This window comes from Qaidamihabitans albus (assembly GCF_016464705.1).
GTDB classification, from domain to species: Bacteria; Actinomycetota; Actinomycetes; order Mycobacteriales; family Pseudonocardiaceae; genus Qaidamihabitans; species Qaidamihabitans albus.
In genome coordinates, this window is the sequence record NZ_JAEHOB010000013.1 from 1 (window position 1) to 56313 (window position 56313).

Here is a 56313-nt window from a genome sequence, read left to right on the forward strand (position 1 = left end):
TTGAGTTCTCAAACAACACAATAAAGTGTTCCTGCCTATCCGGCCCGGAACGGCGCTCAACCTACGACTTTTAGTCGTTGACTTCGCTCGGAGGTTGTGCCCCACTTCAGGGCCGACCAGCTACGTTACCCGGTTCGGTTCGCGGTGTCAACCCGCTCGACCCGGCCGCACCTGGCGACGAAGAAAAGATTACATGCCACCGGAGGGCCCGGAAACAGGGGGGTCCGATAGCGGTGAAACCGCAGGTCAGCGGCCCTGCCGGGTTACAGCACGGGCAGCAGCGTGCGGAGCTCGTAGGGCGTCACGGCGCTGCGGTAGTTGTTCCACTCGACCCGCTTGTTGCGGAGGAAGAAGTCGTAGACGTGTTCGCCGAGCGCCTCGGGCAACAGCTCCGAGCGTTCCATCTCGGTGAGCGCCTCGCCCAGGTTCTGCGGCAGCTGTGCGTACCCGGCGGCCTTGCGCTCCGAGTCCGACAGCGACCAGATGTTGTCCTCGGCGGGCGGCGGCAGCTCGTAGCCCTTCTCGATGCCCTTCAGCCCGGCGGCGAGGATCACCGAGTACGCCAGGTAGGGGTTGCACGCCGAGTCCAGCGTGCGGATCTCCACCCGGCGTGAGGAGGCCTTGCCCGGCGAGTACATCGGCACCCGCACCAGCGCCGAGCGGTTGGCCCGGCCCCAGGAGACCGTCGTCGGGGCCTCGCCACCGCTGATCAGCCGCTTGTACGAGTTCACCCACTGGTTCGTGACCGCGGACAGCTCGCGCGCGTGATGCAGCAGCCCGGCCACGAACGCCTTGCCCGTGTCGGAGAGCTCGTACGGATCCTCCGGGCTGTAGAACGCGTTCTGGTCACCCTCGAAGAGGGACACGTGCGTGTGCATCCCGGAGCCGGCCTGGTCGGTGAACGGCTTCGGCATGAAGGTCGCCCGCACGCCCTGCATGAGAGCCACCTCCTTCACCACGTACCGGAACGTCATCACGTTGTCGGCCATCGTCAGCGCGTCGGCGTAGCGCAGGTCGATCTCCTGCTGCCCTGGCGCTCCCTCGTGGTGACTGAACTCCACCGAGATGCCCATCGCCTCGAGCGTCTCGATCGCGTGCCTGCGGAAGTGCGTCGCCGTCGCGTGGCTGGCCTGGTCGAAGTACCCGCCGTTGTCGGCGGGCTCCGGCTCGCTCCCGTCGTCGGACATGCTGGCCAGCAGGAAGAACTCAATCTCCGGGTGCACGTAGCAGGTGAACCCGGCCTCGCCTGCCTTCGAAAGCTGGCGGCGCAGCACGTGCCGGGGGTCCGCCCACGACGGCGAGCCGTCCGGCATCGCGATGTCGCAGAACATCCGTGCCGAGTAGTGCCCGCCCTCCGGCGTCTCCCACGGCAGCACCTGGAAGGTGGACGGGTCCGGCTTGGCGACCATGTCCGACTCGTACACCCGCGCGAAGCCCTCGATGGCCGAGCCGTCGAATCCGATGCCCTCGCTGAACGCGCCCTCCAGCTCGGCGGGCGCCACGGCCACGGACTTGAGAAAACCCAGCACGTCGGTGAACCAGAGCCGCACGAAGCGGATGTCGCGTTCTTCGAGCGTGCGCAGCACGAACTCCTGCTGGCGATCCATGCCGCGACCTTATGCGCGCCTTGTTAACTCGATGTTTCGGGGCCGGCGGCACGGCTGGGCGAAATGCGGAGCGAGAGCACCGCCGCCACCGCGCAGAGACCGCCTGCCGCGTACCAGGCCAGGTCGTAGGTGCCGAGCTGGTCGCGGGTGAAGCCCGCCCCGAACGCCGCGACGGCGGCCCCCACCTGGTGTGAGGCGAACACCCAGCCGAACACGATCGGGCCGCTGAGTCCGAAACGATCCCTGCACAGCGCCACGGTCGGCGGCACGGTGGCGACCCAGTCCAGTCCGTAGAAGACGATGAACGCCCACATGGGCGGCTCGGTGGTGGGCGCGAACAGCAGCGGCAGCACGAGCAGCGAGGCGCCGCGCAGCAGGTAGTAGGCACCCAGCAGCTTGCGTGGATCGACCCGGTCGGTGAGCCAGCCCGACGCGATGGTGCCCGCGATGTCGAAGATCCCGACGAGCGCCAGCAGTCCGGCCGCGGTGGTGTGCGGCATCCCGTGGTCGTGCGCCGCCGGGACGAAATGCGTGCCGATCAGCCCGTTCGTGGAGGCGCCGCAGATCGCGAACCCGCCGGCGAGCAGCCAGAACGTGCGCGACCGCGCGGCGTCCCGCAGGACCCGCACGGCGCGGGCCGCGCTGCCTCCCGCCGGCACGGCCGCCTCCACGTCGGCCGCGCCCGCACCGTAGGCGGTGGTGCCGACGTCGCTCGGCCGGTTGCGCAGCAGGAGCAGCACGACAGGCACGACCACCAGCGCCGCGCCCGAGACCGCGAGCGACGCGGGCCGCCAGCCGTGCTCGGTCGCGAGCAGCGCGACCAGCGGGAGGAAGACCAGCTGGCCCGCGGCACCCGCGGCGGTGAGCACGCCGCTGACCAGTCCGCGATGCCGGACGAACCAGCGGCTGGTGACCGTGGCGACGAAGGCGAGAGCCATCGACCCGGTGCCCGCGCCGACGAGCACGCCCCAGCACAGCAGGAGCTGCCAGCTCGCGGTCATGAACACGGTGAGCCCGCTGCCCGCGGACACGAGCAACAGCGCGCCGGAGACCACGCGGCGCATCCCCAGCCGCTCCATCAGGGCGGCCGCGAACGGTGAGATGAAGCCGTACAGCAGCAGGTTGACCGACACCGCGGCCGAGATCGTGCCGCGCGACCAGCCGAACTCCTCGTGCAGCGGATCGATGAGCACGCTCGGGGCGGCGCGGAAACCGGCCGCGCCGACCAGTGCGACGAAGGCGGCGAAGGCGACGAGCCACGCCCAGTGCAGGCGTGGTGGGACGGACGTTCGGCGGGCGTGGAGATCGGTCACGGACACAGCCTGCTGATGCGCCAGCCCCCGCACGAGTGGCCAGAATGCCAATATCTGTAAGATTCCTGCCATGCATCGGGTGGTGGTCCTGGCGATCGACGAGGTCGTCGGTTACGACATGCAGATCCCGCCACAGCTGTTCCGCTCGGCGACGCGGGCCGGACAGCCGCTCTACGACGTGCGGATCTGCGGGGTGAACGACCGGCCGGTGCGGGTGAGCGCCGGCTACACCGCCACGCTCGACCACGGCCCCGAGGCACTCGCGGAGGCCGACACGGTGATCATCCCGGGCACCCGGGTGCACGGCCCGCGCCGGGAGGGCACGCTGCCCGGCGAGATCGCCGACGCGCTCGCCCGCATCCCACGGCACGCGCGGGTCATGTCGATCTGCACCGGTGCCTTCGTGCTCGGCGCCGCGGGGATCCTCGACGGGCGGCCCGCCACCACGCACTGGGCGTACGCCGACCAGTTCCGCGACCTCTACCCCGCCGTGGACCTGGACGAGAACGTGCTGTTCGTCGACGACGGCGACGTCCTCACCTCCGCCGGGCTCGCCGCGGGCGTCGACCTCTGCCTGCACGTGCTGCGCGCCGACCACGGCAGCGACGTGGCCAACGTCGCCGCGCGCTACTGCGTGGTGCCGCCGTGGCGCGACGGCGGGCAGACCCAGTTCATCGATCGCCCGCTGCCGGGGCCGGGCGAGGGCAGCACCGCACGGACGCGGGCGTGGGCACTCGCCCGGCTCGCCGAACCGCTCGAACTCGCCACGCTCGCGGCGCACGCCAACATGAGCGTCCGGACGTTCAGCAGGCGCTTCCGCGCGGAGACCGGGCTGCCACCGAGGGCGTGGCTCACCCAGCAGCGCGTGCTGCACGCACGGCACCTGCTGGAGACGACCGACCTGCCCGTGGACCGGGTGGCCGCCGAAGCCGGCCTCGGCGGCGCGGCCTCGCTGCGGCAGCACCTGAGCGCGGCGATCGGCGTGGCGCCGCTCGCCTACCGGCGCACCTTCTCCGCCACACCGGAATCGTCCCGCTAACGTGTGCGCCATGCTCTTCCGCCGCATCGCGCTGGTACTCCTGCTCGGCGCCCTCGGCGGTTGCACGTCGGCGCCGGACACCGCAGGGCCGCTGCCCGACGGCGGGTCGCTGGTCGCGGCCTCCGCCGACGCGCTGCGCGACCTGCGAAGCGTCAGCTTCGAGTTCGCCGTGAGCGGCGCGATTCCGGGCCTCGCGGTCCGCGAGGTGACGGGCGAGGCGGCGCGCGGCGAGGGAGCGCACGGCTTCGCCCACGGTGACGTGGACGTCCAGCACACCGACGAGCGCGCCCAGTACGAGTTCCGCGTCGACGGCGGCACGCTGTACCTGACCGGATCCGACGACGAGCACACCGAACAGCCCGTGCCCGCCGGGTTCGACCCCGCGCGGCTGCTCGATCCGGAGGACGGCCTGCGCAGCCTGCTGACCGGCGCCACGAACCTGCGTACCGAGAGCCGCGAGAAGCTGGGCGAGGTGGCGACCTACCGGGTGACCGGCGAGCTTCCGGAGCACGTCGTCTCGGCGCTGGTCCCGGGCATCCGGTCAGACGCGCACGTCAAGTTCTGGGTCGCCGAGGCGGCGGGGCGTCACCTGCGGCGGATCTGGATCCAGGTGCCGCCGCGCCAGCCCAACGAGGGCGCGGTGACCCTCGAACTGGCGCTTTCCGACCACAACGCCCCGGTAGAGCCGACGCCGCCCTCGTGAGTGCGTAACGCTGTTCTAACTCGTGTCGGCACTCACGAGGCCGGGGTCAGCAGCGGGTGCCTTCCGGGGGCAGGGTGCCGTCGACGAGGTAGGCCGTACCCGCGTCGTCGATGCACGAATGGCCCTGGAGGAACACCGTGTGCTGGGTGCCCTCGAAGGTCAGCAGCCTGCCGCCCATCGCCTTGGCCAGGCTGACGCCCGCCTCGTAGGGGGTCGCCGGATCGTTCGTCGTGGAGATCACCAGTGCCGGCGGGACGCCCTCGACGTCGGGCAGGTGCGGCTCGGAGGTGTTGGGCACGGGCCAGAACGCGCAGGCGTCGCGGGCCGCGGAGTCCGGTTCGCCATCGTCGAGGAACGGCGCGACCTCCTCGTAGCGGCGCTGCGCCCTCAGCACCACGTCCCTGTCGGTGACCTGCGGATCGTCCACGCAGCGGATGGCCGTGAAGGCGTCCTGCGTGCTGGCGTACTTCCCGTTCGGGCCGCGCTCGTTGTACATGTCGGCCAGCGCCATCAGGGAGGTTCCCTGGTGCCGCTTCAGCTCGCCGAGCCCGGAGTTGAGCCGGTCCCACAGCTGCTGCCGGTAGAGCGCCTGCATCGTCGCGGTGGTGGCGTCCTCGTAGGAGAGCCTGCGCCCGTCCGCAAGATCGACCGGGTTGTCGATCAACGGCCGGACGAGGTCCTGGTACGCCTTCGTCGCGCCGGCCGGGTCGTCGCCGAGCGCGCAGTCCTGCTGCTCGGCGCACCAGGCGGCGAACTCCTCGAACGCCTTGCCGAAGCCCCTGCCCTGACCGATGAGGGACTCGACGAGATCCTGTTCGGGATCCAGCGCGCCGTCCAGCAGCAGGGCGCGGACGTTGCCGGGGAACGCCTCGGCATAGGAGTAGCCGATGCGCGTGCCATAGGAGTAGCCGAGGTAGGTCAGCCTCTCGTCGCCGAGGACGCAGCGCAGCACGTCGAGGTCCTTGACGACGTCGCGGGTACCGACGTGGGCGAGCATCTCGGCGCCGTGCTCGGTCCGCTGGGCGCACTTGGCCGCGAAGGCCCGCTCCTGCTGCTCCTGCGCGGCCACGCCCTCCGGGCTGCCGTCGACCTCGGTGTCCGTCGCCCGGTCGGCGTCGCGCTCGGCCGCGGTGAGGCACTGCACCTGTGGCTCGCTCGCCCCCACTCCGCGCGGGTCGAAGCCCACGATGTCGAACCGCTGCCCGAGGGTGCCGCCGGAGACGGCACCGGCGATCGACGCGGCCGCGGTCATCCCGGACGCGCCGGGGCCACCGGGGTTCAGCACGAGCGAGCCGATCCGGTCGCCGGAGTCGCCTGCCTCGTGGCGCAGCACGCCGACGCTGATCGTGGTGCCGCCTGGATCGCCGTAGTCCAGCGGTACCTCGAGCCGGGCGCACTCCAGTCCCTCGCCCTGGAACGCCGACCTGGCGTCCTCCGTCGTCGCGAACGGTTCGCACTCGCCCCAGTCCAGCGCCTGCGAGTAGAAGCGCTCGAGCCCCGCGGGCACCGGCCCTGCGGGCCCCGCGGCGCCGCCGGATTCCGGCTCCGACGTGCAGGCGGCCAGCCCGGCACCGAGGACCCCGATCGCGAGTAGACAAGCCGACCGGGACAGGTAGCGTTCGTGGAGGGGCACGTGACGATCGTGCCATTCGATGCGGGAACTCGAACGCACCACCACAGCGTTGAGGTTGCGGCACAGAGATGGGAGAGCACCGGTGGCGTTGTTGAGCCGGGCAGGCAGACGGTTGCGCAGAATCATCCAGCGCCCGGCCAGCGTGGAACTGACCCGTTACAAGGCACTGCTGCCCGCCGTCGAGAAGCGGGAGCCGGAGCTGGAGAAGCTCTCCGACGCCGAGCTGAGCGAGCTGGCGGCGGAGCTCCGGCACGGGGACTCCGCCGAAGACGACCAGCTCGTCGAGCTATGCGCGCTCGGCCGCGAGGCCGCCCGCCGCGCGCTGGGCGAGCGGGCCTTCGACGTGCAGTTGCTCGGCACGATGGGCCTGCTCACCGGGCACGTGGTGCAGATGGCCACCGGTGAGGGCAAGACCCTCGCCGGCGCACTGGCGGCGGCGGGGCACGCGCTGCAGGGCAGGCGCGTGCACGTCATCTCGGTCAACGACTACCTGGCCCGCCGGGACGCCGAATGGATGCGGCCGGTGTACGACCTGCTCGGCGTGTCGGTGGGCTGGGTCGAGCCGGCGCTGACGCCGGACGAGCGGCGCGCCGCCTACGACGCCGAGGTCTGCTACGGCGCGGTCAGCGAGATCGGCTTCGACGTCCTGCGCGACCGGCTGGTCACCCGCGCCGAGGACCTCGCGCAGCCGGAGCCCGAGGTCGCGATCGTCGACGAGGCCGACTCGGTGCTGGTCGACGAGGCCAGGGTGCCGCTGGTGATGGCAGGCTCGGTGGACGCGGGGGTCGCCGACGAGGAGGTCGCGAACATCGTGCGCAGGCTGCGGCTCGGCCTGCACTACGAGACCGACCCCGACGGCCGCAACGCCTGGCTCACGTCCGCGGGCGCCTCCGTGGTGGAGAAGTCGCTCGGCGGCATCGACCTCTACGACGAGTCGGGTTCGGCCCGGCTCGCGGCGGTCAACGTCGCGCTGCACGCGCACGCGCTGCTCACCAGGGACGTCGACTACCTGGTGCGGGACGACAAGGTGCAGCTCATCAACGCCTCCCGCGGCCGGGTCGCCGAGTTGCAGCGCTGGCCGGACGGTCTCCAGGCCGCGGTCGAGGCGAAGGAGCAGCTACCGCCGTCCGACCACGGCGAGATCCTCGACTCGATCACCGTGCAGGCGCTCATCGCCCGGTATCCGCGGGTGGCGGGCATGACGGGCACGGCGGTCGCGGTCGCGGAACAGCTGCGGGAGTTCTACAAGCTCGAGGTGGCGGTGATCCCGCCGAACACCCCGAACATCCGCTCGGACAAGCTGGACCGCATCTTCGCGTCACCGACCAACAAGCTGCGGGCGATCGTCGAGGAGATCCGGGCCGTGCACGAGAGCGGGCGGCCGATCCTGGTCGGCACGCAGGACGTGGCCGAGTCCGAGGAGCTGGCGGAGAAGCTGGCCAAGGTCGACCTGCCGTGTGTCGTGCTGAACGCGCGCAACGACGCCGAGGAGGCCGCAATCATCGCCGAGGCCGGCACGTACGACCGGATCACGGTCTCCACGCAGATGGCGGGCCGGGGCACCGACATCCGGCTCGGCGGTGCCGACGGGGCCGACCGGGACCGGGTGGCCGAGCTCGGCGGGCTGCACGTCATCGGCACCGCCCGGTACCCGAGCAGCAGGCTCGACGACCAGCTTCGCGGGCGCGCCGGGCGGCAGGGCGATCCCGGCAGCTCGGTGTTCTTCGCCAGCCTGAACGACGAGCTGGTGCTCGGCTATGCCCCCGACGTACCGGAGGGCATCGAGGCCGACGAGGAGACCGGCGAGGTCACCGACCCGGGCGCGCACCGCCAGATCAACCACGCCCAGCGCGTCGCCGAGGGCGTTGACCTGGAGATCCACCGCAACACCTGGCGGTACACGCGGCTGATCGAGCACCAGCGCGGCGAGGTGCTGGCGCACCGGGACAAGATCCTGCGCACGGAGCTGGCCGGCGAGCTGCTGGCCGAGGCGGAACCCGAGCGCCACGCCGAGCTGACCGAGAAGCTGGGCGAGCCGGCGGCGGTGCAGGCGTGCCGCGAGATCATGCTGTACCACCTGGACCAGCTGTGGGCGGATCACCTGGCGTTCCTCACCGATGTGCGGGAGACCATCCACCTGCGGGCGCTGGCGAGGGAGACGCCGCTGGACGAGTTCCACCGGGCGGCGATCCCCGAGTTCCGCAAGATCTCCGGCGAGGCCGAGAAGCGGTCGGCGAAGACCCTGGTCGAGGCCGAGCTCACCGACGAGGGCGTGAACCTCGTGGCGGCCGGGGTGCGCAGGCCGACGTCGACGTGGACGTACCTGGTACACGACAACCCGTTCGACTCCGACGCCGAGCAGGCGCTGAAGAAGGTGCGGGGCATGTTGCGCAAGAAGCGCACCTGAGCGAGCGAGCCCGGGCACGTGGCTGGGGCCCGGACCGGCCGTGGGGAAGAATGGCCGTATGCCGCAACTGCGTATCGCAATGGCCCAGGTGAACCCGACGGTCGGTGACCTGGCAGGCAACACCGAACTGCACGTCGAGTGGACCCGCAAGGCCGCCGTGGCTGGCGCGCACGTGGTCGTCTTCCCGGAGATGTCGCTGACCGGCTACCCCGTCGAGGACCTCTCCCTGCGCGCGACCTTCGCCGAGGCCTCCCGCACCGCGGTGCACGACCTCGCCCGGCTGCTCGACGAAGCCGGCTGCGGGGACGTACTCGCCTATGTCGGCTACCTGGACCAGGACGACGCCGGTCCGCGGGACGCGGCCGCCGCCCTCTTCCGCGGCGAGATGGCCGCTCGCCAGTACAAGCACCACCTGCCCAACTACGGCGTGTTCGACGAGCACCGCTGGTTCAAGCCGGGCGACACGCTCGACGTGGTGCGGCTGCACGGGCTCGACATCGGCATGGTGATCTGCGAGGACCTCTGGCAGGACGGCGGCCCCGTCGCCGCGCTCGGCGAGGCTGGTGCCGATCTGGTGGTGGCGCCCAACGCCTCGCCCTACGAGCGGGCCAAGGACGACGTCCGGCTGCCGCTGATCGCGCGGCGCGCTGCCGAGGCTCGCGCCCCGATCGTCTACACGAACCTGGTCGGCGGCCAGGACGACCTGGTCTTCGACGGCGACTCCATCGTCGTCGGCGCGAACGGCGAGCTGCTCGCCAGGGCGCCGCAGTTCGCCGAGGACCTGCTGCTCGTCGACCTCGACCTGCCCGCGGGCGGCCATGCGGCGGAGGGCGAGTTCGAGGGTCTCCACGTCCGCAGGCGGGTACTCGGCGCGCAGCCGCTGCCCGCCTACGACCCGTTGGCCGAACCGGCGGCGAGCGAGCCGCTGCCGGACGAGGCGGAGGTGTGGTCCGCCCTGGTCACCGGCCTGCGCGACTACGTGCACAAGAACGGCTTCCGCTCGGTGATCTTCGGCTTCTCCGGTGGCATCGACTCCGCGGTGTCCGCGGCGCTGGCCGTGGACGCGCTGGGACCGGACGCCGTGTACGGGGTCTCCATGCCGTCGGGCTACTCCACGGAGCACTCGCGTTCCGACGCGGCGGAACTGGCGCGCAGGCTCGGCTGCCACTACCGCGTGGAGCCGGTCGAGGACATGGTGCGGGTCTACGTCGACCAGCTCAAGCTGGCGGGGACGGGGCTCGCCGAGGAGAACATCCAGGCCCGCGTGCGGGGGATGCTGCTGATGGCACTGTCCAACCTGGAGGGTCATCTGGTGCTCGCCACGGGGAACAAGACGGAGATCGCCGTGGGCTACTCGACGATCTACGGTGACGCCGTCGGCGGGTTCGCACCGATCAAGGACGTGTTCAAGACCCATGTCTGGGAGCTCGCGCGCTGGCGCAACGCCGAGGCGGAGAAGCGCGGCCAGGCGCCGCCGATCCCGGAGAACTCGATCACCAAGCCGCCGTCCGCGGAGCTGCGTCCCGACCAGGTCGACACCGACTCGCTGCCCGACTACTCGCTGCTCGACGACATCCTCGACGACTACGTGGAGGGCGACCGCGGCTACGCGGACCTGCTCGCCGCGGGCTTCGATCCCGACGTGGTCGACCGGGTCGTGCGGATGGTGGACAGGGCCGAGTACAAGCGCCGCCAGTACCCGCCCGGCACCAAGATCACGTTCAAGGCGTTCGGCAGGGACCGCAGGCTGCCGATCACGAACGGCTGGCGGGAGACCCACTAGGTTCGTCCCGGTGGACCTCGGAGAACCGGCGGCGCGCCGCCCGACCGTCGTGGCGGAGCCCACGTGGGTGTTCGCCCTGCTCTGGGTGGCGTTCCCGCTGCTCGGCGCCGGCGCCGGGTGGCTGGTGCGGCTCGCCGCCGACTGGCTGGTCTCGCTGCCGTGGGCGCCGATGCAGGGGCCTGCCGAGCTCGTGTCGTCGCTGCCCGAGCCGCACGTGACCATCGGGCTGGTCGCCCTCGGCGCGCTGGCCGGCCTGGTGGTCGCCTTCCTGGCCCGGCACGAGAGCCTCACGGTCGAGGTCGCGCGCGATCGGGTGGTTCTCGCGCGCAAGGGCGCGGCGCACGAGGTCCCGGGCGAGTCGGTCGCGGCGGCGTTTCTGGACGGCAAGGACCTCGTCCTGCTCGGATCGGACACCGGGGAGCTGGCACGTGAATCCTCCGACGTGGACGCCGAACGGCTCGCGGCGGCGTTCCGGGAGCACCGGTACCGGTGGCTCGACGACGACCCTTACCGCGAGGAGTTCCGTCGCTGGGTGCCGGACACGCCCGGCCTGCCCGCCGGGGCGAACGCGCTGTTCACCGCGCGCGAACGAGCGCTGGGCCGCGGCGGCTCCGAGGAGGACGCGCGGGAGCTCCGCGACGAGCTGGCGAAGCTGGGCGTGGTGGTGCGCGATGCCGAGAAGCGGCAGTACTGGCGGCTCGCCCGGCCGGACACGGGCGGTACTTCCGAACGGGAGCGGTAGCTTCGGCTAGTGCGAGAGTGAAACTCCCTCACTCACCAGGCGGCGGAGGGCCGTGGGGGTGTGGCCGAGATGCTCGCGGACGGTCCGGGTGAGGTGCGCCTGGTCGGCGAAGCCGAGGTTGGCGGCGAGTGCGGCGAGGTTGGTCTCGCCCGCGGAGAGGCGCTCGATCACCGCGCCGACGCGGACCCGGTTGCGGTAGCGGGTCAGCGAGACACCGAGCTGACGGGGGAACGCCCGGCTCAGCCGGTACGGCGAGACACCGAGTAGCTCGGCGAGCGGGAACACGCCACGCGCCGCGGGATGCCCGGCCGCAATGGCCTCCCGCGCCGCCGCGACCAGCGTCCCGTCGCGTGCCCGCGCACCGTCCGGCAGCGGCCCCTCGACGACCTGCCGCACGGCGAGCGCCAGCAGGCCGAGCAACTCCTCCGCGAGCGCGAACTCCGCGTCCCCGGCCGCCGCCAGGAAGCGGCGGTGGGCCAGCTCCAGCCGCGCGTCGACGTACACCGCCGGGCGGTCCGGCCGCGCGCGCTCACCCGCCATCGCGCGCCACAGCCACGGTGCCAGCCGCACCGACGTGCACACGTCGCCCCCGGCGGGATGCGCGAACTCCTCCTCGTCACCGGGCACCATGACGTAGCCGAGCGCCGGATCGACGTCGGTCACCACGCCCCGGCACCGCTTCCGGAACCGGCCGCGGCGGACGAGCACGACGCCGTACTCGCCGCGGGGTTCGGGGCCCGACCACCCGGCCTCCTCTCCCCGGCAGCGCACCCCGCTGACCGTGCAGCCGGGCAGGGCGGCGAGTTCGACGACTGAGTGCACGTCCGCACGCTACGCCCGGCCCACGACAGTCCCGGTCCGGCGCGACCGCAAGAATCTGCAAGACAAGCGGCCCGGTGCGAGGCAGGATCAGGGGCAGCGCACGCGGCGGAAAGGCGAGCCATGACAGCACCCGGTTTCGCGGTCTTCGACACCGCGATCGGCCACTGCGGCATCGCGTGGCGCGAGCACGTCATCATCGGCAGCCGGCTGCCCGAGGGTGGCGCGGCCCGGACGCGGGCCCGCCTGCTCGAACGGTTCCCGGACGGCACCGAGCAGGTGCCGCCGCCGGCCGTCCGGCACACGATCGAAGCCGTGACCGCGCTGCTGCGCGGCGAGGCCGCCGACCTCTCCGGCGCGGTCCTCGACATGTCCGGCGTGCCGCCGTTCCACCGCCGCGTCTACGAGCTCGCGCGCACCGTCCCGCCGGGCGCGACGCTGACCTACGGCGAGATCGCGCAGCGCCTGGGCGAGCCGGGAGCGGCCCGCGCGGTCGGGCAGGCACTCGGGAACAACCCGTTCGCGCCGATCGTGCCGTGTCACCGCGTGCTCGCCGCGGGCGGCCGGACCGGCGGCTTCTCCGCCACCGGGGGCACCGCCACCAAGCTGCGAATGCTCGACATCGAGAACGCGCACGCCGAGGCGCCCACCCTCTTCCGGCTCTGAGAGCCTGTCCTTGATCCCACGGAGATCCCACGGAGGCGCGGCGTTGTGCCTGGTCACCACTCGTGAGTGCGCAAGCGAGTTAGAACACGGCTCCGCACTCACGACCGGTGACCTGCGGAAACAGCGCGCCCTGGTCCGTTGCAGCAGGTTCGAAGACAGCCTCTGACCGCGGCGGCGCTCAGTCCGTCCCGCCGGGCACCCGGCCCGCGGTGAGCAGGTAGGCCGCGCCCGCGCAGATCACCGCCAGCAGGGTCACGAGCTGGACGCGCCCGACGATACCGGCGAAGTGGCCGGGTTCGAGCAACACGACCGCGAGCCACGCCAGCACCTCGATCGCGAACGCCACCGCGGCCAGCGTCCGCCAGCCGCGCGGCCACCACAGCATCAGGCTCAGCGCACCCACGATGTAGGCCAGGTTCAGCAGCGTGGACGCCGCCTCGTGTACCCGGTGCCCGGCCGAGGGGTCGGCGCACACCTCGCCCGCCGAGGCCGCGCAGTCGAGCGGGAACGCGGCGCGCAGGACCAGGAGCAGGCCGACCGCGAAGACGACGCCGACCGTGAGCCGCGCCTGCCGGTGCACCGGCGCCAGCCGCAGCAGCGGCGGGCTCGCCAGAATCAGCGCGAGCCCGGCGACCAGTTCGGCGGCGCGGAAGACGACGCCATGGGGCCGGCCCGCTGCGCCGAGCTCGCCCGGTGGCGCGTGCAGCGGCGACAACCCGGTGTCCAGCCCGAACTGCACCAGCCAGCCGAGGAGGGCGAGGGTGCCGGTCGCGAGCAGCGACACGGTCACCGCGCGAACCGCCCCCAGCGTGGCCGGGCGGTGGAAGACCGGCGCCATGGCGAAGTGCTTACCACGACGTCGGTGTCCGTGGGCAGCAAAGAACGTCACCGGATTGATCACGGCCCGGCTGCGGCGGAACCGGCTTCGTGTGAACCTGGTCGCAGGGGCTTTGAGCCCACCCTCCCCGGTGCGACGCTTTGCTCAGCAACGATCCACGACCCGGGGACCTCTCCAAGGCCTCGAGGGAAGGACGGTCGACAACGATGTCCAACGCTGAAAAGGGGGGCGCAGGCGAGGTCGCCGCCCCGTACGGTTCGGGTGCCTCGGCGCAGGCCACGCCGCGCAAGAGGGTTCGCATCCATCACCTCCTCGAGCTCAAGGAACGCGGCGAGCCGTGGCCCATGCTCACCGCCTACGACATGTACACGGCCCAGCTGTTCGACGAGGCGGGCATTCCGGTGCTGCTGGTCGGTGACTCGGCTGCCAACAACGTGTTCGGCTACGACACCTCGCTGCCGGTGACCGTGGACGAGCTGCTGCCGCTGGTTCGTGCGGTCACCCGCTCCACCGAGCGGGCGCTCGTCGTCGCCGACCTGCCGTTCGGGTCCTACCAGCTCTCCCCGCAGCAGGCGCTGGAGACATCGGTGCGGTTCATGAAGGAAGGCCGCGCGCACGCCGTGAAGCTCGAGGGCGGGCAGAAGTTCGCGCCGCACGTCGAGGCGCTCACCTCGGCCGGGGTGCCCGTGATGGGCCACATCGGCTTCACCCCGCAGAGCGAGCACAACCTGGGCGGCTACCGCGTGCAGGGTCGCGGCGCCGCCGGGGACGAGCTGCTCGTCGACGCGGTGGCGCTGCAGGAGGCCGGCGCGTTCTCCGTCGTGATGGAGATGGTGCCCGCCGAGGTGGCGAAGCGGATCACGCACGAGCTGCGCATCCCCACGATCGGCATCGGCGCCGGGTCCGACTGCGACGCGCAGGTGCTGGTCTGGCAGGACATGGCGGGCCTGCGGCGTGGTAAGTCGCCCCGTTTCGTCAAGCGCTACGCCGACCTGGCCGGTGCGCTCTCCGGCGCGGCGCAGGCGTTCGCGGACGAGGTGCGCCGCGGCGAGTTCCCGGCCGCGGAGCACGCCTTCCACTGAGCCGGGCGGGGCGTAGGGCAGGGTGGCGGCATGCACGAGCTGTACCCGCCCATCCGGCCCTACGCCGAGGACATGCTCGACGTCGGCGACGGCAACCAGGTCTTCTGGGAGGTCAGCGGCAACCCGGACGGCAGGCCGGTGGTCGTCCTGCACGGCGGTCCCGGCAGCGGCAGCGCCCCGCTGACCCGCAGGCACTTCGATCCCCGCCGCTACCGCATCGTGCTGTTCGACCAGCGTGGTGCGGGCCGCAGCACGCCGCACGTGACCGAGCCGGGCGCCGACCTCTCGGTCAACACCACCTGGCATCTGGTCGCCGACATGGAGCGGCTGCGCGAGCACCTGGGCATCGACCGCTGGCAGCTCTTCGGCGGCTCGTGGGGCGCCACGCTCGCGCTCGCCTACGCCCAGACCCACCCGGAGCGGGTCACCGAGATCGTGCTCCGCGGGGTGTTCACCGTCCGCCGCCGGGAGCTGGACTGGATCTACAACGGCGGCGCCGCGCACCTGTTCCCCGAGGAATGGGCGGACTACCTCGCGCCCCTCGCCGGCACCGAGGACGGCGACCTGCTCGCCGCCTACCGGCGGCTGCTCGACGATCCGGACCCCGCGGTGCGCGAACGGGCCGCGATCGCCTGGAGCGCCTGGGAGGGCGCGATCGTGTCGATGGTGCCGCAGCGCGGCTATCGCACCGGCTACAGCGCGCCGTCGTTCGCCGTGCCGTTCGCGCGCCTGGCCCTGCACTACTTCGTCCACGGCGCCTGGCTGGACGACGGCGCGCTGATCCGCGACGCGGGCAGGCTGGCCGGGATTCCCGGTGTCCTCGTGCAGGGCCGCTACGACGCCGTGTGCCCGCCGTCGACGGCCTACGAGCTGCACCGGGCCTGGCCGGGCTCGGAGCTGGTGCTGCTCGACGGCGCCGGGCACGCGGTGACGGACCCGGGGGTGCTGGCGGCGCTGCGGACCGCGACCGACCGTTTCGCGTGCGCGTGAAGCCGGTGCCGCCGCCCGCGCATCACAGCCGCCCGCCGCTGGCGGTGTCACCGGAGAGCCGCTGCGCCAGGTAGACCGGGACCGTGGACGCCACGATCAGTACCGCGGCCACCACGTTCACGACCGGCGCCTGGTTCGGCCGGAACAGGTTGTTCAGGATCCAGATCGGCAGCGTCTCCAGGCCGGCGCCGAGGGTGAACGTAGTCACGATGATCTCGTCGAAGGACAGCGCGAACGCCAGCAGGCCGCCCGCGAGCAGCGCCGAGCGCAGCATCGGGAAGGTGACCAGCCGGAACGTGGTGAGCCCGTTGGCACCGAGGTCCATCGACGCCTCCTCGAAGTTGCCGCCGAGCCTGCGCAGCCGCGCGATCACGTTGTTGAAGACCACGACGATGCAGAACGTCGCGTGCGCGACGACGACGGTGAACAGCCCGAGGTCGATGCCGAGGACCGTGCGGAACGCGTTGTTGAGCGCGATGCCGGTGACGATGCCGGGCAGCGCGATCGGCAGGATGATCAGCAGCGAGATCGAGTCGCGCCCGAAGAAACGGTAGCGCTGCAGGGCGAACGCGGCCATCGTGCCGAGTACGAGCGCGATCGACGTCGCGGCGAGGCCGGCCCGCACGCTCGTCCACAGTGCGCTGCGCGCGCCCTCGTTGCCGATCGCCCTGCGCCACCATTCCAACGTGAGCTCCGAGGGCGGCCAGCCGAAGGTGGTGTCGGCGTTGACCGAGTTCAGCAGCACCACGAGCAGCGGGAAGTAGATCACGCCGAGGCCCAGCACGAGCGCTCCGAACAGGACGAGCCTGGTGGTTCTGGAAACCGTCATGGCGCGGCGCTCCTAGAGGTTGTCCAGCGCGCCGGTCCGGCGCACCGCGGCGAGGTAGCCGAGCATGATGACGACCGGCACGGTGGCGACGGTCGCGGCGAAGGGCAGGTTGTTGGCGGCACCGATGTTGTCGTAGACGACGTTGCCGAGCATCTGGTTGGCCCCGCCGACGATCCGCACCGAGATGTAGTCGCCGAGGGAGAGCGAGAACGTGAAGATCGAACCTGCGACGATCGCCGGGAAGGTCAGCGGCAGCACCACCGAGCGGAACGCCCGCCACGGCCGGGCACCGAGGTCTCCCGCGGCGTCCAGCAGGGAGGCGGGCAGCCGTTCCAGCCCGGCGTAGATCGGCAGGATCATGTACGGCAGCCAGAGATAGGACAGCGTCAGCACGGTGGCGAGCAGGCCGTAGCCCGGACTGTCCAGACCGAACGGTGCGAGCAGCCAGTCGATCACGCCGTTGCCGGAGAGCATGACCCGCCACGAGTAGGCCTTGACGAGGTAGCTGGCCCACAACGGGGTCATCACGGCGATCACCAGGATGCGCTGGGCACGCGGTGAGCAGAACTTGGCCATGACGAAGGCCATCGGGAACGCCAGCACGGCGTCGATCAGGGTCACCAGTGCCGCGATGCCGATGGTGCGCAGCGTGATCGTGCGGTAGACCTCGTCGGTGAACAGCGTGCGGAAGTTCTCCAGCGTCCACTCCCGCACGACCTGTCCGGTGAAGGAGTCGGTGTGCCAGAAGGCGGTGGCGAACAGGGCCGCGAGCGCGCCGAGGTAGGCCAGCCCGAGCCAGAGCATCGGCGCGGAGAGCAGCAGCCCGAGGCGCAGCCGCGGCCTGCGGCGCAGGAAGCTCGACGCCGAGTCGAGCGCCCTGCCGCGCCGTGGTGGTGCCGGCGCCGGTGGGGTTGGCGCCGGTGGCGTGGGCGTCGTGGTAGTCATCATCATCCCCGCAGGTCACGCTCGTGAGTGCGCACACGAGTTCTAACTCGCGTGCGCACTCACGAGCCCGCTGGCCGGTCAGCCCTTGATTTCGGTCCACGCGCGGGTCCACTCGCCGTAGTCCTTGCACTTCACGTCGGTGCGCCCGTCGATGCACTGCTCGATCGGCGTGGTCCAGTACCAGATCTTCGACGCGTAGTCGGCGTCACCGGCGTGGTAGTTGTCGCAGTGCTTCGCGTCCTCGGTCAGCTCGCACGCCTTCGGGTTCGCGGGCGCCTCGCCGAAGTACTCGGCCACCTGCGCGTTGGCCTCCGGACTGATGATGTGGTTCAGCCACTTGTACGCGCACGTCTTGCGCTCCGAGGAGGCCGACACCATCCAGGTGTCCGACCAGCCGGTGGCGCCCTCCGACGGCAGTACCGAGTCCACCGGGGCGCCCTCACCCGCGGTGAGGTTCACCGTGACCTGCCACGCGGTGCCGGCCACGACGTCGCCGCTCTTCAGCGCCTGGCTCTCCTTCAGGTAGTCCGACCAGTACTCGTTCACCATCGGCCGCTGCTTCTTCAGCAGGTCGACCGCGGCGTTGAACTGCTTGTCGTCCAGCGCGTACGGGTTCTCGATGCCGAGTTCCGGCTGGTGCTTCATCAGGTACAGCGCGGCGTCGGCGATGTAGATCGGCGAGTCGTACGCGGTGATCTTGCCCTTGTACGGCGAGTTCTCGTCGAACACGACCGACCACGAGTCCGGCACGGACTCGACCTTGTCGGTGCGGTAGGCCAGCACGTTCGCGCCCCACCCGTGCGGCACCCCGTAGGAGGTACCGTCGACGCTGTTCCACGTCTTGTTCTTGAGGAAGTCGTACACGTCGGCGTAGTTCGGGATGAGGTCGGTGTTGACCGGCTCGACGTTCCCGGCGGCGACGAGCCGCAGCGACGCGTCCCCGGAGGCGGAGACAACGTCGTACTCCCCCGTCTTCATCAGGTTCACGGCCTCGTCGGAGGTGCCGAACGGCTTGACGTTGACCTGGCAGCCGGTCTCCTCCTCGAACGGCGTCACCCAGTCGACGGCCGGGTCGTTGGAACCGTCCTCGGCATAGCCGGGCCACGCGAGGATGTTGAGCTGGCCCTCCGGCTCCCCCAGCTCCTGCAGTGCGGCGAGATCCGGCGGCTGGAACCCCTGGCCACCCGGCGCGCCCTGCGACGAGGTCTCTCCCGCGGTACCGCACGCGGCGACGGCCGTGCCCGCGCACAGCAGCCCCGCCAGCAGGCTGATCGACTTCCTCTTCCTCATTGGTGTCTCCTGTTCACCTGTGGGTTTCTCCGCTTCCTTCGGACACGCGGAAGCTGTGTTCCTGCCGCCAGACGAGGCGGACCCTGCTGCCCTCGAGAGCCGGCGCACCGGCGGCCGTGCCCTCGTTCTGCCGCACGACGGAGAGCTGGCCGCCCGCGTCGAGCGCCACCTCGTAGCGGACCGTTGCGCCCGCGTAGACGACGCCGGTGACGGTGCCCGTCGCGCCGGTCTCGCCGTCCCGCGCCGGCACCGCGAGATCGGTGTCGACGCGGATCTTCTCCGGCCGGATGCTGTAGACGCCGCGGCTGCCGATCACCTGCTCCGCCCCGCGGCCGCTGAGCAGGTTGGACGTGCCGACGAAACCGGCGACGAACGCGCTGGCCGGGCGCTCGTACACCTCGGCCGGTGTGCCGACCTGCTCGATCAGCCCGTCGTTGAACACGGCGATCCGGTCGCTCATCGTCAGCGCCTCGTCCTGGTCGTGGGTGACGAAGACGAACGTGATGCCGACCTCGCGCTGGATCTGCTTCAGCTCGATCTGCATGGCCTGCCGCAGCTTGAGGTCGAGCGCTCCGAGCGGCTCGTCGAGCAGCAGCACCCTCGGCCGGTTGACCAGCGCCCTGGCCAGCGCCACCCGCTGCCGCTGCCCGCCAGAGAGCTGACCGGGTTTGCGCTGCGCGAGCTCCTGCAGCCGGACGGTTCGCAACGCCTCGAGCGCGCGTTCCCTGCGGCGTGCCCTCGGCACCCGCTTCACCCGCAGGCCGTACTCGACGTTGCCGATCACGTTCATGTGCGGGAACAGCGCGTAGTCCTGGAACACCGTATTGACGTCCCGCTGGAACGGGGCGAGCCTGCTGACGTCCCGGCCGGCCAGCTCGACGGTGCCGCTGGTGGGCAGTTCGAATCCGGCGATCATCCGCAGCACGGTGGTCTTGCCCGAGCCGGAAGGCCCGAGCATGGAGAAGAACTCGCCGCGCGCGATGTCGAGGTCAATCCCGTCCACCGCGGTCACCGCGCCGAACGACTTGCGCAGCGCGCGCAGCCGTACGGCGGGGCCGGTTCCGGCGTCCTCGCGGTCCCCGGCAGGGGCCGGCGCGACTGACGGCGCCTGGTTCGGCGACATGATGGTTGCCATCCTTTCGGCGCTACAGGGCGGTCATCACGTGCTTGACGCGGGTGTAGTCCTCGAAGCCGTAGAGCGAGAGATCCTTGCCGTAGCCAGATTTTTTGAAGCCCCCGTGCGGCATCTCGGCGACGAGCGGGATGTGCGTGTTGATCCAGACGCAGCCGAAGTCCAGGCGTGCGGACAGCCGCATGGCGCGGGCGTGGTCGCTCGTCCACAGCGACGAAGCCAGCCCGTAGGACACGCCGTTCGCCGCGGCGAGCGCCTCGTCGTCGGCGGAGAAGCGCTGCACGGTCAGCACGGGACCGAAGACCTCGTTCTGCACGATCTCGTCGTCCTGGCGGAGCCCGGAGACGACGGTGGGCAGGTAGAAGTAGCCGGCGTCGCCGTCCCGTTTCCCTCCGGTGTGGACGGTCGCGTGACCGGGAAGCCGGTCGACGAACCCGGCGACCTTGGCGAGCTGCGCGGCGTTGTTCAGCGGCCCGTACGCCACGCCGTCGTCGTCAGGGCGGCCGGTCCTGGTCGCCGCAGCCTGCCGCGTCAGCGCGGTGACGAACTCGTCGTGCACGGAGTCGTGGACCAGCACCCTGGTCGCCGCGGTGCAGTCCTGCCCCGCGTTGAAGAAGCCCGCGGCCGCGATGGCCTCCGCCGCCGCGTCCAGGTCGGCGTCGGCGAAAACGAGCACCGGGGCCTTGCCACCGAGCTCGAGATGGACCCGCTTCAGGTCGGCGGCCGCCGCGCCCGCGACCTCCATCCCGGCCCGCACCGAGCCGGTGATCGAAACCATCGCCGGGATCGGGTGCTCGACCAGCGCGCGGCCGGTGTCCCGGTCGCCGCAGAGCACGTTCAGCACGCCGGGCGGCAGGAACTCGGCGCAGATCTCGGCGAGCAGCAGGGTGGACGCCGGGGTGGTGTCGGACGGCTTGAGCACGACCGTGTTGCCCGCGGCCAGCGCCGGTGCGATCTTCCAGATCGCCATCAGCAGCGGGTAGTTCCACGGGGTCACCTGCGCGCAGACGCCGACCGGCTCGCGGCGGACGAACGAGGTGTGCCCCGCCATGTACTCGGCGGCGGCGCGGCCCTCCAGGACCCTCGCCGCGCCCGCGAAGAACCGCAGATGGTCGATCACCATCGGCATCTCCTCGCTCGACGTGAGCGCGAGCGGCTTGCCGGTGTCGGCCGACTCGGCGCGGACCAGCTCGTCCGCGCGCGCCTCCACCGCGTCGGCGATGCGGAGCAGCGCCAGCTGACGCTCTGCCGGGGTGGCGTCGCGCCAGGTCTCGAACGCCGTGGCCGCGACCGTGAGCGCGCGGTCGACGTCCTCGGCGCCGGCCACCGGCGCGGTGCAGTAGGGCTGCCCGGTGACCGGGTCGATGATCTCCGCGACCGCGGCACCGGCGGAGGTGACGTACTCGCCGCCGACGAAGTGCCTGAGCTGTTCCATGACGCGGAAACATATAAGTTCATATGTAATAGTTCAAGACTTTAGGGCAAGATTGCCTCCATCGGGGTCGACGAGGAACCGAGGGGACGGATGCGGAAGCGGATCTCCCACGGCGCGCGCTCGGCGATGTTCGCGCCGCTGGAGCAGACCGGGCGCGTGGAGGCGGTCACCAGGCGGCTGGTGGACGCGATCACGCTCGGCCTGCTCGCCGACGAGGAGCAGCTGCCCAGCGAGGCGGAGCTCGCCGGGCAGTTCGGCGTGTCCACGGTGACCGTCCGCGAGGCGCTGGTGGCACTGCGCCAGCAGGGCCTGGTCGAGACCAGGCGGGGCCGGACGGGCGGCAGCTTCGTCCGGGCACCGAGGGACAGGGCGGCCGCGTCCTGGCGGAAGCGGCTGCGCACGCTGACCCTCACCGATCTCCGCGACCTCGGCGACCACTACCTCGCGGTCGCGGGTGCCGCCGCGAGAATGGCCGCCGAGCGCAGCTCCGCCGAGGACGTCGAACGGCTGGAACTCGCCACCGAGGACCTGCGCGGCGCCACCGGGACCGAGGCCTCCCGCGCGGAGCGGCACTTCCACCTCGAGGTCGCCGCCGCCGCGCAGTCACCGCGGCTGACCCACCAGGAGGTCCGGCTCCAGGGTGAGCTCGGCGCTCTGCTCTGGCTGCCGACCGGCGACGCGGGCACGCACGCGGACGCGCACGCCGAGCACTGCGCGATCACCGAGGCCATCGCCCAGGCGGACGGCGAGCTCGCCCGCAGGCTGACCGAAGAACACATCTTGGCAGCGATCGACCGGTTGGCGGAGCTACATCTGGGCCTTTTGGAGCCCTGAGCCCTAAGCTGCCCCGAGCGCACGAACGCAAGGTGGGATCCATCGTGAAGGACACGCGCACGCTGGTCGGCGACGACGTCGCCGACCACGTCTCGGCGCTCGTGGAGGGCGTCTTCACCGGCCTCGACCCGGTGCTGTCCCAGGCCGACGCGCTGTTCGCGGGCGCGGACCGTTCCGGCGTGCGCGCGGAGCAGCTGGAACGGCTGCGTCCCGAGGTGCTGCGGACGCTCGGCGGTCACGACGGGCTGGTCGTCGGCGCGGGGTTCATCGCGGCGCCGAACGTGCTGGCCGACCAGGAGTTCGGCTTCGAGTGGTGGACGAGGACGGACGGCGGCCGGCCGACCCAGCTGTTCATCAGCCTCGACCCGGCCAGCGACCACTTCCTCGACTACACCCGGCAGTCCTGGTTCACGGTGCCGAGGGACACCGGGCACCGGCACATCACCGGGCCCTACGTCGACTACCTGTGCACCGACGAGTACACGATGACCTTCACCGTGCCGGTGCGTGCGAACGGCGCCTTCGCCGGGGTCGTCGGTGCGGACGTGTTCGTGCGCGAGTTCGAGCACCTGCTGCAACCGCGGCTGCGGGGCCTGCCCGGCCGGGCGGCGCTGGTCAACGCGCAGGGCAGGGTGATCGTGTCGAACAGCGCGCGGCAGCCGACCGGCTCGCTCGTGCGGGCGCTCGACATCCCGGCGTGGTGGGGCTCGGGTGCGGAACCGGTGGCCGAGCCGGGCACCACCCTGCGCCGCTGCGGTGACGCGCCCATCGCCCTGCTCGTGAGTGGCAACCGGAGTTAGAACTCGCGTGGCCACTCACGAGGGGTGCGCTTGCAGGGCCAGCCAGAGCTCGGCGCGGGTGCCGGGCGCGTCGAGGTCGCGGCCGGTGAGGCGCTCGACCTTGGCCATCCGGTTGCGCAGCGTGTGCCGGTGCACGCCGAGCCGGGACGCGGCGAGGTCCCAGTGGCCGTTGTGCTCGAGCCAGCAGCGCAGGGAGGTCACCAGCTGCCCTCGACCCGTCTCGTCGTGGCGGCGCAACGGTGCGAGCGCCTCGTCGGCGAACGCCCGCGCCGCCGCGGGATCGAGCAGGCCGAGCAGTCCGCCCGCGGCGTGCTCGGCGAAGCGCACCACCGGTTTCCGCGCGGCGCGGGCCGCCTCGGCGGCCTGTTCCGCCTGCCGGTATCCCACCGTCGGGTCCGTTGTGGACGGTGCGACTCCGGCGTGCAGCCCGGCGATCCGGCTCGGCAGCTCGGCTGCCCGCGCGCCGCCGCGGCCGTCGGCCAGCACGAGCACCGCCGCCCCGTACTCGGCGAAGAAGGCGCGCTCGAACTCGGTCTCCAGTGCCTCCACGGCCGCGGCCCTTGCCCGCGCACCGCCCGCGAGCACGACCACCGACCACGGCGGAGCGGGCACCGCGCCGAACACCGGCTCGATCGTCGCCAGGGCCAGCTCCGCCTGCCCGGCGAGCAGCAGCCCAGCCAGGCCCGTCCGCAGGCCGCGCAGGGTCCGGCCGTGCGCGCGGTCGCGCTCCAGCGAGAGGGACAGCAGCGCCGCGGCCGTGGTCACGATGTGCCGCTCCGCCGGGCCGAGCCGCCCGCCCACCGCCAGGAAGCCGCGCCCGCGCGTACCGAGCGCCTGCAACAGCACCTCGTCGCCGTGCACGGTGACCACCCTGGAGCCGGCCCGCACCGCGGCGAGCTCCGCCCCCAGCGCGGGCCCGGCCGACCGCGCCGAGCCGGGCGCCGCCTCCCGTACCGCACCCGCGGGGTCCAGCAGCAGCACCCACGCGTCCACCAGCCGCGCGAGCCTGCGCACGAGGACGCCCGGCCCGCGGCGGCCCAGCGCGGCTCGCGTCAGCTCCTGCTGCCCCTTGCCGGTCCGCACCAGCGCGGCGTACTCGTCGGCGGCGACCGCGGCCGAGACAGCCTTGGTGATGGCGATGAACGGCGTCTGCCGGGGCACCTCCAGCAGCGGCAGCCCGGCGGTCGCCGCGGCGCCGACGAGCGCGGGCGGCACCTCGTCGTGGCTCAGCCCGGTACCGAAGCCGACCCCGGTGACGCCCGCGGCCACGAGCCGCCCCACGTAGTCCGCCGCCGGTTCACCCTCGATCGTGAGCCCGGTGGTGAGCAGCAGTTCGCCGCCGTCGAGGAACGCCGTGGGGTCGGCCAGCTCGGTCGGATGCACCCAGGCGATCTCCCGGTCCAGCGCCGGTTCGCCGGCGAGCACCCGCAGGCCGAGCGGGCCCTGCCCGGCGAGTTCACGCAGGGTCAGTGCCATGTTGTCGAAGTCTAGCAGCTGAATTGGACACTTCGTCACGCTGACGGCGACGGTGGGAGCGGCCCACCCTGGAGCCATGACCGCTACCACCCATCGCCGGTTGCGCACCGAGATTCCCGGCCCGGCCTCCCGGGCACTCCAGCGACGGCGCGCGCGTGCCGTCGCGGCCGGGCTCAGCTCGGTGCTGCCGGTGTACGTCACCTCGGCCGAGGGCGGCCTGCTCACCGACGCCGACGGCAACACGCTCATCGACCTCGGCTCCGGTATCGCGGTCACCAACGTCGGGCACTCCGCACCGGCCGTGGTGGACCGCGTGCGTGAGCAGGCGGGCCGCTTCACGCACACCTGCTTCATGGTGGCCCCGTACGAGGGTTACGTGCGGGTGTGCGAGGAGCTGGCCGAGCTGACGCCCGGCGAGCACGAGAAGCGCTCGGTACTGTTCAACTCCGGCGCCGAGGCCGTGGAGAACGCCGTCAAGATCGCGCGGGTCGCCACCGGACGGCAGGCCGTCGTGGTGTTCGACCACGCCTACCACGGCCGCACCAACCTCACGATGGCGTTGACGGCGAAGTCGGTGCCGTACAAGCACGGCTTCGGCCCGTTCGCGCCGGAGGTCTACCGGGTGCCCGGTTCCTACCCGTTCCGCGACGCCCCTGGGCGGACCGGCGAGCAGGCGGCCGCCGCCGCGATCGACCGCATCGAGAAGCAGGTCGGCGCCGACGCGGTGGCGGCCGTGGTGATCGAGCCGGTCCAGGGTGAGGGCGGGTTCGTCGAGCCCGCCCCCGGATTCCTGCCCGCGCTGTCGCGCTGGTGCACCCGGCACGGCGTGGTTCTGGTGGCCGACGAGGTGCAGACCGGCTTCTGCCGCACCGGGGACTGGTTCGCCTGCGAGCACGAGAACGTGATCCCCGACCTGGTCGCCACGGCCAAGGGCATCGCGGCCGGGCTGCCGCTGGCCGCCGTCACGGGCCGCGCCGAACTGCTCGACGCCGTGCCGCCCGGCGGGCTGGGCGGCACATACGGCGGCAACCCCGTCGCGTGCGCGGCTGCCCTCGGCGCGATCGAGACCATGCGCGCCGACGACCTGGCCGGCGCCGCCCGCGGCATCGGCGGCACCGTGCTGCCCCGGCTGCGGGCGCTCGCCGCGGAGACCGGCGTCATCGGTGACGTGCGCGGCCGGGGTGCGATGCTCGCCGCCGAGTTCGTCGTTCCCGGCGGCACCGAACCGGACCCGGCGGCGGCCGGGCGCGTCGCGGCGGCCTGCCACGCCGCGGGTGTCGTGGTGCTGACCTGCGGCACCTACGGCAACGTGCTGCGGCTGCTGCCCCCGCTCTCGCTGCCCGCCGACCTGCTCGACGAGGGACTTTCCGTGCTCGAGCACGCGGTCCGGCAGGAGGCGGCCCGGTGAGCATCCCGTTCTGGGTCGCGGGCAAGCCGGTGACCGGCGAGGCGACCGCGGTCGTGCGCAACTCCTACGACGGCACCGAGGCCGGCCTGCACGGTATACCGTCCACTTCGGACGTCGAGGCCGCGGTCCTGGCGGCGCACGAAGCGCGGGCCGGGACAGCCGCACTGCCCGCCCACGTGCGCGCCGCCGCGCTGGACCACGTCTCGCGCAGGATCACCGAGCGGGCCGGGGAGCTCGCCGCTCTGATCACCGCCGAGTCGGCCAAGCCGGTGAAGTGGGCCCGCGTCGAGGTCGGCCGCGCCGCATCGACGTTCCGCTGGGCGGCCGAGGAGGCGCGCCGGTTCTCCGGCGAGTTGCAGCGGCTCGACACCGACCCGGGCGGCACCGGGCGGCTCGCGCTCGTCCGCCGCGTGCCGAAGGGCCCGGTGCTCGGCATCACGCCGTTCAACTTCCCGCTGAACCTGGTGGCGCACAAGGTGGCACCGGCGATCGCCGTCGGCGCGCCGATCGTGCTCAAACCCGCGCCGGCGACCCCGCTCACGGCGCTCGCGCTCGGCGAGATCCTGGCCGAGACCGGGCTGCCCGCGGGCAGCTGGTCGGTGCTGCCGGTCGGCAACGACGTGGCGGCGGGGCTGGTCGACGATCCCCGGCTGCCGGTCGTGTCGTTCACCGGGTCGGTGCCGGTCGGCTGGCGCATCCGGGACTCGGTGCCACGCAAGCACGTCGCGCTCGAACTCGGCGGCAACGCCGCCGTCGTCGTCTGCCCGGACTGGACGGACCTGGACTTCGCCGCGGAACGGATCGCGACGTTCGCGATGTACCAGGCCGGGCAGTCGTGCATCTCCGTGCAGCGGGTGTACGCGCACACCGCGGTGTTCGAGGAGCTGGCCGAGCGCGTGGTCGCGAAGGTCCGCGCGCTCGGCACCGGCGACCCGCGCTCGCCGCACACCGACGTCGGGCCGCTGATCGACACGGCGGCCGCCGAGCGCGTGGAGTCGTGGGTGGACGAGGCCGTCGCGGCGGGCGCCCGGCGCTACACCGGCGGGCGGCGGGACGGCGCGACCGTCGAGCCCACGGTGCTGGCGCACGTGCCGGAGGACGCCAGGGTGCTGGCGGACGAGGTGTTCGGGCCGGTGGTGTGCCTGAACCCGGTCGGCTCGACCGCGGAGGCGCTGCGGCTGGTCAACGACTCCCGTTTCGGCCTGCAGGCCGGGGTGTTCACCCGCGACCTGCCGACCGCGTTCGAGGCGTCCGCGGCGCTGGACGTCGGCGGCGTCGTGGTCGGCGACGTGCCGAGCTTCCGCGCCGACCAGATGCCCTACGGCGGCGTCAAGGACTCCGGCGTCGGCCGCGAGGGCCCGGCGGCGGCGATGGCCGACCTGACCGAGCAGCGGGTCACGGTCCTCACCGGACTGCCCGGGTGAGCGCGAGGTCGAGGACGCGGTGGGCGGCGCCGAGCGAAGGCCCGTACCAGGTGAGGTAGCGGCCGGAGACGAGCACGTACGGCACGCCGGGGAAGGCCTCAGGGCCGTCGGTGCCGGTGAACTCGTACGGCTCGTCGGGCAGCACGAGCAGGTCGGCGGCGCCCCGCGCGAACTGGGCGCGCAGCTCGTCGATCTTCGGGCGCGGGTAGCGGTCGGCATGGTCGGAGTACACCGTCGCGATGCCGAGCCGGTGCAGGACGTCGCCGCCGAAGGTGTCCCGGCCGAGCACGATCCAGGGCTTGCGCCAGACCGGCACCAGCGCCCGCGCCCGGATCGGCCGCGGCTGCGCCCACCGCCGTTCGGCGTCGGTGAGCCAGTCCGGTGCCGCCACGCCGAACGCCCCGGTGAGCAACGCACGCAGGGAGACCAGCGCCATCGGCACGGTCGCGGGCGCCTCCATCACCCACACCGGAACGCCCTCGGCCCGCAGCCTTGCGACGTCCTCGGGCCGGTTCTCCTCCGAGTTCGCGAGCACCAGGTCGGGGCGCAGGCCGAGCACCGCGTCGACCTTCGGGTACTTGGAACCGCCGACGCGCGGCACGTCCAGCCCGGGCGGATGCGTGCAGTAGTCGGTGGCCCCGGCCACGGCGCCGGGCACCGTCGCCTCGACCGCCTCGGTCAGCGCCGGGACGAGCGAGACGACCCGGCCGGGCGGGCCGGCCAGCGGCACCTGCTCGCCGAGGTCGTCGATCATCGGCAGTACTCCAGCAGCACGTCGGCGTGGCAGGGTTCGGGCGCGCACCAGCAGCCCAGCGCGCGACCGGTCAGCTCACCGGCACGCAACCGGCGCAACAGCTCGGGCTGCCCGGCGAGGTACTCACGGTAGTGCCGCACCATCGCCTCGCGATCCCGCTTCGCCTCCTTGACGAACGGGTTCGCGAAGTCGGACCCGGGCCACGAGTGGCGGTTGCCCGCGTGGCCGACGTAGGTGATGAGGTCGTGCTCGACGAGCCACGGCACCAGGTGCTTGTGCGGCCCGGACCGGCGTACGTTGACCACCACGCTCCGGCCGGCCCGCACCTCGTCGTGCAGCTCCCGTTCCCAGGACGTCCATGTCTGCGTCATCGGATCACGCTCGCTCGAAGGAGACCTTGCGGTTGACGGTGTCGGCCGCGGTGAGCCGCACGGGGATCCGGCCGCCCTCGGGGAAGCCGGTGCCGGTGCAGCGGCCGAGCACCGGCGGGTCCTCGATCAGGATCTCCGCCCGCGTCTCCTCGGCCCGCAGCACCACCGCGTCGAACGTGCGGCCGATGTGCTCGGCCAGGATCCACGACTCCACCTGGTCGAGGCAGGCCCGTTCGACCCGGGACGCGCGCGTGTCCGAGGCGTTCATCAGCTCGGGCAGCTCGGCCAGCGCGGCCCGCACCCAGTCCGGTACCGGCCTGCCGTGCGTCACGGCGAGGCACACCTCGGTGGCGAAGCGGTCGACCAGCCTGCGGATCGGCGCGGTGACGTGCGCGTACGGGCCTCCGATGCCCGCATGGGTGGCGATCTCCGGGTCGGTCCCGTCGAAGGCGGTGTACCCGGCACCGCGCAGCAGCCGCGTGGTGCCCGCGTAGAGGGCGAGGGACTCGGGCCGCTCCGGATCGAGACCGGAGAGGAGCTCCGCGACGCTCGCGCCCTCCGGCCAGTCGATGCCCAGTGCCCTCGCCGAGCGGCGCAGCCAGTCGACCGCGTCGGGTTCGGCGTCGGGCAGTGTGCGCAGCACCCCGACCCCGGCCTCCAGCATGATCGACGCCGCGGACATGCCGGTGAGCAGCGAGATCTCCGCGTTCCACGCGTCGACCTCGTTGCGCGGCCGCTGTGCCAGCAGCCAGTCGCCGTCCTCGGTGGCCACGATCTCCTGCTCGGGCAGTTGCAGCTCGACGGCGCCGCGGGCGACCGCGAGCTCCCGCCGCAGGCGGCCCAGCGCGGGCAGCGCGGCGATCGACGGGTGCGGTTCGCCCGCGTCGATCGCCGCCTGCACGGAGTCGTAGTCGAACCGCTCGACCGAGCGGACCAGCGCGCGGTGCACCCGGACGGCGGTCGGCTCACCACCGGAGTCGGTGTCGATCGTCCACAGCACGGCGGGCCGGACGCTGCCGGGCAGCAGGCTCGCCGCGCCCTCGGACAACTCGGGCGGGTGCAGCGGGACGTTGCCGTCGGGCAGGTACAGCGTCTGCCCGCGCCGGCGCGCCTCCCGGTCGATCGGCCCGCCGGGCGGCACGAAGGCGGTCAGGTCGGCGATCGCGTAGCGCACGCGGAACCCGCCGGAGGGCCGCCGTTCGATCAGCATCGCCTGGTCGAGATCCTTGGCGCCGGGCGGATCGATCGTCACGAACGGCAGGCCGGTGGCATCCTCGCGGCCACCGGCGAACTCCGCCGGATCGCCCGCGACCGACCCGGCCTCGGCCAGCACCTCGGCCGGGAACGATTCCGGCAGCTCGAACTCGGCGCGCAGCGAGGCGAAGTCGCCGGCGCCCGGGGTGCGGATCACCACAGCCACACTTGCACCCTAACGCGGTTGAGCGGCCGCGATGACCTGATCGGGTATGGGCCGGCCGGGTATACCTTGGCGCTACAGGTAATGAAAACCGGTATCGATTTCAGGAGTCTTCGCGTGAAAGTTGCGTTCGTCGGCAAGGGCGGCAGCGGTAAGACGACCCTCGCCTCGCTGTTCACTTCCTACCTCGCCGGCGCGGGGCACCCGGTGCTGGCCATCGACGCCGACATCAACCAGCACCTCGCCGTCGCCCTCGGGGCGAGCGAGGAGGAGGCGGCGGCGCTGCCCACGCTGGGCGAGGCGCTGCCGCTGATCAAGGAGTACCTGCGCGGCGACAACCCGCGGATCGCGAGCGCCGAGGCGATGATCAAGACCACGCCGCCGGGCCGTGGCTCGCGGCTGCTGACACCGCGCGAGGACAACCCGATCACCGACGCGTGCTTCCGTGAGGTCGGCGGCGTACGTCTCGGGGTGACCGGCCGCTTCGCCGACGACGACCTCGGCGTGGCGTGCTACCACTCCAAGGTCGGGGCCGCCGAGCTGCTGCTCAACCACCTCGTCGACGAGGCGGGCGAGTACGTGGTGGTCGACATGACCGCGGGCGCGGACGCCTTCGCCTCGGGCCTGTTCACCCGGTTCGACGTGACGTTCCTGGTGTGCGAGCCGACCGTGCGCAGCGTCGGCGTGTACCGGCAGTACACCGACTACGCGCGCGACTTCGGGGTGCGGCTCGTGGTCGTGGGGAACAAGGTCACCGACGACGAGGACGTCGACTTCCTGCGCGAGCAGGTGGGCGAGGACCTGCTCGGCTGGGTCACCAGCTCCGGTCACGTGCGCGCAGCCGAGCGCGGGCGGGCACGGCCGATCGACCAGCTCGAACCGCACAACCTCGGCACCCTGCGGACCATGCTCTCCACTGTGGACTCCAACGAGCGCGACTGGGAGCGCTATCAGGCGCAGGCGGTGGAGTTCCACCTGCGCAACGCCCGCGCCTGGGCGGGTTCCGAGCTCACCGACCAGGTCGACCCCGAGTTCGTGCCCGGCCCCCTCGCCGTCGCGGGCGGCCCGGCTGGTCACGCCTCGTGAGTGCGGAGACGAGTTAGAACTCGTCTCCGCACTCACGAGCTAGTCGGCGCCCCGGTTCCATTCGGCGTCCTCCCGGTCGGCCTGCCTGGTGCGCTCGCGGGCGATCTCCAGGGCACGGCGGGCGGTCGCCTCGTCGGGGTACGGCCCGAGCCGGTCGATCGACCGGGACAGGGTGCCGTGCTCGACCTCGCCGGTGCGGGTGTTGTACCACCAGCCGGGGTCCGGGTTCGGGTCCTTGCTCTCTGCGGCCATACCCCGAGCCTGGCACCTGCCCGCGCCCGGGGCCACCTCGGGCGCGGGCGAGGTGACTCACCGGCGGTAGCGGTACGGGATCTCGGTCGGCTCCCCGGTCGGGCCGAACTCGGCGTCCTCCGCGGCGCCGGCGTCGCCGGTCTTTTCCGGCTCGGGAAGCTCGTCGAACCAGCCACGCGGACGCTGGAAACCGCGCGGCGGCGTGCTCGGCTCCTGCTGCCGCGGCTCCGCGGCGGCGCGCTCGGCCTGCGCGGACCGCTCCGGCGGGGCCTCGGCCTCACCCGCCGGTTCCGGTTCCGCGGGGGCGGGCTCCGCACCCGACGACGGCACCGCCGGCTCCGGCGGCACGGGCATCTCCGGTGCCGGAGCCTGCGGTTCCCGCGGCTGGGGTGGCTGGGATGGTTGCGCGGGCTGAGCCGTCTGTGGCGTCTGCGCCTGCTGGGAGGGCGGCGCCGTCGTACGCCACACCGGCTGCGGGCCGATGTTCATCGGTACCGGGCCGCTGCGCGGTGGCGCCGTGGCCTGGCCCTGCGCGGGCCCGGCCTGCGCGTGCCGCACGATCGGGTCCAGGCAGGACACGAGCACTGTCTTGTCCTCGGGGTTGTCCACCTTGCGCCCGTTGCGCTCCCGGTAGACCATCTCGCCGTCGGTGTCGATCTCCACCAGGTAACCGGCTTCCGCCAACTGGTCCTCGTCCAGGTCGACGAGCCGCTCGGGCCGCGACGGCACCACCCGGTACACCGGCCACGACAGCCGGCCGTGCGTGTCGTGGAACTGCGCGAGCAGGTTCGTGAGCTGCTGCTGCCACGGCAGCGGCATCCCCTCGGCGAGCGTGCGCGGCAGCACGATGTAGCCCTGGTCGACGCCGGGCCAGCCCCGCCGCAGGTAGTCCGCCAGCGGCGTGCTCGACGCGGGTGGCGCGCTGCGTGGCGCGGGCGGCACCCCGAACAGGTTCCGCGGGTCGGCCTCGAGCCCGGCCTCCCCCTTGCCCGGCTTCTTGCCGCGCTTACCCCACTTCTTGGCCACTGCTGACCCTCCTCGTGCTCACTACGTCCTCACACACCGGGCCGGACCGCCTGTGCCACCAGTTCCGCCTCGTCCCATGAGACGGAGCGGGTGTGCACCGGCACGCCGCTCTGCTGGGCCTCCACGATCTTCCCGTCTCCCAGGTACATCGCGACGTGGTGAATGGTGCTCGGATCGGCCGGGTCGTACGCCCAGAACAACATGTCGCCCGGCTGCGCCTCCTCGACCGGCAACATCGCGCCCGCCTTGTACTGGTCGCGGGACACGCGCGGCACGGTGATCCCGGCCGCCTCGAACGCCCGCAGCATCAGCCCGGAGCAGTCGTAGGAGTTCGGCCCGGTCGCGCCCCACACGTACGGCTTGCCCTGCTCCCCGAGCGCGAACTCGATGGCCGTGGCGGCCGCCTCGTTCGGCGGCAGCGCGGCGCCCATGCCCTCGCCGCAGCCCGCGGCGTCGGGCACGTTCCCCATGTTCTCGACCAGGTGGACCGCCATCGGCTCCCACTCGTGGTACCGGTCGGGGAACGCCGAGCGTTCCACCGCCTGCGCGACGTCGCCCGGGCGCCGGTTCTGCCAGTCCGGCACCGACTCGAGCACGTCGTAGAACTTGTTCACCTGGTACGGCGGGTTGGTGACCTGCGCGACCGTGCCCCAGCCCATCGAGGGCCGCATCTGGAAGATGCCGAGCGAGTCGCGGTCGCCGTAGTTCAGGTTGCGCAGGCCGGACTCGGTCATCCCGGCCTGGATGGCGATCTGCCAAGCCCGCGGCGAAAGGCCCCGTTCCTTGCCGATCGAGATGATCAGCGCCACGATGTCGCGCTGCTCGGCGTCGAGGTTCGTCGCGTCGGCGGCACCGGCGTTCTGCATCCCCGGCTGGGTCGGCCCGATCGACGCCTCGCAACTGAGCGGGGTGACCCCCATCCCCAGCGCGGCCTGCTGCCGCTGGCCTTCGATGATCGCGACCGTGCCCGCGGCGAGCAGCACCGCGACGACGGCCGCCGTGATGCAGCCGACCAGTAGCCCGGCCCGCACGGTGTCACTCCGCCTCGCCGTAGTGAGCGACCCGCCAGCCGGCGTCCGTCTCCACCACGGTGATGCTCAGCCTCGGCCCGTCGGTGGGCACCTCGGCCTTGACGGAACTGGTGTAGGACTCGGTGGCCTCCGGCTCGCCGGTGACCTTCGTGGCCGGGATGTTGCCGGGGTTCACGCTCTTCATCACCGGGAGGTACTCCTCGGTGGTGAGCGGGCGCAGCCGGTCGAGCCACTGCTCGTTCGTGGAGCCCGCGGGATGGTTGACCCACGCCGCTGCCCACTCCCCCGCGACCCGCAGCGCGGCCGGGTCCGGCGCCGCGCTCGTGGGTGACTCGCGCGGCTCGCTGAGCCGGGTGGGCAGGCTGCTCCGGCTGGTCAGCGGGCCCCCGTCGAAAGCGGTGGCGCTCGTCGAGGACGTGCTGGACGCCGCCGAGCCGGTCGTGCCGCCGGGCTCGCCGAAGACCTTCGGCACCACGATGCCCACCGAGACGACGAGCGCGGTGAGCACGATCAACGTGCCGGCCAGGTGCGTGGGCGAGCGCAGCGGCCAGCCCCACAGCCTGCGGTATACGGCGGCCCTGCCCCGGTGCGTACGGATCGGCATGCGCTACCTCCTGCCGACCACGTGGTCGGTGTCGCGGAGGTCGTCGCGGACCTCGAAGCCCCGGGACGGCCGGTACAGCACGAACACCGGCTTGCCCGCCACCATCTCGGACTCGGCGCGGCGCGGTTCGGGCGCGGGGTTGGAGCGCTGCGGCGGTATCGGCTGCCCCGGCGAGGCGTGCGCGGACTCCCGGACCGCACCGGTCGAGGCCATCCGCGACGGCACGACGAGCGGATCGGAATCGTCGCCGCGGTCCCATCCCCGGTCGGCCACGGGGGCGGTGTCGACCCTCCGGCTCGGCCCGGAGACCGCGGCCGCCGACGACGGCGCCTGGACATAGTCGCTCGGGGACCTGCTCGGCACGTAACCGGAGTAGGCGGCGGCAGCCGCTCCACCCGCCGCGGGCAGCGCCGCCCGCCCGCCACCGGGCAGACCCGGCCGGGCCGATCCCGGCCACGCCGCGGCCGGATGCGCACCCGACGCGGAGCCGTCCAACCGCTGGGAGCTGGCGAGCACCGTGGCCTCCGGCCGGTAGTGGGGCCCGCCGCCGGTGGCGCCGCGGTGGCCACGGGCCTCCCAGCCACCGGCTGCCTCGTCGTCGTCGCGGACGCTCTTCCAGAACTCGTCCTGCGGCGTCGGCTCGTTCGAGCGCTTCCGGAACCGGGAGAACAGCCCGCTGCTCGGTGAGGGCACCGCGGCACCGGCCATGCTGACCGACATCTCGACCATCTGCCACAGGCGGCGGGCCGGTCTGCCGACGAGGAACAGCAGGATCGTGACCAGTCCGGCCATCACCATCTGGGTCAGCATCGACAGGGAGCTGCTGGCGTCGAAGATGGCCCGCAGCAGCAGCGCGTGCACCCCGGCGAGCACCGAAAGCACCAGCAGGTTGAACGCGACCGCGCCGACGACCTTGCCGACCCGGCGCAGGATGTCGTGGTGCAGCAGCGCGACCAGGCCGATCAGTGGCGCGGTGAGGGTGAACAGGCGCACCAGTACCTGCGCGAGCAGCACCGCCGCCTTCGCGAACAGCTGGAACAGGGAGTACGCGAGGCTCTGCAGGAACGCGAGGAAACCGGCGCCGGTACGGCTGCCGTCCTCCCCGGTGAAGTAGCCGGTCGCGGGCCCCAGCTGGGTGGCGATCTCCTTGTACGCGGCCTTCTTCTCGTCCACGACAGCCTGGTCGGCGTCGTCGCCGTTGCGGATCTGCGTCCAGGTGAACGCCTGCGCGTCCAGCAGCGGCCTGCCGAACTCCTTCGCCTGCGGGGAGTCCGGCGAGCCGAACTCGCCGCGCAGCCAGTTCTGGTAGACGACGTGGTTGTGCAGGTCGGTCGGCAGGACCTCACGCACGATCCGGTCTTCCGAGCTGTCGACGAACCCGGCCTGGATGTCGGTGGTGGTCTGCACGATCGCGTTGTCGATCGGGTCGAAGTAGCGCAGGATGGCCAGCGACGACGCGGCGAGCCACACACCGGCCAGCGCGAACAGCGCCCGCTTGCTGACCGAGGACAGGTCACCCCGCCAGATGTTGCGGAACATCATGATCGCCAGCAGCAGCGCGACGACCCCGAACAGCTGGGCGTAGATGTTGTTGTAGACCTTCTCCGCACCGGACTTCACGGCGTCGTAGATCGGGTTGAGCAGCCCGCCCTCCAGCACCGTGTAGTGCAGCGAGTTGGTGGCGCCGACGATGTTCTTGCCGACGTTGAACAGCTGGTTGCCCGCCCAGGTGTCGATGGTCGTGTCGGGGTCGGAGAGGCCGGAAAGGCCGCCGTTGCAGTCGGTCTCGTAGGTGTGCCAGACCGCGCCCGCGTAGCTGTAGTCCAGGTAGGCGCTGCCGTCCTCGCCGTGCGTGGCGGGCGGGTCGATCGCGCCGACCATGCCCGAACCGGGGCGTTCCGGGTTGGGGGCCTCACAGCCGGCGGCCGCGGCGGGCGGCGCCGTGACGACCGCGTTCAGTCCGATGAACAGGATGACCAGCACCAGCGACCGCAGCCTGGTGCGGCCGCGCGCCGGCACGCGAGGGGCACGTCGTCGCCGCCGCGCGGCGTGCCACGCCCACGCGCCGGCGAACAGCACCAGCACGGTCAGCAGGGTGCTCATGCCCTGTCACCCGGCCTCGCTACGCTCCGCGTGTCAGGCATTCGCCCCACACCACCGCACACCGGCGCAACCCACCCAGACCTTCTCATGCCGCGTCCCTACCGGTGCCTTTTTTTCCGGCGCCCGCGTGCTGCTCCTGCCGGCCGTTGCGCTCCTGCGGCTCGGAACCGTTGACCGGAGCGGAGCTCGCGGTCTCGTCCAGCACCTGCTCCTCGGTAAGCCCCACCTCCAGCTCGGCGGCGAGCTCGAAGTCCTGCTCGAGCTCGGGGTCCTCCTCCGGCGGCTCCGGCACGTACGGCGTCGGCTCCTCGGCCTCCCGGGAACCGGCCGCCTGCGCCGGCTTCTCCTGCACCGAGCCCGGCGTCGTGTCCATCACGGCGCGCAGGTGCTCCAGGTGCGGTCCCGAGAAGTCCACACGGATGCGCTCCACACCGCCCGCGCCGTCGGCGAAGATGAACTGGCGCGGGTCGCGGTCGCGCTCCAGCCCGCCTCGCTGCCCCGCGGGGCGCCTGCCCAGCGCGGAAACCACCTGCTCGTAGCCGACACCCACCGGCACCTTCAGCAGCCGCAGGGCGTCGGACTGCGTCTCGTCGTCGTCGAGCCTGCCGACGAACACCGAGTCCAGCAGCGCCACGAAGCCCTGGATCCGCAGGAAGTCGGCGGGAATCTGCGAGGAAAGCATCACCCGGACGTTCCACTTGCGGGAGTCCCGCGCGAACCGGTTCATCAGCACGCGCCCGGTGGGCACCTCGGAGAGGAAGAACGCCTCGTCGATCCAGACGCCCTTGCGCTCCTCCTTCGGCTTCTCGTAGACCGAGCGCTGGGTGAGCCACGCGGCCAGGTTGAGCATCTCCACGCCCAGCGCCTCGGCGTCGGTCCAGTGCTCGCGACCCACGCCTTCCTTGGGCAGGTTCAGCCCGGCCATCGTCAGCACGGTCAGCCGGTCGTCACGGCTCTCCGAGTACGGGTCGGCGTCGGCCTCCGGAATGAGCAGCGACATGCGTTCGCGCAGCTCGTCGAGGAAGTCGGCGACCACCACCGCGTGCTCGTGGTGCTCGCTGGAGTCCCGCCGCAGCGCATCTATGACCTGCCCGGGGTGGGCGTCGAACCGGCCGCCGACGGCCCGCACGGCGCGCAGCAGCACGATCCGCGTCTGCGCCATCCTGGCAACGTCGTAGGGCAGCACGCCGCTGAGCACGTCGAGCACCAGCCGCCGCCGGGTCGCGCCGGCCAGTGCCCGTTCGCGGCGCCACGCACGCTCGGGGTCGTCCTCGTCGAGGAAATGCTCCAGCTGCGGCTCGGCGACGACCCGGTACGGGTTGAGGATGCCGGGCTGCGCGTTGAGCAGGTTGATCAGCCGCGCGTAGGGCCGGACCTCCGGCAGGTCGCACAGCCTGGACAGCGGGCCGGAGGGGTCGAGGATCGTCCAGTGCGCGCCCGCCCGCAGCGTCTTGTAAACGATGCCGCCGCCGAGGAACGACTTGCCGCCACCGAGCCCGGCGACCATCGCGGTGAGCCCCGAGCTGTCGCGGATCTCCTGCGCCATCCACGGGTCCCACGCCACCGGGCGCCGGGTTGCCGTGCAGGTCTCGCCGAGCAGGATGCCGCGGCGGTCACCGACCTCCGCGGTGGCCGTGGGCACCGACGAGGCGGCCCACACCACCGAGCCGCGCCGCACGTAGGCCCCGGAGGCCAGCGGTTCGCCCGGGATGAACTCCCTGGCCATCGCGTACTGGGCTTCGGGGTGCTCGACGGCGACCTTGGGCTTGTAGAGGTCCAGCATCTGCTGGGCCAGGCGCAACGCGTCCCGCTCGGTCGGGCCGGACACCGCCAGCCGCCACCACGAGCGGACCCTGGTGGCGAGCGCGGTGAAGCCGGACGTCATCTCGTCGTCGATCTCCAGCACCCGTGAGGCCTGCCTGGCCAGCGACTGCGGGGGCTCCAGCTCGTGCTCGTCGGTGTAGTGCTTGACCTGGGAGCGCACCTTGTTCATCTGGCGCTGGAGCTCCCCGGCGACCTCCTCGGGCCTGCGCACGTAGATGCGCGCCGACCACTCCACCGCCGCGGGCAGCCGATCGGCGTGCTGCACCCAGGGATCGTCTACCTCGGGGATCTGCAGGCCGTGCATCTGCCCGATCGTGAGCACCGCGACGTGCCGGGACACCCCGGCGTTGGAGCCGGTCCGCCCGCGGACGGCCACGGTGGGCGCGTAGGGCTCGCAGTGGAAGTCGGCGGCGTCGGTGAAGCTCGCCAGGTCCTCCGGCTCCCATTCGGCGCCGGGCACCGCGGGCAGGTTGCGCGGTGCGGGCAGGCCCAGCGAGCACGAGCGGTGCATCAGCCAGGACATCTCCTCGGCCAGCACCGGCCTGCCCTCCAGCCCGGCGGAACCGATCACCTGGTCCAGGTGCTCGACCTCGGAGTCCAGCGCGCTGAGCTCCGCGTCGACCGCCTCGGGCAGGATCTTGCGCAGCAACGGCGCGGCCCGCTCGACGGCCCGGTCCACGACCCGGCGGGTCTGCACCTGCACGCCGATGTAGACCTCCTTCTCCGCCATGGAGCGGCCCATCAGCTGCTGCTGCTCCCCGACGAGGTAGTCGTCGAAGGTGAGCGCGCCGGGCACGTCGGCGGGCCGGCCGTGCGCGTTGTACACGTGCGCCTCGGCCCACATGCGGATCGGGTACGGGCGAGTCGTCACGCGCAGGTGCAGCCACCGGCCCTGCAACTCGGCGTACTGGCCCGCGATGGCGGCGATCAGGTCACGGCGCTGCGAGTCCGACCGGAACGACCAGCGCTGCGGCGCGAGCCGGTACCAGGCGTAGATCTCGTTGCCGGTGCGCAGGAGGTGGCCGTCGATGCTGCGCGCGGCGATGGAGGGGGTGTAGGTGGGGATGGCTTGCTCGCCCGGCAGCCGCCGCCCTTGGCGGTTGGCTCCGGTCTGCTTCGACTGTGCCGGCGGCTCTGTCTGCCGGCTGCGGCCGCGACCGAACAACGACTACCTCCCGACCGACGCCGGAGAACGGCGGCGGTGCGCTCGTGCTGTGCTCGTACCGGCCCCCGGTGGGGGCACCGCGTTGTCTCGTGCCGGGGTGCGGGACTGCCGCCCGCGCCGGTCTTTCGGCCGTGGCCGCTCGGCTCTCACCCGGATCTTGCTGGCGCTCACCGCCCCTCCGGTTCCGTTCGTCCGCTCGCGCGGTGCGTACAGCTCGCGTGCCCACATGGTGAAGACCGCGCTCAGCGGCCGTTCGTGGCTGATCTTGGCCGTGATGAGGCGGGTCAGTGCGATCGTGGCGACGAAGGCCCAGGCCGTGGAGAAGAAGCCGAAGCCGATGCCGAGCTGGCGCTCGATCCCGAGGACCACCAGGAACATCGGGATGCCGACGCCCCAGGCCACGTAGCGGGCTCGCCACGGGAAGGTGGCCTTCGGCGGGCCGAGCCAGACCGCGTCGACCCGGTAGACCTCGTCATCGGTTCGAATGCGCACTGCAGCGTTTCCTGTGTCAGCCGGTGAACAAGCCGGCGATCCATTCGCCGACGTCGACACCGAGGCCACTGACTGCGAGGCCGATGATCGCCAGTGCGATCACCACGCCTGCCAGCCTGCGCATCACGCCGGCGTTGTCGCCCTTGCCGCCGCCCAGCCAGAGCAGCAGCAGCGCGACGGCGAGCAGTACCAGCGGAACAATGTTGTCGAGCAACCAGGTACGGACATTGCCCGTGTTGAGCTCGCCTTGCGCCAGTGCCGCAAGCGTCATCGTGGTCATCGCATACTCCCGAGTGCGCGGAGCGTGGTGCGGGACGCACCGGTGTGCGCTCCGCGGAGGTTCCAGCACTTGCCGTGTTCGAATAACATCATGGCGTCACGACATGTGGCGGTCAAAGGTCTCGCGCCGCCACGGACGTGTCCGCCCGGCCCACTGCAAGGCAAGTTTCACTGAAACTCGTCCCGCCTTCCATCATCGCCGTTACGGCCTCCAGGATTAACCCTGCCCACCCGTATTTCCTAGTGTGCGCACGGACTCACTCACATGCGTTGATCCTTCTCACCGTGGGTGCGGGGTCTCACCCGTCGACGATGGCGATAACAGTGAACCATGCCCCGTTCGGAGTCATCCTTGACATCCACGCAGTGACCGTGGCCGGGACGACCCGCGCCAGTGAAGCTCAGCCGAAGGAGCGATTGCGGTCACGACGCGTTCATCATGGCCCCGTGAATCATACACGTTGGGTAACCGTTCCCCCGTTGTGGGGTTTTTGCCGCCAGCACCCCTCGTGAGTGCGTACACGAGTTCTAACTCGTCTGCGCACTCACGAGGCGACGCTGCTACTTGGCTCCGGCGAACACCCCGGCCGGGAACGCGCCCGCGGCGACCGCCGCCCGGCTGAACTCCTTCCCGAGCTCCCGCACGCGGGCGGCCTTCGCCGCGCCCAGCCGTTGCCATGGGCCCGCAGCCGCGGCGTTCGTCTCGTCCTCGATGCGCTCCCGCTCCCGTTTGCCCTGTTCGGTGAGCGCGCCCGAGGCATCGAGGGTGCCCCGCTCGCGCAGGCCCTCGACGGCCGCCGCCCACTGCTCGCCGGTCCAGCCCCGCGTCCTCCTCGCCATCTCCTCGACGAAGCCCTGCCCGGTCGCGGTGTGCGCGACGAGCGCGGGCAGGCCGTCGAACCCGTGGTTCACCAGCACGGCGATGTGGCCGTCACCGCGGAACTCGCGCAGCAGCGTCACCGCGTGCCACAGCACGAGGACCGGCTCGGCGGGCCAGTCGAGCGCGGCGTGCGCGGCGTAGAGAGGGCGGCCCTCCGGGATGCAGGCCAGCGCCGCCTCGCGAGTGAGCTCGGCGAGCTCGGCCAGCGAGTCCGATGCGACGGCCTCGTCCCCGAGCAGGCGGCGCAGCGCCGCCTCGGCGGCCTCGAAACGGGCGTCCAGGATGCGCTCCGGTGCCGCCAGCGTCCATGCGCGTGGCACGTGCCTGGCGATCAGCTCGGGGCTGAAGTTGTAGAACGTGGCGGCGACGACGCCGGAGCTCACCGCGCCGAGCGGCGCGGCCCGGCCGGCGAAGTAGCACATGCGCCCGCGGTCGAGTCCGAGAGCGGTGAGCGACCGCTCGGTCTCGGGGACGAAGTAGATCATGGAGTGCAGCGATTCGAGCGCCCGGTGGCAGCGCGCGGCGACGGTGCGAGCTTCTTCGTTGTCCATGAGCGGTGACCCTATCGAGTGGTACGGCGGCGGCCGGTAAATCCGCGCCGCTACCGGCCGGCCGGCACCAGGTGGATGCCGCGTACCGCAGGGCGACCCACACGGAGCCGGGACGCAGGTCCGGTGGGACGTCGACGACCGTTCCCCGGTCGCCGCGATACTGGCCGCTCGTCCCGTCCGCGTGTGCGGGAGAACGGGCGGCCACTGCCGACCGGGTGCTCACGGCGTGCGTACGTCCGCACGCGACCAGGTGCTCGCCGAGGTCGACCGGGTGGTGGACGAGCTGGCATGTAAGCCGGATTCTCGCGAGAAACCCGCCTTGACCAGCCGTTTTCCGGTTCCAGGCCGTCATCAGGCCGTCTCCAGGCCGCCAGTGGCCGCCGGGCCGTCCTCGCCGCCACCCCACTCCCGGTCGATCGCCCGCCGCGTCCGCTCCGCGCTGGACGGCATCAGGTGCGTGTAGGTCCGCAGCGTGAAGCCGGGATCGGTGTGCCCGAGATACTCCGACAGCGCCTTGATCGACTCGCCCGCGTCCAGCAGCACCGACGCGTAGTGGTGCCGCAGCGCGTGCATGCCGTCCTCGCGCGTGGCGTTGACGATGCCCGCCCCCTCCCGCGCCTTGTGCCAGGTCCGCTCCCCGAAGCTCCGCCGGTTCACCGGCCGCCCTTGGGCCGAGGTCACCACCAGCTCGACCGTGGTCGGCTCCCCGTCGGGATCGCCCCACGGCAGCGTGACCGCGACCGGCGGGAACCGCTGCATGTGGTCGTCGAGGAGGCGCAGCAGCCCATGCGAGAGCGGAACCTCGCGGGTCTTGCCCCGTTTGGGCAGCGCGAAGACGAGCGTGCCCCGCACCTCGCGGACCTGGCGGACGACCCGCAGCACCATCTCCTCACGGTCGATCGCGTCCACGCCGAGGCCGAACACCTCGCCCTGCCGCAGCCCGCAGCCCGCGCCGACCGGCACGATGATCTTGTAGCGGTCGGGCAACGCCAGCCGGACCTTCTTCACCACCGCCCGCGTCCAGGGCACGATCTTGCGCTGACCGACCTTCGGCCGCGTGACCGAACGCGCATGGCACGGGTTCGATGTGATCAACCGGTCATCCACCGCCGCCGTGAAGATCGCCGACAGGTGCGCGAAGCACACCGCCTGATAGCCCTGCGACTTCTTCGCCTGCTGCATCCACCGCAGCCAGCCGCGAACGTCGGTCGGCCGAATGGAGCCGATCGGCCAGTCACCGAAGTACGGGTAGATCATCGAGTTGAGCCGGACCTCCGTCGCCTGCCGACTCGTCTCCTCGAAGGTCTGCCCCTCCAGCCACCGCGCGGCGAACACCCGGAACCGCTCCTTGCCCGCGTCCGGATCGACATAGTTCCCGCTCCGCAGGTCGCCCTCGACCTCGCGCAGGAAGTCCTCGGCCTGCCTACGACACTTGTCCGGGAACGCCTTCGACCGCTCCTTGCCGTCCGGATCGACGTAGCGGACCTTGTAGCGCATCCCCGTGCCGTGCAGGCTCGTCTTGACACGGACCACCTTGCCCGTGCCCGAATCGACCGCCTTCCGGTACCAACGGTCTTGAACGTGCCCCATTGCCAGACTTCTCCCAGTTCCCGAGTTGCCGAAGAGTTCAGGCGGCCCGATCCGCCACCCAGCGCCGCACGGCGTCCGGGTCGTAGCGGAGGTGGCGGCCGATCTTGCGTACGGGCGGGCCTTCGCCACGCCATTTCCACTGGTAGAGCGTCTTGACCGGAATCCCGAGGTAGTCCGAGACCTCCTCGACCGACCACAACCGACGCATATCCCGCACCTGGCCCATCGCTCCCCCTTCGTTCAGGCCGCCTGCCGAATTGCCGAAGTTTCCGGCCCGTTGCCCGGTGGTCCCTGTGCGGCGAGTAGTGCCCGGTCGTACTCGGCCCGCCAGGAGATGCGTTCCGCGATCGCCCGCATGAGCAGGTGCGTCCGGGGTGGGACGTGCTGGTCGCCGGGCGCGACCTTGCGCCAGATCAGCCGGGAGGCGTCCTGCTCCGGTTTCTCGATGCCGACGGCGGCGAGCATGTCCCGCACAAACGCCTTGCGGTCCGCCTTGTGATCAGCCAGCGACTTCCCGGACCACTTCCGGGACACGAGCACCCGCCGCCCCGGTAGTCCCAATGTCGTGCGGCGATGGGCGCGGCCTTTGCAGTGCCCCGGGGTGGTCTTCGAGGTGACACCCAACGGCTGGATGCCGTAGAGCAGCCACACCGCGCACCGGGTCGAGCACGGCGTGATCGCCAACTCGGCGTGGAGGCGGTCGTGGTGCTCCCGCTGCCGATGACTGGCCGCTTCGATGACGTCGCCGGTGGCTTTGGTGAGGTACTTGGTCAGGTAGCCGATGTGCCGCCCGGCCTCTTCGGTGCCGCCGAGGATGCCCTTGGAGTGCACCTGCCGCCCGAAGGTCACCACGTGCGCGGGTTCCTCGACCTGCTCGACGGCGTCATGCCACTCAGTCAGCGGCTCCCGGGTGTCCGGGTCCACGAAACCCTTCGTGCGCGCGTCCCAGACGGGCAGCCGCTCGCCGTCGTAGACGAGCCGGTCATGGTGCGGCCACCACACCTGGTGATAGGTGGCTGCAGTGACCTGGCGGATGACCTCGTGCGGCACCGAGCCCCGGATCGCGGTGTGCAGGTGCGGGGCCGTCCGGCGCTGGGGTTCGACGGTGGCGAAGTACTGCACGTCCCAGCCGACGACGCGGCGCAGGTTCTGCCACCACCGATCCACCAGCGCCGAGAAGTGCACCGCATCCCGCGCCGCCCGCCGATAGTCATAGGCATCGGGATCGACCGGGGTGCCGTCGTCGCGGACCCGGCCGTAGGTGTCCAGGGTCAGGGTGACGAACATCGACGGCCGGAACCTCCCCGCGTACTCCCGGCCCACCGTGGTCTTGGCGACCTTGCGACGGGGCAGGTTCGGGGCGTCCTGCCGCCGCCGGGTGGAGCGCTTGGCCGGCTTGTTCGTGGGCAGCTCCGGCGAGGGCAGCCGACCCCGCATCCCCAGCGCCCGCAGCTCCTCGTCCACGCCCCGGATCTCCTCCCGCAGCTCCTCCGCGTCACAGGGCCGCCCCTCGGTCTCGGCCTGGCGGTAGGAGCGGATGAGGTCCGCGCGGTACTCGCACAGTTGGGTCTGCTGCTCGCTCGGGGGTTCGGGGGTGAAGTCGGGTTCCTCGCTCAGGTGCCAGCCCTCGCGGCACTGCGCCATCCGCAGCGCCTTCGCCTTCTTCGCGCACGGGAGGCAGACGCTGTCGACGGTGGAGCCGCAGGGCACGGCGACGTAGCGGAGTTCACCGGTGTCCGGATCGCCGACCTCCATCGTGAACGGCCGCACGCACACGCCGTGTTTCTCGGCGGTGACCTGAACGACGTCATTCGCCATCGGGGTCCGCATCCGCTGTGCCCGCGTGGTCTTGTCGGTCATCAGGCCGCCACCCCCTTTGACGCCGCCCAGCCGTGCAGCGCCGCCACCGCCACCTCCTGCTCCACGGCAATCGGCAGGTCCGGAAACGTCACCGCGTCGAACCGCACTGCGCCCCAGGCGTGCACCACCAGCCCGGAGGCCAGCCGACCCACCACCGTGAGCAGGACCCGCTTGCCGTCTGAGGTGCGGACGATCTCGGCCGTGGGGCCGTGGAGGGTGCGCGCCCACGCCACGAGTTCCCCGGCGAGTTCGGGGAGGTCGAGGCCCGCGAGCTGTACTTGGACGCAGCCCTTCCACACCGCCGCCGACACCCCCACCGGGGCCGGGAGCCGGTGCGCGATCAGGTGCGTCCGGATCGTGTCCAGGTAGACGATCAGCTCATCGCTGGTTCTCACGCCACCGCACCCCCATTCCGCTCGTCACGGCTTCGGTCCGGGAAGCTCAGGACTTCCGCGCGCTGGACGGGAACGCCGGTGACGTAGCCGACCAGGGTGTCGAGGTCGGTGTCGGTGACGTGGAACGCGCGAGCCCGGAACGGCTCCCGGCGGCCCTCCTCCTTGGCCCACGCGACACCGGGGGTGTGTTCGTTGATCTCGTGCGCGGTGGCTCCGCGTTCGCGGACGCCGTCGCCGAGGACCATGTCCACCTGCGCCTTCTCATCCAGCCGCATGGCGATGCGGGTGGAGAACAGGTGCCGGAAAGCGACGACCTCCTTGCGCGGGTCCTGCACCAACCCGAGCACGCACACCCCAGGTGCCCGGCCCTGGCTGGTGATCGCCTGCACCGCCCTCGCCGCGCGCTCCCGAAGCTGCTTGTCGGTCTGGTAGGCGATCACGTCGGCCAGCTCATCGATCACCAGCAGCAGGAACGGATCACCCGTGCCCGGATGCCATGCACGCAACCGCCCCCGGTAACTGGTGGCCCGCTCCTTGACGGTCTCGGCGATCTCTTCCAGCAGCGCGACGGCATCGGGGCCGTTGTCGAACACCACCCGGTGAAACACCTCCGGGGCCTGCCCGAGCTCCATCCCGCCCTTCGGATCAATCCCACAGAGCTGGACCCGGCCGGTGCGGATCAGCGGTGCCAGCGCCCAGATCACCGACCACAGCAGCGAGCCCTTCCCCGCACCCGACACACCGACGGTCAGCAGGTGGGTGCCCAGCAGCCGCAGCCGCCACGGCTTCCCGGTCTCCGTGCGGCCCACGGTGATCCGCCTGAGGTCCACGGACTCGGCGTCCTCGGTCAACGCAGGCACGCTGATCGCGCCGACGAGCGGGTCCCGGTGCACCAGATCCAGTTCCAGGCGGCCCGGTTTGCGGACCCGCACGCGGCAGGACTGCGCCTTGAACGAGTGGGCGAGGCCGGAGGCATGCAGCTCCCACTGCTCCGGGGCCTGGCCCTTCACCATCCGCACCCGGACCCGGTCACGCCAGCCCTCCGAGCGCACCCGGCCCAGCTTCGGCCGGTACTCCTTACCCCGCGAGGTCTTCGTCAGGTCTGACAGCCGCATCACCGTGCGCCACTGACACGCATAGACAGAGAACCGCCGGTACTCCGTGCGCGCCTGCGGCACGACGAAGCGGCGGAACGTGTCGCGGTGCAGCCACCACCACAACCCCAGCGCCACGGCCACGCCGAGCGCGGTGAACGCTAACGGCCACGGACCGAACGCGCCGTAGCACCAGCCGACCAGCGCCGCCACGGCCAGCGTCAGCGGATACCGCGACAGGATGCGGCCGAGCTGCACCAGCAGCCAGCACACCACGAACACCAGCAAGAACGGGGACAGGATCGCCTTGACCCAGCCCGGCAGCAGCGTCCACCACGGCAGCCGGGGGCGGGCGACTTCCAGTGGGGCCGGATCAATCCAGCCCGAACGGTAGGCACGGCTCATCGGGCTTCACCCCGCACCCGCTCCCGCGCAACCGTCGGGACGTCCAGGGGCAGGCGACCGGCGCAAGCCGCGCACTCGCGATCCCCGGGCGCCAGCCGGGCGAAACGTTGACAGGTGCCACAGCGCATCCGGGTGACCCCGGTTGACACCGAAGGCTTCTCGTTGTCTATCGTTACCAATGTCTACTCCGTCTGGTGTGGACAGCGCAGAAGCGGCAAAAGGTTGGTAGCCAAGGAACCGCTTCTGCGCCTTACGAACACAGATCACCGCAACAGGACGTGCTTCATCGCCGCACGACCCAGCTTGCGTTTTCTCTACAGTGGATTGTTGTTTTTCGGGCGTGTAGGGCTATTTCCGTTGGGTCAGTGCTTCGGCTTTGCGTCGCTCCCGACCGGCCCAGTACAGCGCCTCGTGGTGGTGGCCCCGGTCGATTTCCGCGATCTCGGCGTACACCCGCGAACTGCGCTGGTAGTACTCCCGCCACGCCGCCACCGGATCGGCCTCGCCAGGTCGCAGCGCGGTCAGTGCCTCGTGGGCCTGCATCAACGTGCGGGCTTGCCGGGCGAGCCGCCACCTGTCCTCATTCACCGTGTCACCTCCTTTCGTGTGTGTGAGGGGTTGTCATCCGCGTCGCCGGATGCCTGCCCGGTCGGGCGGCCGAACCGAGGAGACACCGCAGTTGCGGGCAGCCGAGCGGGCCTGCCAGTCGCGGGCCTGTTCCTCGAAGGCTTGGGCGGCCGATTCCAGACCGGCCAGCATCCACCACGGCAGGTCGCGGTTACCGGCGATGCTGCGCCAGGCGGCCGCGACGGCCCAGGAGGCCGAAGCCATGTCCTGAGCCGTCGCCGCGTCCACCTCCCTCGTGCGGGCAACCAGGTCCGAGGTCGCGCCGTAGTGGCGGTAAGCCTCTTCCCACGCCCGGACCTGCTTTTTGGTCACCATCGCTACATCTCCACGCGCCGAGCCGTCATGCGGCCTTGGCCGTGGACTCGGCCGGAGCCGCCGCACCGGACGACTTGCCGGACTGGCCCGAACGCCCACCGCTGGACGCCGGTGTCTTGAACCCGGTCGCGCGGAAGACGTAGGACTGGTACTTGAACTCGCCGTTCCCGGCCACCCTCGGCTCGGCCGTCAGGCCCTCCAGCTCGATCGGCCGCATCCCCGGCAGCGCCTCCGTCGTGGTGGGCACCGGCTGCACATCGGCCAACAGCGTTACCTCATACGAGGCGCGCTTGGCGTTGGTCTGGCTCGGGTCGGTGACCGCCACCTTCCACTGCCGCTTGCCGGTGGTCTCATCCACCCGCTGCCGCGCGGGCTTGCCCATCGCCTTGTCCTCGCGCGACTGATACTCCGTGTCAGGCGACACCTCGCCGACCATCACCAGGCCCTGCGGGAACGCGTCATCGAACTCGATCGGGAATCGGTACCCCTTGGGGATCGCCATCGCGTCGTAACCCTTTCCTATAGTTTCCGTTTCGTGGGTCCGCCCTCTGTCGGCGGCACACCCCCACTGTCGGCCGGATGGCGGTCCCGTCACGACACCGTGCGTGTCGCATCTAAAACTTCCCGCACTCATCGAGTCTCGTCTGTGTCTCGTCTCGGTGGTAGGGTCGTCGCGCGACCGACCACAACCGGGGGAGACACAGCGATGGCGGACAAGCCGATCGTGCTGAAGGTGCTGCTACGGCAGCGGCACCTGCAAGGGCACCGCGCGTTCTGCAAGGAATACGACAAACTGGCCAAACAAATGGACAGCGAGCTGGTCGGGAGCTGGCCGAGCAAGGCGCAGTTCTACCGCTGGCTCGCCCGTGACCTACAAGGTCTGCCCTACGCCCATCACTGCCGCATCCTGGAAGCGATGTTCCCCGGCTGGACCGCCGATCAGCTCTTTCAGGAACACACGGGCGGTATCGAGTTCGTCCCCGAGCCACCCACCAAGGACACCACCCCGGCCGCCGCGAAACCCGCGCTACCCAGCCCGCAGGGCATGGCCGACGTGACCGCCGTGTTCCCCAGCCGGCCCGCCTTCTCCCACGAGATCCCGCCACACAAGCTGTTCGACCACGCCGAGAAAATCAGCATGGTCGGCCTCTCGCTCAACCTGCTGTGCCAGAGCTACCCCGACAAGGCCCTACTCGACCTGCTGGAAACCGGCACCGTGGTCGAATGCCTGTTCCTCGACCCGAACGGCCGCTACATCAAGGAGCGCGAGCAGGAGGAGTCCCACCCCGAGGGGGTCCTCTCCACCCTCACCACGCTGAACATCCAGACGTTGCAGCGGTTGCAGGGCAAGCTCTCACCCGAGGCGCGCGAGAACCTGCGCATCCGGGTCTACGACGAGCCGGTCCGGTTCAACATCACCGTCATCGACGACACCACCTGCGTCATCCAGCCCTACCTGCCCGACGCGCGCGGGGTCGAGTCCCCCACCCTCGTGGCCGAGAAGCAGCCCGGCGCACCCGGCCTGTACGACACCTTCGCCCAGGTCCTGGAATCCATGTGGGCACGCAGCAAGGAGATCACCACGTGAAAGACCTGGACACCCTCCTCGCCACCGCCCAGGACGCCGCCGCCATCGGCGCCAAACTCATGACCACCCAAGCCCCCGGCACCGTCCAGGCCAAAGGCGACCGCGACTACGTCACCGAACTCGACGTGCGCATCCAGCACCAGATCCGCGACCACCTCGCCCGCGCCACCCCCGATATCGACTTCCTCGGCGAAGAAGAAGGCGGTGGCACCATCGATGAAAGCACCGACTACGTATGGGCGCTCGACCCCATCGACGGCACCTCCAACTTCGCCCACGGCATCCCCCTCTGCGCCACCTCACTCGCCCTCGTGCACCGCGGAGAGCCGGTCGTCGGCGTCATCATCGCCCCATTCCTCGACCTGCACTACCACGCCGTCAAAGGCGGCGGCGCCTACTGCAATGGCGAGCGCATCCACGCCAGCGAAACGACCGACCTCAGCCGCGCTATCGTGTCCATCGGTGACTACGCCACCGGCCCCGCGGCGGCCGAAAAGAACGAACGCCGCTTCGCTGTCACCCGCGCCCTGGCCGAGAACGTCGAGCGCGTCCGCATGTTCGGCGCCGCCTCCCTCGACCTAGCCTGGGTCGCCCACGGCCGCACCGACGCCTGCGTCATCCTCAGCAACAAACCCTGGGACATGGCAGCCGGAGTACTAACCGCCCAAGAATCTGCAGCACTCGTAACTGATGCCCATGGCCAACCCTATGAACTCACGTCTCGCGAGACAATTGGCACCAATTACGCGTTAACGAGTCAGCTCAAAGACGTTTGCGGAGCACCGATCTACGAGAACCTGAATCCAAATAGTCCGCCGTCTTCGTAAACGTCTGTAAGTCGCGGCGAAATCACGGAATCTTGCAACTCGACTCCCTTCGCTCCAGCCTTCGCCAAATCATCCGAGTTTATCGTCGCTATGTACTGCATTCCTTCAAAGTCCACCACTTCGCGAGCCAACTCAAGCGCCCGTGCAACCTGTCGCTCATCGACTCCATCAAATAGGTGGCTGTCATGCACCAGGAAATCGGGACCGCGACCGCCCCGCTTGGCCGTCACAGCGACAGTAAGATCGAAGCAAAACATCACCATATTGCCGATACCACGGCTATCTTGACTGTCGATATGGGGAACAACTCTCAATGCCGAACTCGTCGGTTCAATTTCCAAATAGGCTGACCTGCCAGGCCCGTACAACCGTACGGCATACTCCCTAAAGCGAACACTAATCTCGTCGATTATGCTGTCTCGCTCGACCAAGTCAGCGCGCATCTGCGATTCGACTTGCGCACGATCGGCTCTAATCTCTGATGCGCTCGCCTCCAAGGTTCTTGCTGCCTCGAATCGGTTTCGAAGAGACTCGAGGAGCGCTTGCTCCCTCGCAAAGGCCTGTTGCAAAGCCGTTAACGCGTCCAGAGCTCCACCCTCATTGAGCGTTTGGAGTAACCCAGCCTGTTCCTCACCAAGCGAGGCCCTTTCGGCCTCGCGGGCTGCCAAACGTTCACGAATAGCCGCCGCTTCCGCCTCCAAGTACGACCGGCGGTTCCTAACTACGGACGTGTGAAATTCACGAACTTCTTCGTAGCGACGTATGACCGCGCCGGGAAGACTTACACCCAGGTCCGCGTACACTTCCTCGAGATAGTCGATTTGTGGGTCCGAAACGTCCTCCATGGCAGCGTCGAAGTCGAGCAGATTTCGTCTATCTACGATATCTTCATTGCGCATCAGGCGAATTTGTTGGTTTATCTCATCCGCGCGCGCTTGAAGCCGCTCATACTCAGGCACGACCCGAAAATCAGCAATCTGACGTGCCAGCTCATTTACTCGCTGTTGCACGTCACTGATCTGTCCACGCAACTCGCTCGACCGACCGACAATTCGTCCCCAAACAGGGTCCTTCGCCGCCGAAGCAAGTTGCCGCCTAGTCGATTCTCGCGCTGCTAGATCACGATACCTACTGGCAAGTTGCCAATCCAACCCCAGCAGGTACGCGAGGTTCGTGCTAGCTTCAGCCAATGTCTGCTGCGGTGAAGTTCGAATTGCCTCGTTAAACGCACTGGATCCGATTCGCCGCATGTATAGCGAGAGCATCGCCCGTCCACTCACGCCGTTATGGTTCTCCGGAAGAGCGAAGAACTCTTCCTCGAGAAGGTATTGCCATTCAGCGAGCGATAACTTCCTAGGTTCCTCAGTGTTAACAAGACTGGTTGTTATGTCGGGGTCAATGTATATCTCTGACGGTTTACTCAGCGATCGATAAACGTGCAAGTTCTGCTCAGCCAGAGACGACCAGTCGAACTCCAACTCGAAGCTGAATTCCCGCAAGGCCTCTTTGCCAAGAAACGACCTGCGCCTCTCAAACCTAGCACCAAGCAAGAAGTGTAGAACTTCAACCAAAGATGACTTGCCTGCGCCGTTTCGAGTGTCAGTATCAGCAGAATCGCCCGTAGTATCCGCGACGATAAGGTTCAAACCCTCTTTGAAATTGACGCTTTTGAACCTCTCGTCATTTGCGCGAAGATGCCGAAGCATCGACACTCCTAACGGTTAGAAGTTCACCATCGAAATCGATAACTCCAAGACTAAATAACGTATCTAACGCAAGAGCGAACCACCAAAACGGAATAGGGGCACGATGGTCATTTTCCTCACGCCATTTCAAGAAACGATTCCACGCCTGACTTACAGTGACAGGAGAGTCAAGACACTTTGCTATTTGCCCTCCTACAGACAGCAAGGCGCGCTGCGGCGCAATCCCCTTTGTGGGAGCAATCATGCCGACTCCTTAACGCTACCTCGCGAGCCATTCAATTCCGGTGGCACGTTGTCAAAGATGTCACACGTTTCAAAGAAATATGCTAATATCGCCATAACTGCTCTACGGCGATTTAACGGCGCCGAGGCATTGCCGAGAACATAGAGTTCCAACTGCCACAGCACGTCGTCTGGATCGTCAAACTCGCCGCGTAGTCGTACAAACTCTTCGTGAAATCCTCGGGCAACTTCGTCTCGCTCCGTGATATCAACTCGTCCCGCGTAGTATGCTTCGATTTCGTTGCTGCGGACCATCATCCGGCGTAGATCATCTTTTACGTCATCGCTGAACTCGTTAAAATCCAGCTTCCGCCCGGATACAGCCAAAATATCATCTGGATTTTCAACGCGAAGCCTTTGAGAACGCAAATGGTCCAAAAGTGGTTCCAGCTCCTCGAGCGCGACGCCATACGTCAACTCTCGAACCGGCAGTTGCGTACCAAGAAGATCCTCGACCTCGGCGCGATCCAGTTTACAGACTTCATTTCTGAAGTGCTTCTGACCGAATTGCTCAAATTTCAGACCACTAAGACGGTTTCTTGCATCTGCCAGGCACTTTGAAACCGCAGGATGCATGCCACGTTGGTCGTTATGCACGAAAACAAATGTGTTAAACTGATCTTGCCGTTTCGAGCAAGCTTTGGCGAGATCGTCTTCGAACTTTTCCACAAGCTTTTTCGCGTCATACGTTTCCGGGGCATAACAAGCGTACAGCTTATTGCCGTAAAGCAACATGCCGTCACTGCCTTGGTCTCCGAGACTCCCGGCCGTACGCACATCCAGAAAACTGGGATCTCGCAGACACATTAGCTCATGAAAAAAGCTTTCGAAGGAATTTCCGTGTAGGTCAGACAGCCGCATTTTGATCAGAAACCGCACGGCTTGCCGCTCCATGAAATCGAGCGCCACGCTGTCCATCCTCCCCACCCGGTTATAGCGACCAATAGTCTTATCAAGTCCGTCCGTGCCGGTACAGCACTGTATGCGGAGTAGCACGTGCCTGCCCAACAAACCGTTGCGGAACTTGGCTCTATGGGATCAAGGCACGCCGCCGTTGGCGGCGCGCTCCCACCCCTCGCCTGACGTACGGGGCCGCATCCATCCCGGCACGGCGGGCTCCCGCTCCGCTCCGCCCGCCGACCGGGCGGCGCAGCCCGCGCACGGTGCTGGTGGCGCCGCGCGACGACGGCGCGCAGATCCGGGCAGAGCAAGGCCAGCCTCCTCATTGAACGTCGTAATGGCATGGTCGCGCATGCCGAACGACACGTTACGGAGCGCCTCCACTCCGACACCCGATCGTGACAACGGCCGGTGACACCGCGTCAAGAGCGCTACCGCGTCGCTGACGCGATCTACGACCCTTGACACGGCCTCACCGGCCGCGTGGGTGGCTGTGTGTCGAAACGGAGGCGGCAGTGTGGTCAGACCGCGCCAGGCCGTCTCAGGCCGTCAGAGGTCGAGCGGCGACGAGAAACCCGGAGAACTACCGAGATGTAACTCCGCAGGTCAGGAGCGATATCGCCCCCACGGAGGGAGGTCCGGAAGGGGGCGGTGGACGAGCTGGCATGTAAGCCGGATTCTGTCCCCGCGGCACCACGGTGCCGCGGTGGGCGGCCATCCATCTCGGCCTGCCGTCGCCGGCAGGCTCCAGCGGCCTACCCGCAGGCATCGGACGGGCAGCCCTCGAACGCCTGCGCAGGAGCCTCGGCTCCCTCTTGGCCTTGCTCCGGGTGGGGTTTACCGAGCCGCCCCGGTCACCCGGGACGCTGGTGGTCTCTTACACCACCGTTTCACCCTTACCTGGCCGATGCGGCCAGGCGGTCTGTTTTCTGTGGCACTTTCCCGCGGGTCACCCCGGGTTGCCGTTAACAACCACCCTGCCCTGTGGAGTCCGGACTTTCCTCGATACGGCCTCCTCGCGGATGCCGCGTCGCGGTCGCCCTGCCAACTCGTCCACCTCTGCCCAGGATACCGGCCGGTCCCGCCGACGTGCGCGGCCCAGGGTCAGCCGAGGTGCGAGATGTCGTTCACCAGGCGCACCGAGGCGTTGCCGTCGGGGTAGAAGTCCACGATCGACAGCGAGGCCAGGTCGAGGTGCAGCCGGAACAGCAGCGACGGACCGGCGGCGAGTCCCATCCGCAGCAGCGACTTGATCGGCGTGACGTGGCTGATCACGAGGACGGTCTCGCCGCCGTGGGCGGCGAACAACTCGTCCCGTGCCTCGCGCACACGGCGGTGGACCTCGTCGAAGCTCTCCCCGCCCGGCGGCCGTACCGAACTGTCCCCCAGCCACGACCGGTGCACCTCGGGATCGCGGGCGGCGGCCTCCGCGAACGTGAGCCCCTCCCACTCGCCGAAGTCGGTCTCCAGCAGCCCGGGGCTGGTGCGCACCTGCCCGCCGAGCGCGTCGGCCACCGCCTCCGCGGTCTGCCTCGTCCTCGTCAGCGGCGAGGCGACGATCGGCACCGCCGCACCGGCGGTGACCAGGCCGTCCATCGCAGCCAGCCGCTTCGCCGCGGCCTCCGCCTGCCACCGGCCGTGCTCGGTCAGCGCCACGTCGCCACGCCCCGAGTAGCGCCGGTCCACCGACATGTCGGTCTGCCCGTGCCGCAGCAGCAACAGCCGCGTCGGGGTTCCGGTCGCACCGGACCAGCCGGCCGGCGACGCGGTCTCCCGCCGGGGCGCGGGTTCCGGCTCCTCCTCCTCGGCACCCGCCTGGGTGTCCATCGCCTCGTTCGCCAGCCGGTCAGCGTGCGCGTTCTGCGCGCGGGGGATCCACTCGTAACGGATGCGCTCGAAGCCCGCGGCGAGGTCGCGCGCCCGCAGCGCGAGCGGTTGCAGCACCGCGTTCTTGATCTTCCACCGGCCGGACATCTGCTCGACGACCAGCTTCGAGTCCAGCCGGGCATCCACAGTGGACGCGCCAGCCTCGGCGGCGGCCTCCAGCCCGGCGATGAGGCCGCGGTACTCGGCGACGTTGTTCGTGGTGACGCCGAGTCCCGCACGGCGCTCGGCCAGCACCCGGCCGGTCGCCGCGTCCTTCACCACCGCGCCGTATCCGGCCGGGCCGGGGTTGCCCCGCGACCCGCCGTCCGCCTCGACGATCACATGCTCGGTCACAGACCCGACTCCAGAGTCCGCACGAGAATGGCGCCGCAGTTGTCGCACCGAACGACCTCGTCCTCGGGGGTCGCCTTGATCTCGGCGATCGTGCTGCGGTCGAGCTCGAGCTGGCAGGCCCCGCAGCGACGGGAGCGCAACAGCGCGGCACCGATGTTCTTCTGCGCCCGCACCCGCTCGTACAGCGCGAGCACGTCCTCCGGGAGGCGCGGCAGGAGCGCGGCGCGGTCGGCCTCCCGCCGGGACTGGGTGCCATCGAGGTCGGCGAGCGCCTCGTCGCGCCGCTTGGCGGCGTGCGCCATGTCCTGCTCGGCCTTGTCCACCTCGGCGCCGGTGCGCGCGGCGTCCAGCTCGGACGCCTCCTTGCGCTCCATCATCTCCAGCAGGTCGTCCTCCAGCGCGCGCTGCCTGCGCTCCAGCGTCGCGAGCTCGTGTTCGAGGTCGGTCAGCTGCTTGGCCGACACCGACCCGGACTCCATCAACTTGCGGTCCTTCTCCTCGCGGGCCCGCACCGATTCGACCTCGCGCTCCTGCCGCGCCACCTCGCGGTCGAGGTCGGAGATCGCGGTCTGCATGGACACCAGGGCGTCCCGGCGGTCCCGCAGAGTCCGCTCCGCCTCCGCGATCTCGGCCAGCTCGGGCAGGTTGCGGCGCTGGTGCGCCACCCGGGAGAGCTCGGCGTCGATCTTGGCGAGATCGAGCAACTGACGCTGGACGGCGGGATCTGCCTTCACTGGAGCCGCTCCTATCCTCGAATGTTCCACGGATCGGTGCACCGCGTGGAGACGTGAACGTCGACGTTACCCGCCTCCCGCACGACGGACGCCGCTTGCCCGCACCACGGCCACTCGCTGGCCCAGTGCGTGACACCCACCAGCGCCGGGACGGGCCCGAGCCGTTCCAGATGCTCCCCCGCGGGGTGGTGCCGCAGGTCCGCGGTGACGTAGGCGTCGACCCCGGCCTCGGTCGCGGCACCGAGGTAGCTGTCGCCCGCCCCGCCGGACACGGCGACCGTCCTGATCGGACGGTCCTCGTCGCCGGCACCGTAGACACCGGGCCGCGTCCGCGGCAGCGCACCGGCGACCCGACGGACGAAATCGCCGAACGGCTCCGGCTCGGCCAGCTCGCCGATCCGGCCGATGCCGGTGTCCCCGCCGGGGTGCGGCGCGAGCGGGCGCAGCACGGTCAGGCCGATCGCCTCGGCGAGCGCGTCGGAGACGCCGGGCGCGGCGGCGTCGGCGTTGGTGTGCGCGCAGAACAGCGCGATACCCGACCGGATGAGCCGGTGCACGAGGCGGCCCTTCGCTGTATCGGCAGGCACCCCGTGCACGCCACGCAGCAGCAGCGGGTGGTGCGCGACGATCAGCTGCGCGCCGAGCTCGGCGGCTTCGGCCACGGTGTCCTCGACCGGGTCGACACACACCAGCACCCGCCCGGCGGGCTCGCCGGGATCGCCGCACACCAGGCCCACCGC

52 protein-coding genes and 1 other RNA gene (1 of these 53 only partly in view) are annotated in these 56313 nt (G+C 70.5%); 15 read left to right on the forward strand and 38 right to left on the reverse strand.

What is annotated here, in order from left to right:
- Nucleotides 1–263: 263 nt before the first annotated feature.
- Both glnA and JAP66_RS22595 read right to left on the reverse strand, forming a co-directional pair.
- Complete coding sequence (gene glnA, locus JAP66_RS22590; protein ID WP_199433828.1) at nt 264–1607, reverse strand: type I glutamate--ammonia ligase; 1344 nt, start codon at nt 1605–1607, stop codon at nt 264–266.
- Between the two features lie 23 nt (nt 1608–1630).
- The gene (locus JAP66_RS22595) at nt 1631–2992 is read right to left on the reverse strand and encodes an MFS transporter (RefSeq protein WP_199433829.1); all 1362 of its coding nucleotides are present in this window, start codon (nt 2990–2992) and stop codon (nt 1631–1633) included.
- Here JAP66_RS22595 and JAP66_RS22600 point away from each other — a divergent pair.
- Together JAP66_RS22600 and JAP66_RS22605 are read left to right on the forward strand one after the other, a co-directional pair.
- Nucleotides 2991–3959, forward strand: a complete 969-nt coding sequence (locus JAP66_RS22600; protein ID WP_199433830.1) for a GlxA family transcriptional regulator — start codon at nt 2991–2993, stop codon at nt 3957–3959. The genes JAP66_RS22595 and JAP66_RS22600 overlap by 2 nt on opposite strands.
- 10 nt (nt 3960–3969) lie before the next feature.
- Entirely contained in the window at nt 3970–4662 is a 693-nt protein-coding gene (locus tag JAP66_RS22605; protein ID WP_199433831.1) for an LppX_LprAFG lipoprotein, read from the forward strand.
- 46 nt (nt 4663–4708) lie between these two features.
- On the opposite strand, the gene JAP66_RS22610 is transcribed toward JAP66_RS22605, so the two are convergent.
- On the reverse strand, nt 4709–6295 hold the full coding sequence (locus JAP66_RS22610; protein WP_372449004.1) for an alpha/beta hydrolase: 1587 nt from the start codon (nt 6293–6295) through the stop codon (nt 4709–4711).
- A gap of 82 nt (nt 6296–6377) precedes the next feature.
- Between JAP66_RS22610 and secA2 the strand changes: the two genes are divergently transcribed.
- From secA2 to JAP66_RS22625, 3 genes are read left to right on the forward strand one after another with little or no spacing between them, the layout of a single operon-like run.
- Nucleotides 6378–8702: an accessory Sec system translocase SecA2 gene (secA2, locus tag JAP66_RS22615; protein WP_199433833.1), complete on the forward strand. Its 2325-nt coding sequence runs from the start codon at nt 6378–6380 to the stop codon at nt 8700–8702.
- A gap of 58 nt (nt 8703–8760) precedes the next feature.
- Nucleotides 8761–10485: an NAD+ synthase gene (locus tag JAP66_RS22620; RefSeq protein WP_199433834.1), complete on the forward strand. Its 1725-nt coding sequence runs from the start codon at nt 8761–8763 to the stop codon at nt 10483–10485.
- A gap of 10 nt (nt 10486–10495) precedes the next feature.
- Complete coding sequence (locus tag JAP66_RS22625; protein WP_199433835.1) at nt 10496–11227, forward strand: YqeB family protein; 732 nt, start codon at nt 10496–10498, stop codon at nt 11225–11227.
- A 6-nt stretch (nt 11228–11233) separates the two neighbouring features.
- Here JAP66_RS22625 and JAP66_RS22630 read toward each other — a convergent pair whose 3' ends face one another.
- Nucleotides 11234–12049 carry a helix-turn-helix domain-containing protein gene (locus JAP66_RS22630; protein ID WP_199433836.1) on the reverse strand — a complete coding sequence of 272 codons (816 nt, stop codon included), beginning with the start codon at nt 12047–12049 and terminating at the stop codon, nt 11234–11236.
- A gap of 120 nt (nt 12050–12169) precedes the next feature.
- Between JAP66_RS22630 and JAP66_RS22635 the strand changes: the two genes are divergently transcribed.
- Nucleotides 12170–12712 carry a methylated-DNA--[protein]-cysteine S-methyltransferase gene (locus JAP66_RS22635; protein ID WP_199433837.1) on the forward strand — a complete coding sequence of 181 codons (543 nt, stop codon included), beginning with the start codon at nt 12170–12172 and terminating at the stop codon, nt 12710–12712.
- A gap of 178 nt (nt 12713–12890) precedes the next feature.
- On the opposite strand, the gene JAP66_RS22640 is transcribed toward JAP66_RS22635, so the two are convergent.
- A complete protein-coding gene (locus JAP66_RS22640; protein WP_199433838.1) occupies nt 12891–13550 on the reverse strand; it encodes a DUF998 domain-containing protein in 660 nt (219 codons plus the stop codon).
- Between the two features lie 206 nt (nt 13551–13756).
- On the opposite strand from JAP66_RS22640, the gene panB reads away from it, so the two are divergent.
- Together panB and pip are read left to right on the forward strand one after the other, a co-directional pair.
- Entirely contained in the window at nt 13757–14632 is an 876-nt protein-coding gene (gene panB, locus JAP66_RS22645; protein ID WP_199433839.1) for a 3-methyl-2-oxobutanoate hydroxymethyltransferase, read from the forward strand.
- 30 nt (nt 14633–14662) lie between these two features.
- Nucleotides 14663–15622, forward strand: coding sequence for a prolyl aminopeptidase (pip, locus tag JAP66_RS22650; RefSeq protein WP_199433840.1), 960 nt, complete (start codon nt 14663–14665; stop codon nt 15620–15622).
- A 22-nt stretch (nt 15623–15644) separates the two neighbouring features.
- Here the strand turns inward: pip and JAP66_RS22655 are convergent, their stop codons facing one another.
- From JAP66_RS22655 to JAP66_RS22675, 5 genes are all read right to left on the reverse strand, one after another.
- Nucleotides 15645–16451 (reverse strand): ABC transporter permease, encoded by an 807-nt coding sequence (locus tag JAP66_RS22655; protein WP_199433841.1) that lies wholly within the window; start codon nt 16449–16451, stop codon nt 15645–15647.
- A 12-nt stretch (nt 16452–16463) separates the two neighbouring features.
- The gene (locus JAP66_RS22660; protein WP_235999316.1) at nt 16464–17255 is read right to left on the reverse strand and encodes an ABC transporter permease; all 792 of its coding nucleotides are present in this window, start codon (nt 17253–17255) and stop codon (nt 16464–16466) included.
- 219 nt (nt 17256–17474) lie between these two features.
- Nucleotides 17475–18686: an ABC transporter substrate-binding protein gene (locus JAP66_RS22665; protein ID WP_199433843.1), complete on the reverse strand. Its 1212-nt coding sequence runs from the start codon at nt 18684–18686 to the stop codon at nt 17475–17477.
- 13 nt (nt 18687–18699) lie between these two features.
- A complete protein-coding gene (locus JAP66_RS22670) occupies nt 18700–19809 on the reverse strand; it encodes an ABC transporter ATP-binding protein (RefSeq protein ID WP_199433844.1) in 1110 nt (369 codons plus the stop codon).
- A 22-nt stretch (nt 19810–19831) separates the two neighbouring features.
- Complete coding sequence (locus tag JAP66_RS22675) at nt 19832–21253, reverse strand: gamma-aminobutyraldehyde dehydrogenase (RefSeq protein ID WP_199433845.1); 1422 nt, start codon at nt 21251–21253, stop codon at nt 19832–19834.
- A gap of 90 nt (nt 21254–21343) precedes the next feature.
- On the opposite strand from JAP66_RS22675, the gene JAP66_RS22680 reads away from it, so the two are divergent.
- Both JAP66_RS22680 and JAP66_RS22685 read left to right on the forward strand, forming a co-directional pair.
- Nucleotides 21344–22087, forward strand: coding sequence for a FadR/GntR family transcriptional regulator (locus JAP66_RS22680; protein ID WP_199433846.1), 744 nt, complete (start codon nt 21344–21346; stop codon nt 22085–22087).
- Between the two features lie 44 nt (nt 22088–22131).
- Nucleotides 22132–22887, forward strand: coding sequence for a cache domain-containing protein (locus tag JAP66_RS22685; protein WP_199433847.1), 756 nt, complete (start codon nt 22132–22134; stop codon nt 22885–22887).
- A gap of 15 nt (nt 22888–22902) precedes the next feature.
- On the opposite strand, the gene JAP66_RS22690 is transcribed toward JAP66_RS22685, so the two are convergent.
- Nucleotides 22903–24363 carry a PucR family transcriptional regulator gene (locus tag JAP66_RS22690; RefSeq protein ID WP_199433848.1) on the reverse strand — a complete coding sequence of 487 codons (1461 nt, stop codon included), beginning with the start codon at nt 24361–24363 and terminating at the stop codon, nt 22903–22905.
- 76 nt (nt 24364–24439) lie between these two features.
- On the opposite strand from JAP66_RS22690, the gene gabT reads away from it, so the two are divergent.
- Both gabT and JAP66_RS22700 read left to right on the forward strand, forming a co-directional pair.
- Entirely contained in the window at nt 24440–25771 is a 1332-nt protein-coding gene (gabT, locus tag JAP66_RS22695; protein ID WP_199433849.1) for a 4-aminobutyrate--2-oxoglutarate transaminase, read from the forward strand.
- Nucleotides 25768–27195 (forward strand): aldehyde dehydrogenase family protein, encoded by a 1428-nt coding sequence (locus JAP66_RS22700; RefSeq protein WP_199433850.1) that lies wholly within the window; start codon nt 25768–25770, stop codon nt 27193–27195. Before gabT ends, JAP66_RS22700 begins: the two co-directional genes overlap by 4 nt.
- Here the strand turns inward: JAP66_RS22700 and JAP66_RS22705 are convergent.
- From JAP66_RS22705 to JAP66_RS22715, 3 genes are read right to left on the reverse strand one after another with little or no spacing between them, the layout of a single operon-like run.
- Nucleotides 27176–27949 carry a helical backbone metal receptor gene (locus tag JAP66_RS22705; protein WP_199433851.1) on the reverse strand — a complete coding sequence of 258 codons (774 nt, stop codon included), beginning with the start codon at nt 27947–27949 and terminating at the stop codon, nt 27176–27178. The two genes, JAP66_RS22700 and JAP66_RS22705, sit on opposite strands and share 20 nt — an antisense overlap.
- Nucleotides 27946–28320: a DUF4326 domain-containing protein gene (locus tag JAP66_RS22710; protein ID WP_199433852.1), complete on the reverse strand. Its 375-nt coding sequence runs from the start codon at nt 28318–28320 to the stop codon at nt 27946–27948. Before JAP66_RS22710 ends, JAP66_RS22705 begins: the two co-directional genes overlap by 4 nt.
- 4 nt (nt 28321–28324) lie before the next feature.
- On the reverse strand, nt 28325–29731 hold the full coding sequence (locus JAP66_RS22715) for an RNB domain-containing ribonuclease (RefSeq protein WP_199434010.1): 1407 nt from the start codon (nt 29729–29731) through the stop codon (nt 28325–28327).
- 123 nt (nt 29732–29854) lie between these two features.
- Here JAP66_RS22715 and JAP66_RS22720 point away from each other — a divergent pair, with 123 nt between their 5' ends.
- Complete coding sequence (locus tag JAP66_RS22720; RefSeq protein ID WP_199433853.1) at nt 29855–30823, forward strand: ATP-binding protein; 969 nt, start codon at nt 29855–29857, stop codon at nt 30821–30823.
- A gap of 39 nt (nt 30824–30862) precedes the next feature.
- On the opposite strand, the gene JAP66_RS22725 is transcribed toward JAP66_RS22720, so the two are convergent.
- The 17 genes from JAP66_RS22725 to JAP66_RS22805 all read right to left on the reverse strand — a co-directional run bounded on the left by JAP66_RS22725 (nt 30863) and on the right by JAP66_RS22805 (nt 47818).
- On the reverse strand, nt 30863–31075 hold the full coding sequence (locus JAP66_RS22725) for a hypothetical protein (RefSeq protein WP_199433854.1): 213 nt from the start codon (nt 31073–31075) through the stop codon (nt 30863–30865).
- A 57-nt stretch (nt 31076–31132) separates the two neighbouring features.
- A complete protein-coding gene (locus JAP66_RS22730) occupies nt 31133–32101 on the reverse strand; it encodes a hypothetical protein (RefSeq protein ID WP_199433855.1) in 969 nt (322 codons plus the stop codon).
- 29 nt (nt 32102–32130) lie between these two features.
- Nucleotides 32131–33132 (reverse strand): C40 family peptidase, encoded by a 1002-nt coding sequence (locus JAP66_RS22735; RefSeq protein ID WP_199433856.1) that lies wholly within the window; start codon nt 33130–33132, stop codon nt 32131–32133.
- A 4-nt stretch (nt 33133–33136) separates the two neighbouring features.
- The gene (locus JAP66_RS22740) at nt 33137–33736 is read right to left on the reverse strand and encodes a hypothetical protein (protein ID WP_199433857.1); all 600 of its coding nucleotides are present in this window, start codon (nt 33734–33736) and stop codon (nt 33137–33139) included.
- Between the two features lie 3 nt (nt 33737–33739).
- A complete protein-coding gene (locus JAP66_RS22745; RefSeq protein WP_199433858.1) occupies nt 33740–35839 on the reverse strand; it encodes a magnesium transporter in 2100 nt (699 codons plus the stop codon).
- An 85-nt stretch (nt 35840–35924) separates the two neighbouring features.
- Nucleotides 35925–38828 (reverse strand): ATP-binding protein, encoded by a 2904-nt coding sequence (locus JAP66_RS22750; RefSeq protein ID WP_199433859.1) that lies wholly within the window; start codon nt 38826–38828, stop codon nt 35925–35927.
- Between the two features lie 3 nt (nt 38829–38831).
- The gene (locus JAP66_RS22755; RefSeq protein ID WP_199433860.1) at nt 38832–39320 is read right to left on the reverse strand and encodes a hypothetical protein; all 489 of its coding nucleotides are present in this window, start codon (nt 39318–39320) and stop codon (nt 38832–38834) included.
- 16 nt (nt 39321–39336) lie between these two features.
- Complete coding sequence (locus tag JAP66_RS22760; RefSeq protein WP_199433861.1) at nt 39337–39600, reverse strand: hypothetical protein; 264 nt, start codon at nt 39598–39600, stop codon at nt 39337–39339.
- Nucleotides 39601–40160: 560 nt separating this feature from the next.
- Nucleotides 40161–41030, reverse strand: a complete 870-nt coding sequence (locus tag JAP66_RS22765; protein WP_199433862.1) for an SCO6745 family protein — start codon at nt 41028–41030, stop codon at nt 40161–40163.
- A gap of 351 nt (nt 41031–41381) precedes the next feature.
- A complete protein-coding gene (locus tag JAP66_RS22770; RefSeq protein ID WP_199433863.1) occupies nt 41382–42620 on the reverse strand; it encodes a tyrosine-type recombinase/integrase in 1239 nt (412 codons plus the stop codon).
- Nucleotides 42621–42657: 37 nt separating this feature from the next.
- Nucleotides 42658–42828, reverse strand: coding sequence for a helix-turn-helix transcriptional regulator (locus JAP66_RS22775; protein ID WP_199433864.1), 171 nt, complete (start codon nt 42826–42828; stop codon nt 42658–42660).
- A gap of 32 nt (nt 42829–42860) precedes the next feature.
- Nucleotides 42861–44480: a replication initiator gene (locus JAP66_RS22780; protein ID WP_199433865.1), complete on the reverse strand. Its 1620-nt coding sequence runs from the start codon at nt 44478–44480 to the stop codon at nt 42861–42863.
- Nucleotides 44480–44875, reverse strand: a complete 396-nt coding sequence (locus JAP66_RS22785; RefSeq protein WP_199433866.1) for a hypothetical protein — start codon at nt 44873–44875, stop codon at nt 44480–44482. Before JAP66_RS22785 ends, JAP66_RS22780 begins: the two co-directional genes overlap by 1 nt.
- Nucleotides 44872–46374 carry an FtsK/SpoIIIE domain-containing protein gene (locus JAP66_RS22790; protein ID WP_199433867.1) on the reverse strand — a complete coding sequence of 501 codons (1503 nt, stop codon included), beginning with the start codon at nt 46372–46374 and terminating at the stop codon, nt 44872–44874. The genes JAP66_RS22785 and JAP66_RS22790 overlap by 4 nt, the downstream gene beginning before the upstream one ends.
- A gap of 348 nt (nt 46375–46722) precedes the next feature.
- On the reverse strand, nt 46723–46962 hold the full coding sequence (locus JAP66_RS22795) for an AMED_5909 family protein (RefSeq protein WP_307849686.1): 240 nt from the start codon (nt 46960–46962) through the stop codon (nt 46723–46725).
- Nucleotides 46963–46995: 33 nt separating this feature from the next.
- Nucleotides 46996–47316 carry a hypothetical protein gene (locus JAP66_RS22800; RefSeq protein ID WP_199433868.1) on the reverse strand — a complete coding sequence of 107 codons (321 nt, stop codon included), beginning with the start codon at nt 47314–47316 and terminating at the stop codon, nt 46996–46998.
- 25 nt (nt 47317–47341) lie between these two features.
- Entirely contained in the window at nt 47342–47818 is a 477-nt protein-coding gene (locus JAP66_RS22805) for a hypothetical protein (RefSeq protein WP_199433869.1), read from the reverse strand.
- Between the two features lie 204 nt (nt 47819–48022).
- Between JAP66_RS22805 and JAP66_RS22810 the strand changes: the two genes are divergently transcribed.
- Together JAP66_RS22810 and JAP66_RS22815 are read left to right on the forward strand one after the other, a co-directional pair.
- Nucleotides 48023–48904 (forward strand): DUF5919 domain-containing protein, encoded by an 882-nt coding sequence (locus tag JAP66_RS22810; protein ID WP_199433870.1) that lies wholly within the window; start codon nt 48023–48025, stop codon nt 48902–48904.
- A complete protein-coding gene (locus JAP66_RS22815) occupies nt 48901–49731 on the forward strand; it encodes an inositol monophosphatase family protein (protein ID WP_199433871.1) in 831 nt (276 codons plus the stop codon). The genes JAP66_RS22810 and JAP66_RS22815 overlap by 4 nt, the downstream gene beginning before the upstream one ends.
- Here the strand turns inward: JAP66_RS22815 and JAP66_RS22820 are convergent.
- The 7 genes from JAP66_RS22820 to JAP66_RS22850 all read right to left on the reverse strand — a co-directional run.
- A complete protein-coding gene (locus JAP66_RS22820) occupies nt 49692–51437 on the reverse strand; it encodes an ABC-three component system protein (RefSeq protein WP_199433872.1) in 1746 nt (581 codons plus the stop codon). The genes JAP66_RS22815 and JAP66_RS22820 overlap by 40 nt on opposite strands.
- Nucleotides 51412–51681: an ABC-three component system middle component 6 gene (locus tag JAP66_RS22825; RefSeq protein WP_199433873.1), complete on the reverse strand. Its 270-nt coding sequence runs from the start codon at nt 51679–51681 to the stop codon at nt 51412–51414. The genes JAP66_RS22820 and JAP66_RS22825 overlap by 26 nt, the downstream gene beginning before the upstream one ends.
- Complete coding sequence (locus tag JAP66_RS22830) at nt 51678–52637, reverse strand: ABC-three component system protein (RefSeq protein ID WP_199433874.1); 960 nt, start codon at nt 52635–52637, stop codon at nt 51678–51680. Before JAP66_RS22830 ends, JAP66_RS22825 begins: the two co-directional genes overlap by 4 nt.
- 634 nt (nt 52638–53271) lie before the next feature.
- Nucleotides 53272–53671, reverse strand: an RNA gene (gene rnpB / locus JAP66_RS22835) — RNase P RNA component class A.
- A 52-nt stretch (nt 53672–53723) separates the two neighbouring features.
- A complete protein-coding gene (locus tag JAP66_RS22840) occupies nt 53724–54839 on the reverse strand; it encodes a bifunctional RNase H/acid phosphatase (protein ID WP_199433875.1) in 1116 nt (371 codons plus the stop codon).
- The gene (locus JAP66_RS22845; RefSeq protein WP_199433876.1) at nt 54836–55573 is read right to left on the reverse strand and encodes a zinc ribbon domain-containing protein; all 738 of its coding nucleotides are present in this window, start codon (nt 55571–55573) and stop codon (nt 54836–54838) included. The genes JAP66_RS22840 and JAP66_RS22845 overlap by 4 nt, the downstream gene beginning before the upstream one ends.
- 11 nt (nt 55574–55584) lie before the next feature.
- On the reverse strand, nt 55585–56313 hold the 3' portion of the coding sequence (locus tag JAP66_RS22850) for a Nif3-like dinuclear metal center hexameric protein (RefSeq protein WP_199433877.1). 75 nt of this gene lie beyond the right edge of the window; 729 of the gene's 804 nt are visible here — the last part of the coding sequence; its start codon lies beyond the right edge, outside the window; it ends in the stop codon at nt 55585–55587.

Coding starts and splice junctions, on each gene's coding strand:
- glnA (WP_199433828.1), bottom strand. CDS start 1,607: ATGGATCGCCAGCAGGAGTTCGTGCTGCGCACGCTCGAAGAACGCGAC.
- JAP66_RS22600 (WP_199433830.1), top strand. CDS start 2,991: ATGCATCGGGTGGTGGTCCTGGCGATCGACGAGGTCGTCGGTTACGAC.
- JAP66_RS22595 (WP_199433829.1), bottom strand. CDS start 2,992: ATGGCAGGAATCTTACAGATATTGGCATTCTGGCCACTCGTGCGGGGG.
- JAP66_RS22605 (WP_199433831.1), top strand. CDS start 3,970: ATGCTCTTCCGCCGCATCGCGCTGGTACTCCTGCTCGGCGCCCTCGGC.
- JAP66_RS22620 (WP_199433834.1), top strand. CDS start 8,761: ATGCCGCAACTGCGTATCGCAATGGCCCAGGTGAACCCGACGGTCGGT.
- JAP66_RS22635 (WP_199433837.1), top strand. CDS start 12,170: ATGACAGCACCCGGTTTCGCGGTCTTCGACACCGCGATCGGCCACTGC.
- JAP66_RS22640 (WP_199433838.1), bottom strand. CDS start 13,550: ATGGCGCCGGTCTTCCACCGCCCGGCCACGCTGGGGGCGGTTCGCGCG.
- panB (WP_199433839.1), top strand. CDS start 13,757: ATGTCCAACGCTGAAAAGGGGGGCGCAGGCGAGGTCGCCGCCCCGTAC.
- pip (WP_199433840.1), top strand. CDS start 14,663: ATGCACGAGCTGTACCCGCCCATCCGGCCCTACGCCGAGGACATGCTC.
- JAP66_RS22655 (WP_199433841.1), bottom strand. CDS start 16,451: ATGACGGTTTCCAGAACCACCAGGCTCGTCCTGTTCGGAGCGCTCGTG.
- JAP66_RS22660 (WP_235999316.1), bottom strand. CDS start 17,255: ATGCTCTGGCTCGGGCTGGCCTACCTCGGCGCGCTCGCGGCCCTGTTC.
- JAP66_RS22665 (WP_199433843.1), bottom strand. CDS start 18,686: ATGAGGAAGAGGAAGTCGATCAGCCTGCTGGCGGGGCTGCTGTGCGCG.
- JAP66_RS22670 (WP_199433844.1), bottom strand. CDS start 19,809: ATGTCGCCGAACCAGGCGCCGTCAGTCGCGCCGGCCCCTGCCGGGGAC.
- JAP66_RS22675 (WP_199433845.1), bottom strand. CDS start 21,253: ATGGAACAGCTCAGGCACTTCGTCGGCGGCGAGTACGTCACCTCCGCC.
- JAP66_RS22680 (WP_199433846.1), top strand. CDS start 21,344: ATGCGGAAGCGGATCTCCCACGGCGCGCGCTCGGCGATGTTCGCGCCG.
- JAP66_RS22690 (WP_199433848.1), bottom strand. CDS start 24,363: ATGGCACTGACCCTGCGTGAACTCGCCGGGCAGGGCCCGCTCGGCCTG.
- gabT (WP_199433849.1), top strand. CDS start 24,440: ATGACCGCTACCACCCATCGCCGGTTGCGCACCGAGATTCCCGGCCCG.
- JAP66_RS22705 (WP_199433851.1), bottom strand. CDS start 27,949: ATGATCGACGACCTCGGCGAGCAGGTGCCGCTGGCCGGCCCGCCCGGC.
- JAP66_RS22710 (WP_199433852.1), bottom strand. CDS start 28,320: ATGACGCAGACATGGACGTCCTGGGAACGGGAGCTGCACGACGAGGTG.
- JAP66_RS22725 (WP_199433854.1), bottom strand. CDS start 31,075: ATGGCCGCAGAGAGCAAGGACCCGAACCCGGACCCCGGCTGGTGGTAC.
- JAP66_RS22740 (WP_199433857.1), bottom strand. CDS start 33,736: ATGCCGATCCGTACGCACCGGGGCAGGGCCGCCGTATACCGCAGGCTG.
- JAP66_RS22745 (WP_199433858.1), bottom strand. CDS start 35,839: ATGAGCACCCTGCTGACCGTGCTGGTGCTGTTCGCCGGCGCGTGGGCG.
- JAP66_RS22760 (WP_199433861.1), bottom strand. CDS start 39,600: ATGACCACGATGACGCTTGCGGCACTGGCGCAAGGCGAGCTCAACACG.
- JAP66_RS22765 (WP_199433862.1), bottom strand. CDS start 41,030: ATGGACAACGAAGAAGCTCGCACCGTCGCCGCGCGCTGCCACCGGGCG.
- JAP66_RS22770 (WP_199433863.1), bottom strand. CDS start 42,620: ATGGGGCACGTTCAAGACCGTTGGTACCGGAAGGCGGTCGATTCGGGC.
- JAP66_RS22775 (WP_199433864.1), bottom strand. CDS start 42,828: ATGCGTCGGTTGTGGTCGGTCGAGGAGGTCTCGGACTACCTCGGGATT.
- JAP66_RS22780 (WP_199433865.1), bottom strand. CDS start 44,480: ATGACCGACAAGACCACGCGGGCACAGCGGATGCGGACCCCGATGGCG.
- JAP66_RS22790 (WP_199433867.1), bottom strand. CDS start 46,374: ATGAGCCGTGCCTACCGTTCGGGCTGGATTGATCCGGCCCCACTGGAA.
- JAP66_RS22800 (WP_199433868.1), bottom strand. CDS start 47,316: ATGGTGACCAAAAAGCAGGTCCGGGCGTGGGAAGAGGCTTACCGCCAC.
- JAP66_RS22805 (WP_199433869.1), bottom strand. CDS start 47,818: ATGGCGATCCCCAAGGGGTACCGATTCCCGATCGAGTTCGATGACGCG.
- JAP66_RS22810 (WP_199433870.1), top strand. CDS start 48,023: ATGGCGGACAAGCCGATCGTGCTGAAGGTGCTGCTACGGCAGCGGCAC.
- JAP66_RS22820 (WP_199433872.1), bottom strand. CDS start 51,437: ATGCTTCGGCATCTTCGCGCAAATGACGAGAGGTTCAAAAGCGTCAAT.
- JAP66_RS22825 (WP_199433873.1), bottom strand. CDS start 51,681: ATGATTGCTCCCACAAAGGGGATTGCGCCGCAGCGCGCCTTGCTGTCT.
- JAP66_RS22830 (WP_199433874.1), bottom strand. CDS start 52,637: ATGGACAGCGTGGCGCTCGATTTCATGGAGCGGCAAGCCGTGCGGTTT.